Source organism: Brachybacterium phenoliresistens (genome assembly GCF_039530785.1).
In the GTDB taxonomy this organism is placed as follows: Bacteria; Actinomycetota; Actinomycetes; order Actinomycetales; family Dermabacteraceae; genus Brachybacterium; species Brachybacterium phenoliresistens.
The window spans coordinates 110,650-165,883 of sequence record NZ_BAAAOW010000006.1; the positions used below are offsets into that span (position 1 = coordinate 110,650).

Sequence of the window (55,234 nt, forward strand, 5' to 3'; positions counted from 1 at the left end):
CCCGGCCCGTGCCGCGCGGCCGGATCCGGGGCGCGTCATGACGACGGTCAGCTCCCCGTCGTCGTGCAGCACGGTGCCGGCGACCGCGAAGCTCACCGTCGGGCCGCGACCGGGCAGCTCCCGGATGCTGCGCAGGACGACGCGGGTCCCGCGGGCATGGGGCGGCACCGGCGGATCGACCTCGGGGCCGGGCAGGACGTCGAGGGACCGGCGCAGAGCGTCATCGCGTGCCATGGCACCACCCTAGGCGCGTCAGGGCACCAGCAGCAGGGCGACGATCGCGCGCAGGTCCTCCCGCGGGTCGTCGTGATGCGCCTCGCGCTGCAGCGCGCGCACGCTCCTCTCGCGCACGGCGTGCCCCATCGCCAGGGACATGAGCGCCCGGGCGACGAACTCCGGGGAGACGTCCCGTCGCGGCCCGCCGGGGCGGGACAGGCTCTCGGCGCATCGGGCGAGAATGTGCTCGTACACCCGCCGCAGGCGGGCGATCCGGAATCTGCCGGGAAAGTCGCAATTCACCGCTTCCGTGTCCAGCACGGCCAGCAGCTGATTCGCGGGAGAACAGGGATCCAGGACGTCCACGATGTGGTCGACGACGGCCGTCGGATCTCCGTCCAGGGCGGCGCACCGGTCCAGGGCGGTCTGCGCCGCGGCCTCCAGGCGGTCGATGACCCCGAACAGCAGGCTCGCCTTGGACGGGAAGTGGTGCAGCAGCCCCGGATGCGACACGTTGACCGACGCGGCGATCATCCGCAGGCTCGAGCCGGCGTATCCGTGCTGGGCGAACATCGCCTCCGCCCCGTCCAGGATCCTCTCCGCCGGGGGGCGCTCATCCCGGACCGCGCGACGCGGAATCTGCGCATCCGGCGCTCTGACCTGGGCGACGACCGTCGAGGCTGCGTCCTCGCGCAGCTGCTCGGTCACGGCGCCTCCACCGGGACCACCAGGCAGGTGCGTTCGTGCTGCGTGCCGACGACGCGCAGCCCGGCACGGCGGTGACCCGCCTGCGGACCGTTCATGGCCTCGAGCACGTGGCGCACCGCCGCCGGCTCGAGGTGGAGGGCGCCGTCGACGTCGACGAGGACGAGCGCCTCGGGATCGCGGGCGAAGGCTTTTTCGATCTCATCGGCGAGGAATGCACAGGTATCCCGTGTGAGGCATCCGGTGACGGCGATCTCGATCGCATCACGACCGACATCGGCGCGCACCGAGAGCGAGATTTCGTGAGGCATGGCAGAACCGCCTGTCAATTCAGGAACGACGGCCATCTGCAAGACCTTCTCGAAGGATATGGCCCTCCGTCCCCCGGCGCAACCGCCGGGGACGGGGGCCCGACGTGGCAGACTCTGCCCATGCCGTCCCCCACGCCGCCGGCCCCCGAGAAGGAGCGCCCCATGTCCGCCCCCGAGCAGACCCGCGATGCGATGACGTCCATGGAGAGGCTGCTCCTGGAGAGCGAGGACATCGCCGGCTTCCTCGAGGAGTTCATCGAGCACCTCGCGCAGCGCCTCTCCACCGGGGACGAGCCGGTGTGGTGCGGAGTGAGCCTGCGGCGCCAGCGCCGGTCCACCACCGTGGTCACCTCGGGCCCCCACGCCCTGGAGATCGACGCGCTGCAGTACGCCTCCCCCGACGGCCCGTGCCTGACCGCCATGCGGGAGCAGACCGTGATCCGCGTCGGGGACGTGCGCGAGGACGGCCGGTGGCCGCAGTTCCACTCCGCCGCGGATCAGCAGGGGGTGCGCTCCGTGCTCGCGGTCCCCTTCGCGCTGCGCGGCGAGGCGCAGGCGGCGCTGAACATCTACTCCTCCTCCCCGCACGACTTCGACCCCCGGAAGATCGAGGTCATCCAGCTCGAGGTGGATCGGGCCTCCAGCGGCCTGCTGCTGGCGATCCGCCTGGCCGACGGTCGGGACGCGGAGGAGGATCTGCGGGCGTCGATGGAGTCCCGCACCACCATCGACCTGGCCACGGGCATCATCATGGCCCAGAACCGGTGCACCCAGCAGGAGGCGCTGGAGATCCTCACCGCCGCCTCGAACCATCGCAACGAGAAGCTGCGCGATGTCGCCCTGGCGCTGGTGGTGAGCCTCAACGGCGGCCCGCCCACGAACGGCTTCGTCCGCTGAGGACGTCGCGGCCCCGGATCAGCCCCGGCCGATGTACAGGGGGTACGCCCAGTACGGCTCGACCGAGAAGACGACGTCCCTGACCACTCCCTCGGGCACCTCGAACAGGACCGAGCAGGTGACCTCGTCCCCGTCGTCCAGGCGGGAGACCGCATGCAGCGGCGCCGCCGGCTCCGCCCAGGCCTCCGAGGAATCGGCCGCCCAGTAGTCCGTCTCCGCCATCACCCAGAGCCCGTCCCGGAGATCCAGCGGCACGGATCCCCGGTAGGTCAGGCGGAGGTCCGCCTGGACGTACACGTGGCCCGGCTCCGCCGGCGGGTTCTGCGGATCGGCCCCGGCGACGAGCTCCGCGGCGTCCCAGGTCACCGTCTCCACGAACACCTGCAGGTGACCGCCCTCCGGGGTGTCCCAGCCCAGCCGGTGCTCGCCGAGCACCGCCGGGCGATCGAAGCCCCCGAATCCGGCGACCACGCCCCCGGCGGCGTCGGTGACCTCGCCGTCGACGAAGTCGTCCTCGATCCCCATCATCCCGGCCTCGACGTACCCGTCCTGCGCATCGAGGGCGCGCAGGAGGACCATCCCCGTGATCACGCCGCCGCCGAAGGCCAGGAGCACCAGGACCATCGCCCCGGCGATCCCCGCCGCCCACCAGGCGGCCGCCCGGCGGCGCGGCGCGGCGGGCGGCGGCGCCGGGTGCTCGGAGAGCGTCGGGACCGGGCTCTCGGGCGCGGGCTCCTGCTGGAGCCAGTGCGCGTACGAGGCCCCGGCCCGGGCCGCGTCGTCGGTCGTCTGCGGGCTGTGCGTCCCGCTCGGGTCGTGGGACATCGTCATGGAACGCCTCACCAGGTCAGAGCCGTTCCATGGGTCCCGGACAGGCCCCCCGACCACGGCGATGGAGGGAATCTAGCAGGAGATCGGCGCGGCCCCGCGCTTCGTCCCCGAACCGTGACCTGGACGCACGAGCGCCCCGTCCTCCGGGCAGGAGGACGGGGCGCGCGGCGATGCCGGGTCGGATCAGCCCTCGTCGACGACGGGCAGCACGTCGGGGTTCTCCTCCAGCCAGGAGTCGATGGCCTCGGCCTCCTGGCCCTCGCCGAACTCGTTGACGACCTTGTCCTCGAGGCTGCCGTACTGGGCGTCGTCGAGGGTGATGCCGCCGATGAACTCGGCCGCATCGGCGAAGTCGTCGCCGAAGCCCTCGCGGGCCAGGAAGTGGAGGGCCTCGGACTCGCCCAGGGCGCCGAGGGGATCCTCGAGGTCCTTCACGGAGTAGGCGGAGTTCGCCCAGAAGGGGCGCCACAGGGTGACGACGATGTCCTTCTGGTCCTCGACGGCGCCGGCGAGCTCGGTGGTCATCGCCGTCGTCGAGGAGGTGACCAGCTCGTACTCGTCCTCGAGCCCGTACTGCGGCATGACCTGCTCCTGGGTCGCCTTGGTCAGGCCCGCCCCCGGCTCGATGCCGACGATCCGCCCGCCGAAGCGGTCGCCCTGGCCCTTGAGGTCCGCGATGGAGGTGATGTCGACGTAGTCGGGCACGGCGATGGTGAGCTTGGCGTTGGGGTAGTACGCGCCGAGGTCCTCGATCGAGTCGCCGTACTCCTCCATGTACGAGGCGTGGGTGACCTCGGGCCAGGCCGAGGGGTAGATGTCCACGTCGCCGTTCGCCAGCGCCGTGTACAGCAGGGCGGCATCGGCGATCTGCTCGTGCTCGACGGTGTAGCCCATCGCGGTCAGGCGGTCGTCCAGCAGGTAGGCGGTGCTCAGGCCGTCGGTCCAGGAGGCGATGTAGCCCAGGGTGATGGTCTTGCCGTTCCCGGAGCCGCCGTCGGCCGAGCCGTCCCCGCCGGAGCCCCCGTTGCCGCCGCAGGCGGCCAGGCCCAGGCCCATCAGGCCGGCAGCGCCGCCCGCGAACGCGGCACGGCGGGACAGGGGGATGGTGAGAGCGTTGCGTCGGTTCTTCATGATCGGGTGTCCTTTCGAAACGGTGATCAGGGGATCCGCGGCCCGGGGGCCGGAGGTTCAGGCCTCGGCGGCGGCGCGCTGCGCCGTCTTCTCCGCGAGGCTCTTCTTCAGGAGGGCGATCAGGGACGTCGGGTAGGAGCCGGGATTGCCCAGGGACGCGGTGAGGCGGTCCAGGAACACGGCCAGCAGCACGACGCCGACCCCGGCCTCGATGCCGAGCGGCAGGTTCATGGTGGTGATGCCCTGGACGACGAGCTTGCCCAGCCCGTCGGCCCCCACCATGCCCGAGATGACCGCCATGGACAGGGACAGCATGATGACCTGGTTGACGCCGGCCATGATCGTGGGGATCGCCAGCGGCAGCTGGATCCCGGTGAGGATCTGCCCCGGCGTCGCGCCGAAGGACTCCCCGGCCTCGACGGTCTCGGAGTCGACCTGCCGGATGCCCAGCTCGGTCATGCGCACCCCCGGCGGGAGCGCGAAGATGATCGTCGAGAAGAGGCCGGGCACGGTGCCGACGGAGAAGAAGATGATCGCCGGGATCAGGTAGACGAAGGCGGGCATCGTCTGCATGAAGTCCAGGATCGGCCGCACGAGCACGCTCACGGTCCGGTTCGTCGCCGCGAGGATGCCCACCGGCACGGCGATGACGATCGCGCACACGGTGGCGACCAGCACCTGCGCCATCGTCTGCATCATCGGCTCCCAGACGTCGATGCACAGCGCGAACAGGAAGAGCACGGCGGTGGCGATCGCGAACTGCCAGGAGCGGAACACCAGCGACAGCAGCGCGAACAGCAGCACCATCACCAGCGCCGGCAGCAGCAGGAGCGTGTCGGTGAGGCCGTCGACCAGGGCCCTCATCAGCCAGCTGAAGGCGTCGAACAGGAGGGAGAGGTTCTCCTTGAACCAGCGGATCAGCCAGGCGATGCCCTCGCCGAGCGGGATGCGGAGGAAGAACTCGTCGGGGCTCATCGGGCATCATCCTCCGCGGCGTCGAAGGCGGGCAGCGGCGGCGGGGCAGGTGCCGGCGGCGGGTCCGGCTGCAGGGCTCCGGCGGCGGTCAGCAGGGTCACGCGCGGGATGACGCCGGCGAAGCGGCCGTCCTCGTCCGTGACCACCAGGGGGCTGCGGTGCCGCGCGGAGATCGCGAACAGGTCCGCGACCGGCGTGTGCGCATCCACCAGGGGCAGCTCGGGCTCGGCGGGAATCGGCAGCTCGTCGCGGCCGTCCTTCACCGCGGCGGCGACGTCCTCCTCCCAGATCACGGCGTGCGGGGTGCGGTCGCGGCGCAGCACGACCAGCCACGGGTTCTGGGTCTCGCGCATGAGCTTGTGGGCGCTGCGCGGGCCCTGCCCGGACCCGAGGGTCGCCGGGGGCGGCTCCATGATCGCCGAGGCCGTCAGCACGCGGCTGCGGTCCACGTCCTGGATGAAGCGGGCGACGTAGTCGTTCGCCGGCTCGTTGAGGATCTGCTCGGAGGTGCCGACCTGGACGATCCTCCCGTCGCGCATCATGGCGATCCGGTCGCCGATCCGCATGGCCTCGTTGAGGTCGTGGGTGATGAACAGGATCGTCTTCTCCAGGCGCTGCTGCAGGTCCACGAGCTGGTCCTGCATGTCCCGCCGGATCAGCGGGTCCAGGGCGCTGAAGGCCTCGTCCATGAGCATGATGTCGGTCCCGGCGGCGAGCGCCCGGGCCAGGCCCACGCGCTGCTGCATGCCGCCGGAGAGGTCCGACGGACGGTAGCCGCCCCAGCCCTTCAGCCCCACCATCTCCAGGGCCTCGGCCGCGCGGGCCTCCCGCTCGGAACGGCCCACCCCGCTGACCTCGAGCCCGTAGGCGGCGTTCTCGCCGACGGTGCGATGGGGCAGCAGGGCGAAGTGCTGGAACACCATGGAGATGCGCCGACGGCGCACCTCGCGCAGCTCGGCGGCGTTCATGCTCGAGATCGACTGATCGCCGATCACCAGCTCCCCCGCGGTCGCCGGCCACAGGCCGTTGACCATGCGGATGAGCGTGGACTTGCCCGAGCCGGACAGGCCCATCACGACGAAGATCTCGCCGGGCTCGACGCTGAAGGAGGCATCGATCACCGCGGCCGTCAGTCCGTCCTCACGCAGCTCCTCGCGGGTCCGGCCTGCCTGGAGCGCCTCGACGCCCCGGTGCGGCCTGCGCCCGAAGATCTTGTACAGACCGTCGGCGGAAATTGCTGGCACAGTGCTCCTTCGTCCATTCTCCGGATACGGGCAGGTGCCGTTTCTCTGCGGCCGCCGCCACGGTGGTCAGGCCGCAGCAGGCAGTCCGGGGCACCCGGGCCCGCACCCCGAGGCTGGCACGGCCCGGTCTGCGGAACAAGCCGGAACGGGGCCGATAGACGCAGGTCAGAGGCACCACGGCCGGGCGGTCCGGCCGCGGCCGACCCCGCGGAGCGCGGCGAGAATGCAGAGGTGGCCAGGGGCGATACCGACATTCTCGGAATACCCCTCCCGCACCGGGGAGGGCGCAGGGTAACAGTCCCGTAACAACCCGTCCAGACCCGCTTACCGATCGTTCAGTCCGAGATCCGGGGCGATTTTGCGGCGCGCACGCACCGCCGTCGGCGCCCCGCGGCGCGGCCCCCGTCGCGGCCCCGGGAGGGCTAGCGTGGACCGCGTATCCGCCCTTTCGAAGGAGCCCTTCCCGCATGGTCCTCGACCTCCCTCCCGCCGCGCCGGGCAGCGGCGCGCCCGCGCACGACGCCGTCCTCGACAACCCCGCCTGGTCCTCCCTCAGCGGCCACCACGCGCACCTGGCCACCGGCAACGACCTGGTGCTGCGCTTCCCCGAGGACGTCTCCCCCTTCGTCGGCATCCGATCCTTCGCCGTGCCGGAGGTGTGGGACGCGATCCTCGACGTGTTCGGCCACGGGGCCGAGGTCGGCATCTCCCACGCCGAGCCGGAGCTGCCCGCGGGCTGGCACGAGGTGTTCCGCATCCCCGGCGTGCAGCTGGTGCAGACCGACCGCCTGCACGCCCGGCCCGACGAGGAGGCCGTCGAGCTGGGCGCGCAGGACGTCCCGGAGATGCTCGATCTCGTGGCGCGGACCAGGCCCGGGCCGTTCCTCCCCCGCACCCATCTGCTGGGCCGCTACGTGGGCATCCGCCGCGACGGGCGCCTGGCGGCGATGGCCGGCGAGCGCCTGCATCCCGCGGGCTGGACGGAGATCAGCGCCGTCGCCGTCGATCCGGCTCACCGCCGCCAGGGCCTCGCCTCCCGCCTGGTCCTGGACGTCGCCTTCGGCATCCAGCAGCGCGGCGACCGAGCCCTGCTGCACGCCAGCGCCTCCAACACCGGCGCGATCGAGGCCTACGAGAAGCTCGGATTCTCCCTGCGCCGCCGGGTCAGCTTCGGAGCCGTGCGGACGCCGTAGCCGCAGGATCCTATGCTGGTGCCCCTCCGAGGGAGGAGCTCCCCATGGCGTCCCTGCGCATCATCGTCCGCCCGCTCGCCCTGCTCGGCGTCGGCGCCCTGCTGCTGGCCGGGTGCGTCCCGCCGCTGCCGTTCCTCCCCCGAGGCGGCCCCGACCTCCGCGAGGACGACACGATCGCGGTGCACCTGCCGATCAGCGGCATGTTCGGCTATTTCGGGGACCGCACCGACACCATCGGCGCGGACACCTTCACCACGCAGGTCAGCCTGCCGGAGGGGCTCGTGATCTTCGAGGAGTCCGCGCCGCTGGCCGAGGCGCAGCGCGCGCGGATCGAGACGGCGGCCGAGGACTACCTCGCCTGGGAGGCGACGCTCTCCGAGCAGGAGCACGTCCCCTGCACGGACATCCCCACCGTCGGCATCCGCGTCACCGGGTCGATGGAGCACGGCTCCCGGGTGCAGGACTGCCATGGGGACTCGCCGCTGCGCGCCCTGACCACCTCCGTGGCCGATGCGCGCGAGGAGCTCATCGGCGAGATCGCCCTGCCCACCGACGACTGGATCCTCGAGGTCGCCCCCGTGCCGGGCGGGCCGGACCCGGAGGCCGGCGGCTCCTACCGGCTGACGCTCGCGGCGTCCCGGAAGGGCATGGACCTGCTCGGCCCCGACGGCGCCGTCCGGTCGCTGGACTGGGAGGGGAGCGCGCCCGTGCTGCGAGGCATCAACGACGTGCTCATCCACGAGGACGAGATCGGCTGCTCCGACGCCGCCGCCGAGCTGACGATGACCCGGTCGGGCGACCCGTCGCTGAGCCGGACCGTCCCGATCTGCCCGGGGCAGCCGCCGGAGGCGCTGGCGGAGGCGCTGGCGGGAGCCTGAGGGTCGGGACGGACGCGGACGTCGCCTCACGCCAGGCCCAACGCCTCCGGGGTGCATCTGTCCGTCTCCACCCTCGCGTCGGAGATCGAGAACCTGCCCTGGGCATCGATCGTGAAGACCGCCCCGTGCTCGTCGCGCGCCTCGGCGTAGTGGAGGGCGCCTCGCCGCGCCACCGGCCCGAACCCGCCGAAGCCGTGCTCCCGCAGGACGTCCTCGTACGGCGCCACGTACTCGTCCCAGACCCCCTCGTCGGACACGCTCCCGTCGAAGGGCACCGAAGAGGTCCAGTCCCCCGCGCGGTAGAGGCAGTCGCCGTCGCGCTCGGCCACGGTCCGCGTCGTGGCCTGGAGCTCGAACTCCCGGCCGTCCGCCGCGCCGGCGGCCGCCGCATCGGCCGCGACCTCGTCGTAGTGCGCGACCACGTCCTGCGCCGGGATGGGCTGGCCGCCGCTGCAGCCGGCGAGCGCGAGGGCCGCGCCCGCCGCGGCGAGCACCGCGCCTGCGCGGCGGGGCACGACGGACCTCGCCCGGGGATCCCTCCGCGTCATGCTGCGCTCCTGGTTCTGCGTTCCGGCCCCCTGGGGAGCCCCTGCCGATGGGGACTTCTGCCCATCGTAGGAGAGGCCGGGCGCGGCTACAGTGCTGACCACGGCGCACATGCCGGTGAGGTGCGGAAGGGGCGGGGTGCATGGGCGGGTTCCTGGGGGCCGACACCGATCAGCTGATCGGTGCGGGAGAGACGATGGAGCAGCGGGGGGTTCGGCTCGAGGAGATCGGGGAGGCGCTGTCGGCCGCGATCGCCCGGGCGAGCTGGACCGGCCCGGATCGCGACCGCTTCTGCGAGAGCTTCGAGGCCTCGGTGCTTCCGCTGATCCGCGAGGCCTCCGTGCGCCTGGGCACCGGGGCGCGGGCCCTCTACCGCCATGCCGCGCAGCAGGACCTCGCCTCCAGCGCGGACGGCTCGATCGACTCCGCCCGCTACGCGGAGCTGCTCGAGGGCGAGTCCTGGTCGGACATCATCAACTGGGCCCAGGACGCCTGGGAGAAGACCCCGTTCGATGATCCGATGACCATCGAGGACCTCGGCGGCCGCTACGTCGACTCCCCCGAGGGGGCCGGCTTCGATCCGGCCGATGTCGATCTCTCCGCCGAGGCGATCGGGAGCCAGGTGATGCGCCAGGGCACGCTGGGCGACTGCTGGTTCCTCGCCGGGCTGATGGCGGCCGCGCAGTCCGATCCGGAGTTCCTGGCCCGGAACATCACCCTGCGCGAGGACGGCACCTGGGACGTGACGCTCTACGAGGACGGCGAGCCGGTGACCGTCACCGTCTCCCCCGACGAGCTGGTCCGCGACGGCGCGCGCGTGGACAACGACGGCAGCGGAAACTTCTGGGACGACGACGAGATCGGCTACATGTCGATCTACGAGCAGGCGGCGATCAACCACCTCGGCCCGGACTACGAGTCCGTCATCGCCGACACGCCCCAGGCCGGCCTCGAGCTCATCACGGGCGCGGGCGCGAATGGCTCCGACATCCTCGGCGGCCAGCCCTCGGCGGAGGACCTCCACCGCGCTCTGGAGACCGGTGCGCCGATCACCGTGATGACCGATCCGATCATGCCCTTCCGGGGCGACCTCGCCTCCGCCCACGTCTACCAGGTGCAGTCGGTCGACCCGGAGACCGAGGAGGTCGTCCTGGTCAACCCGTGGGGCGACGGCGCCGGCAAGCCGCATCTGGTCACGGTTCCGATGGACTTCTTCTACGGCAACAACATCGTGATGACGGGCGTCGGCGCGCCGCCCGAGGACTGGGGGTGAGGATCGTGAGCATCGACGGACCGGACGGCGCGACGCCCACGCGGCACCGGCTGCGTCTGACGGCGCGGGCGCGGATCGGCAGCGCGACCATCGGCTGCTCGGGGGCGCGGATCGCCGAGGACGGGGCCACCGCGCACGCGGCCCTCGACGTCGTCGACCCCGAGCTGGGGCGGCGCAGCGTCATCGTGCGGGAGGGCGACCGGATCGAGATCGCCTCGGGCGCCGTGCTGGTGCTCGCCGTGCACCCCTGGGACCCGCCGCGGCCCGCCGGCGTCGACCTGGCGCATGTCGCCTGGGAGGGCGGGCCCGCCGCGTGAGCGCAGACCGGGCCGATGGTCAGTGCAGCGGCTCCTCCTGCACGGGCTGCTGCAGCTCGGTGACCCAGTCCTGCTGGTCCTCGGAGTCGGAGACGAGGTAGACCTCGCGGCAGGGCCAGTCGGGCACGAGCCCGTGCTCGAGCACGGCAGTGTGCAGGGCGCGCCAGGATTCGCCGATCCCCGCCATGGTCCCGTGGTGCACGGCGCTCAGCGCCCGCGGGACCGCCGGAAGCTCGAGGAGCTCGCAGCCCTCGCCGGGCTCGCCGGGCTCGCCCTCGATGGTGAACCCGGCCGTGACCTCGACGCCGTCCTCGTTCATGTCGTACAGGGCGACGGGCGTTCCCGTGGCGGCGGCATCGGCCCCGATCCCGTCCGCGACCTCGTCGAACAGCGGACCGACGAACCCGGCCACCGCCGGCTGGTCCGGCACGGTCACCGTGCGCACGGCCAGCCGCAGCGCGGGCAGGCCCTTCTCCTGGACCTCGATGCTGGTCATCGCTCCTCCTCCACGACGGTGCCCCACAGTAGGCCGACGATCCCTCCCGCGGGAAGGGCGGCCCGGCCCGCAGGTCGCGCGACGCCCCGGCGGATCAGGCCGGGGGCGGGGAGCGGCGCGGGCAGGATCATCCGCCGGGATGACGGCGTCGATCCCGCCGGCCGACGCCCCGCACCCCGCCGGAGCGGGAGGGTGGGGACATGTTCACCACGACCCCCACCGCCCAGGACCGCACCGCCGTCGACGCCCCGATCCTCTACCGTCCCCTGGACCCCGCCTGGGGCGACGCCGGCGCCCTCGCCGAGCTCCGCGCGATCCGCGCCGCCCGCACCCGGGAGGACGCCCGCGACCTCGAGATGGCGCAGACCGCACTCCGCGCCGAGCACGCCCACCGCGCCGACCTCGGCCCTCGTCCCGCGGCCGGCCCCCGCGCCCGGCGTCGGCACGGCCAGCACCGCGGTGACGGCCTTCGCCTGTTCGGTCACCGCTTCGCCTGAGCCGCCGCACGGCGTTCCCGCGGGAACGCCTCCGCCGCCCGTCCGGCCCCTTCCGTGCGTCCGTCCGCGGCGATAGGTTCGCACGACGGCGGACCGGACGGATGGAGCACGGCATGGACCTGGGCCCGATGGATGAGCGCGCGCTGCTGGCGCGGGAGATCCGCAGCCGTGCCGCTGTCGGGCACGACCAGCACCGCATCGCGCGCGAGCTCCGATCGAGCATCGCCGATGTCCGAGCAGCGCTCGGGACGACGCACGACACGCCTGACGGGATGCCCGGCGCAGCAGGTCCCCTCGACGGGGCACCGGCTCGGGCCCGGCACCTGCCGGTGGGCGCCGAAGCCCTTCCCGTCCCCACGCAGCGGGAGATCCGCGAGAGGTTCGAGGCCGAGCAGACCGTGGAGAGGATCAGCCGGGACCTGCAGGTCAGCGCCGCTCAGGTCTACGCGACGCTCGGCATTCCGCTCAGCGGCGGCATCCCGGCCGAGCGCATCGACTGGATCATCCTGTTCCCGGAGGGCGAGGAGCCGCAGCTGCGGCTCACCCGCGGCGAGGACGGCTCCCCGACCTCCGGTCGGCGGGTCGGCCCGACGGGCTGAGGCCCGGTCCGCAGCCGGGATCAGACGAAGGCGCTGGTGCCGGTGACGCTGCGGCCGACGATGAGGGACTGCACGGTGTCGGTGCCCTCATAGGTGTGCAGCGCCTCGATGTCGGCCATGTGGCGGACGACGTGGTTCTCGAGCAGGATGCCGGAGCCGCCGAGGAGGTCGCGGGCGTTCGCGGCGATCTCCCGGGCGGCGCGGGTGTTCTGCACCTTCGCCAGCGACGCCTGCTCGGGGCGGATCCGTCCCTCGGTCTCGAGCTGGGCGATGCGCACGCAGGTCAGCTGCATGGCGGTGAGGGTGCCGAGCATGTCCGCCAGGCGCACCTGCACGTGCTGCGCCTTCGCCAGCGGCCGTCCGAACTGGATGCGGGTGGTGGCGTGCTCGAGCGCCGCCTCGTAGCAGGCGGTCGCGTGGCCGAGCGCGCCCCAGGCCACGCCCGCGCGGGTCGCGAACAGGACCTTCGAGGTGTCCTTGAAGGAGCGGGCGCCGGGCAGGCGGTCCTCGAGGCCCACGCGCACCCCGTCCAGGGTGATGTGGGCCTGGTGGATGGCGCGCAGGGAGACCTTCCCGCGGATCATCTCCGCCGTGTAGCCGGGCAGGTCCTGCCGCACGAGGAAGCCGCTGACCTGTCCGTCGAGCGTCTCGTCGGAGGGGTCCTGGACGCGGGCCCAGACCACGGAGACGTGCCCGCCGACCCCGTTGCCGATCCACCGCTTCTGCCCGGAGATCACCCAGGAGTCGCCGTCGCGGCGGGCGGTGGTCTCCAGCGAGACCGAGTCGGAGCCGTGGTCGGGCTCGGTGAGGGCGAAGGCGCCGTACTCGGCGCCGGTGACCAGCGGCTCGGTCCAGCGGGCCTTCTGCTCCGGTGACCCGAGCAGGACGATGGAGCGGAGGGCGAGGCCGCCCTGCACGCCGACCATGGTGCCGACGCTGCCGTCGATGCGGCTGAGCTCCATGTTCACCAGGCCCGCGCCGAGCGGGCTGAGGGCCCGGTGCCCGGGCACGTCGAGGCCGTCGACCAGCAGGTCCAGCTCTCCGAGACGGCCGATGAGGTGCATCGGGTACTCGGCCCTCTCCCACGCGTCGTTGATGATCGGCAGGACGTCGGCCGCGAGGGAGCGGGCGGCGGCCCAGGCCTCGAGCTCGGGGCCGGACACGTCCTGGAACAGGGCGTAGTGGTCGGCCTCGGCGGGCAGGAGCTGGGCGGGCGTCGTCGCGGTCGCCTCGAGGTCGCGGATCACGGCGCGGCTCTCCCCGGTCGGCGCGGCGGTGCGCGGTGCGTCGGTCATCAGGACATCCTCTCCAGGATCAGGGCCATGCCCTGGCCGCCGCCGACGCACAGGGTCGCCAGGCCGATGCTCGCGTCGCGCTCCTGCAGGCCGTGGATCAGCGTGGTGGTCATGCGGGCGCCGGTCTGGCCCCAGGGGTGGCCCAGCGCGATCGCGCCGCCGTGGACGTTGAGCCGGTCGTGGTCGATGCCGAGGTCCTCCGCGGAGGGGATGACCTGGGCGGCGAAGGCCTCGTTGAGCTCGACGAGGTCGACGTCGCCGATGCCCATGCCGGCGAGCGCGAGGGCGCGGCGGGTCGCCTCGACGGGCCCCAGGCCCATGATCTCGGGGCTGATGCCGCTGACGCCGGTGGCGAGAATCCGCGCGAGCGGGGTGATGCCCAGCTCCCGGGCCCGCACATCGGACATGACGATCAGCGCGGCGGCGCCGTCGGACAGCGGGCAGCAGTTGCCGGCGGTGACGGTGCCGTCCGGGCGGAAGACGGGGTCGAGGCCGGCGACGGCCTCGAGGGTGACGCCGGCGCGCGGGGAGTCGTCGGCGCGCACGACGGTGCCGTCGGGGGCGGTGACGGGGGTGATGTCGCGGGAGAAGAACCCGGAGGCGATGGCGTCCTGCGCGCGGCGCTGGGACTCGACGGCGTAGGCGTCCTGCGCCTCGCGGGAGATGCCGCGCAGCTCGGCGACGTTCTCGGCCGTCTGGCCCATGAGGATGTACGGGTCGGGCAGCTCGCCGTCCTCGCGCGGGTCGTGCCAGGGGGCGGGGATGCTGCGCTCGGCCCGGCCGGCGGAGCGGTTCCAGGCCTGTTCGAAGACGGGGTTGCGGGTGTCCTCGTCCTGCAGCTTCCCGGTGCTGAAGGACAGCGATTCGACGCCGGCGGAGATGATCGTGTGCGCCTCGCCGGCGCGGATGGCGTGGAAGGCGCTGCGGGTGGTCTCGATCGAGGAGGCGCAGAACCGGGTGACGGTCGCCCCGGGGACGGTGTCCAGGCCCTGCGCGACCGCGACCGTGCGGGCCAGGTTCCCGCCCTGATAGGCCTCGGGGATGGCGCAGCCCAGCTGGAGGTCGTCGATGCCGGAGGCCTCGAGCTGGGGCACCTGGTCCAGGGCCGCCCGGACCATCTGGCCGGCGAGGTCGTCGGGGCGGACGGCGGCCAGCGATCCCTTGCGGGCGCGGCCGATGGGCGAACGGTGTGCGGCGACGATGACGGCCTCGGGCACGGGGTCTCCTTCGACAGGCGGCGTGACTGCGCTCAGGCTACCCGATACCGGCCGTTCGTGATACCCGGAGTTTCGGGTACATCGGCCGGCCGCTCAGAGCGCGAGCTCGGTGAGGAGGGTGTCGCCGTGGACCGCATCGCGGGAGATGATCCCCTGCTCCGTGAAGCCGAGCTTCTCCAGCACCCGCCGCGAGGCCGTGTTCCACACCCGCACGCTCGCCCACAGGCGCGGGTGCCCGGCCTCGCGGGCGACGGCGACCACGGCGCGTCCCGCCTCGGTCGCATACCCGTGCCCCTGGGCGCTGCGCAGCAGCTCGTAGGCGATCTCCGGGGCGTCGGCCGGCGCATGGCCGCCCCGGATGAGCCCGCAGTACCCGATCACGTCGCCCTCCGCGCGGCGCTCGATCGCGAGCAGCCCCGGCGCGGGCGGCTGCGGCCCCCGGGCGATCCACGCCTCGAGGTCCGCGAGGGTGGGACGCCCCTGGGCATCGATGCGCCGCGCGGCCGGGACCCGCGGGTCCCGCTCCTGCCACAGCCGCCGCTGGATCGGCGCCTCCCCCGCCCGCCAGGGCCGCAGCACCAGGCGGGGCGTCTCGAGGCGGGCGGGGATGGCAGGCTCGTCCATGGCCTCATCCTGGCACCCCGCCCCCTCGGCCCGCCTAGGATGGATCCGGTGACCCCACGAGACCTGATCATCCTGCTGGACTGCGGAGACACGATCATCGACGAGGGCACCGAGGTCCACGGCGAGGACGGCATCGTGCTCTCGGGCGCGCCGATCCCCGGCGCCGTCGCGATGGTGCGCGACATCGCCGCCGCCGGCTTCCGCATCGCCCTGGTGGCCGACGGCCGCGTCGCCTCCTTCGAGAACCTGCTGACCGCCTGCGGCCTCCATGACCTGTTCGAGACGCTCACCTGCTCGGAGACCGTCCGCCACGAGAAGCCCAGCGCGCGCATGTTCCTCGCCGCCCTGGGATCGCTGGGCCTGCGCCCCGAGGACGCCGGGCGCTGCGTGATGGTCGGCAACAACCTCGCCCGCGACGTGGCCGGCGCCAACCGCCTGGGCATCACCAGCGTGCACATGGCCTGGACGCCCCGCTATCCCCGCGAGCCGGCCGCCCCCGAGGAGCGCCCCGACCGCACCATCGCGCAGCCGAGCGAGCTGCTGCCGCTGCTGCTCGCGCTGGAGGCCGAGCGCGGCGGCGCGGACCCGGCCCCCGCCTCCCCCGCGGCGCGCGCACGAGCCTAGGATCGGGCCATGGCCGATCTCGATCCCCCGACCCCCGCACCGCGCGCCGCCGGCCGCCTGCCCGGCGAGCGCACCGACTACCTCGCCGGGACCCTCGCCGACTCCGCTCCAGCCGATCCGATGGAGCTGTTCGAGGTGTGGCTCGCGGACGCCTTCGCCCGCCGCGAGGAGACCGGGGACCTCTCGGAGCCGGCGGCCGTGGTGCTCTCGACCGTCGAGGTCACCGCAGCGGGACCGCGGCCGCGCTCGCGCACCCTGCTGCTGAAGGGCCACGACGAGCGGGGCTTCGTCGTCTACACGAACCTGCGCTCCGCCAAGGGCCGTCAGGCGCTCACGACGCCCGCCGCCTCCCTGCTCTTCCCCTGGTACGCGCTGCAGCGGCAGGTCCGCGTGGACGGCGCCGTGGAGCGCGTCGAGGACGCGCAGGCCGACGAGTACTTCGCGAGCCGGCCGCGCGAGTCCCAGGTCGCCGCCTGGGCGTCCCAGCAGTCGGAGGCCGTCGCCGACCGCGAGACGCTCGATGCCGTGTATGCGGAGGCGCAGGCGCGGTTCGCGGGCCGCGAGGTGCCCCGCCCGCCGCACTGGGGCGGGCTGCGCGTGGTGCCGGACCGCGTCGAGTTCTGGCAGGGGCGCGCCCACCGCCTGCACGACCGGATCGTCTACGACCTGGTCGAGGGGACGGCCGGTTCGGCGCCCTCCTGGCAACGCACCCGCCTGGCGCCGTGAGCGGTCCGGCCCGGATCGACCTGCCCCGGCCGGCCGATGCCGCCGCGCTCGCCGAGGTCCACGTCACGGGCTGGCGCGAGGCCTACGGCGCGCTGCTGCCGCCGCGGTTCTTCGACGCGGAGGCGCGGACGCATCGGCTGCGGACCTGGGAGCTGATCACCCGCTGGCACCCCGAGCGCCTCGCGCAGAGGGTGCGGATCGGCCGCGACGCGCAGGGCACCGCGATCGGCTTCGCGCTGGTCGGCCCGACGGGCGATGACCCGCCGGTGCGCGAGCGGGAGGTCCAGGCGCTGTACGTCCTCTCGCCCTGGTACGGCACCGGCACGGGGGCGGCGCTCCTGGAGCCGCTGATCGGCTCCTCCCCCGCGAGCCTGTGGGTCGCCGAGCGCAATCCCCGCGCCCGCCGCTTCTACGAGAAGATGGGGTTCCGCGCGGACGGGGCCCGCAAGACCGACCCCGCCCTCGAGGACCTGGCCGAGATCCGCATGCTGCGCTGACCGCCTCCCCCGACGCCGCCCGACGAGAGGACCCCTCCCATGCCCGCAGCCCCTGCCCGGTCGAAGGCGCCGGTCATCATCATCGCCGCGGTCTGCGCGGTGCTCCTGCTGGGCGGCCTCGTGCTCGGCGCCGTCGGCCTGGGCGGCTACCTCCTGCTGCGCGACGGCGACGGAGCGCCGGGGCCCGACGGCCCCGCCCCCTCCCCCGGCGTCCAGGCGCCGGCCGGGGTCGCCGCCGACGGCACGGCCCTGCAGCTGGGCAGCGACTCCTCCCTCACCGTCGAGGTGTACCTGGACTACTCCTGCCCGCACTGCGCCGACTTCTCCCGGATCAACGACGAGGACCTGCGCATGCTCGCCGAGGACGGCACCATCGACCTGCGGATCCACCCGCTGCCGATGCTGAACGCCTCCTCCGCCGGCTACTCCGAGCGGGCCGCCAACGCGGCGACCTGCGTGCATGACGAGGATCCGGGCCTGTTCTGGGACATGTCCACCGCCCTGTTCGAGGCCCAGGCCGATGGCCCCGCGCTGAGCAGCGAGGATCTCGCGGAGACCGCGCGCGGTCTGGGTGCGGGCGAGGAGACGGTCTCCTGCATCACCGCGGAGACCTACCTGCCGTGGATCAACGAGGTCGTGGGTCCGGAAGCCACCGACCGCATCCCCGGGACCCCGACGGTGTACATCGACGGCGAGCAGTTCTCCGGCGACTACACCGTCGAGGACGAGTTGCTGCACGCGATCGTCGGCGAGTGAGGCCGCGGCGCCCCCAGGTGACGTCCCGGGGGCCGCGAGCTGAGCGGGCAGGGAACGCCGCCGGTCGGCTCGAGGACAGGTGCGCCCGGCGGCTCCCGCCGGACGCTCGGGGCCTCCTAGATTGAAGCCATGGACACTGGCCCCCTGGCAGACCGCTCCCGCCCCACCGGGCTGACCCTCAACGCCGGCTGGGAGCTGGGCGTGCGCCGCACCGTCCCCGCGGCCCCCGAGGAGCTGTGGCAGCGCCTGCTGTCGGACTGGCTCCCCGCCTGGCTCGCGGTGGACTCGATCCCGCAGATGGTCGGGGCGCCGCTGCGCCGCGGCGAGCAGATCCGCGGCCGGGTGGTCGGCTGCCATGTGGGTCGCCGGGTGCGGCTGCGCTGGCATCCTCCCCAGCTGGATCACGAGACCGTCTTCCAGGTGACCTTGCTGGAGGCGCCGGGCGGCTGCACCATCGCCATCCACCAGGAGCGCCTGCTCGGCTCCGCGGAACGGCAGGCCCTGCTCGAGCGGTGGACCCGGGAGCTCGAGGAGCTGCGCGGCGGCATCGCCCGCGACGCCGCCGCGCGCCGCGCCGCGGACGAGGAGAGCTGAGCCCCCGCTCAGCACGACCCGCGGCGATCGGTCCCGCCCGGACTACCGAGCGGGGGCGGAGTCCTCGCGGGGCAGCGCCTTGCGGAGGTAGTCGCAGGGGTCCCGGTGCTCCACGTCCCCGCCCGGCCGCGGCTCGGTCCAGATGTCGATGACCTCCCCGTGCCCCCACGGGAAGTATCCGAGCCGCTCGTACAGCCGGCGCGCACGCGAGTTGCCCGGTTCGACGGCGAGGCCCACGGCGTCATGCCCGCGGCGGGCCGCGATCGCTTCGGCGGCGGCGATCAGCGCGCTGCCGATGCCCTGCCCCTGGGGCGTCGCCTCCAGCGCGTTGATCTCCGCCGTGCCGGGGTGGCGGGCGCGGACCGCCGCGTACTTCGAGCGGTGGTAGAGCGTCGCCCGGCCCACGTTCTCCGCGCCGCGCCAGGCGAGGAGATAGGTCGCCTCCCCGGAGTCTTGCAGCGCGGAGCGCTCGCGGTGGTGCGCCGCCGACCTCGGGTCGACGGGCCCGGCGAGCAGGCGCGACAGGTCCGCGGCGGTGCAGGGCTCGATGCGAAGGTCCATGTCGATCCCGTGCCCTGCGCTATGCCTCGATCGCCAGCTGGGTGCGCTCCTCGTCGGTGAGCACGCTGTGCTCGCGCAGCACGTCGATGCGCAGCACGTCCACGTCCGTGGGGCGGCCGATGCCTCCTACGGTCCCGTCGAAGCGCAGCTGCCAGATCGCCCATTCCGGGTCCTCGGGCCGGCCGTCGTCCTCGAACAGCCAGGCGGGGCGGGAATCGGCGACCGGCAGCCCGTAGTGGGCGCGCCACTGGCTCGAGGAGTAGACGACCACGCGCCGGCCCCAGGCGGCCTCGACGATGCGCGTGAAGTCGTCGATCTCGGCCTGGGCCTGGTCCGCCTCCGGGCGCTCCTGGCAGGCGCCGTCGAACTCGAGGTCCAGGGCCGGAGGCAGGGCGGCGTCGTCCGGCGGGGCGGCGGCGAGGAAGTCGCGGGCCTGGTCCGCGCCCGAGGAGCACAGCGTGAAGTAGTGGTAGGCGCCGCGGGTCAGCCCGGCGGCCCCCGCGCCCTCCCAGTTGATCGCGAACATCGGGTCGGTGTACCCGCTGCCCTCGGTCGCCTTGATGTACGTGAAGGCGTAGCCGTCCGCCGCGACCGCGGTCCAGTCGACGGTGCCCTGATGGGAGGAGACGTCGATCCCCATCACCTCGCCCTGCTCGAGCGCGGCGCCCTCGGGGAGCTGCGCGAGGGCGGGAGCATCGGCCGGGGTGCCGGGGACGGTCATCGCCTCCGCGTCCGCGACGCGCACCTCGGCGGTGGGCACGGCGGCGGTGGCGGCGGCCTCCGGCGGGACCGGATCGCCGTCGCGGACGGCCCGGATGGTGCAGGAGACCGTCAGCACAAGCACGCCGATGACCAGGAGCGCGCAGCAGCCGGCGAGGGTGCGGCGTCGTCGCCGCACCTGGTCGCGCGAGTAGCGGGGCATGCCCAGGATGCTACGGAATGCGCCTGCCTCGCGCGGTCACCGGCACGCGGGCGCATCGGACCGCGCCGCCGGCGGCGGGGCGGTCAGCGGGCGAACAGCCGCGCGAACGCCCCCAGCAGGGCCGAGGACTCGTCGGCCTTCACGGCGCGGACCTGCGCGGCCAGCTCGTCGAACTCCTCGGGCGCGTAGTAGCCGTGCTCGCGGTAGATCCCGGCGCGCACCACCAGCCCCTCCGAGTCCAGCTCGGGATGGAACTGGGTGGCGTACTGCCGGGTGCCGACCCGGAACATCTGCACCGGGCAGGCGTCCCCGCGGCCCAGCAGCACGGCGTGCGGCGGCAGGGCGCTGATGGCCTCCTTGTGGCCCACCAGGGCAACGAAGTCCTCGCCCAGGCCGGCCTCGCGGATCAGCGGATCGGCCCTGCCCTCCTCGGTGAGGTGCACGGTGATGGCGCCGGCCTTCTCCCCGAAGGTGCGGTCGACGACGGCTCCCTGGTGAGTGCCGAGCGCCCCGACGCCGTAGCAGGCGCCGAACAGCGGCACGTCCTGCGCGATGACGCGGTCCATCAGGGCGGACAGCTCCGCCTCCGCTCGCCGCTGCGCCGGGGACTTGGACTCCACCGGGTCGGAGGCGTTGTACGGGCTGCCGCCGAGGATGATCCCGGAGATCTCCTCGAGGTCGAGCTCGGGCATGGGGTCGCGCTCGAGACGGACCCGCAGCAGCTGCTCCGGGGCCAGCCCCGTGAGCGCGCAGAAGGTCTCGTACTCGGTGTCGGCGGCGTCGTCCTCCGCCCGGGTCGCGATCAGCACGAAAGGTCTCACGAGCAGATCCTAGTTCCCGCGCGGGGCGGCGGGCGCCGCCGCGGGCCGCCGGGGCCCTCAGCTGTCCACGAGCGTGACCTCGAAGGAGTAGCGCGAGGCGCGGTAGACGTGATGGCCGTACTCGATGACGACCCCGTCGTTGCCGAAGGACTTGCGGTCCATCACCAGCAGCGGCGCGCCGACGCTCTCGCCCAGCAGCGCGGCGTGCTCCTCATCGGCCGTGATCGCGCCGATGCGCTGGTGCGCGACCGCGGAGACGACGCCGCGCTCGCGCAGCGCCGCGTACAGGCCCTGGGCGACGAGCTCGTCGCGGGTCGGGGCGATCCGCTCGGGCAGGGTGTTGCGCATGACCGCGAGCGGCTCGCCGTCCGCGCTGCGCACCCGCATCAGCTCCAGGACCAGCTCCCCCGGCTCGAGCAGCAGCCGGCCGGCGGCCTCCGCCGAGGGGCGGCCGATGCGGTACTCCACGACCTCGGTCGTGGGGCTCTTCCCGGCGCGGGCCAGGTCGTCGTACAGGGACGTGAGCGCCACGGGCCGGTTGACCTGCGACTCCACCACCTGGGTGCCGACGCCCCGCTTGCGCACCAGCAGGCCCTTGTCCACGAGCTCCTGAATGCCCTGGCGCACCGTGGGGCGCGAGAGGCCCAGGCGGCCGGCCAGCTCCAGCTCGTTCTCCAGGCGCGACCCCGCGGCGAGCTCCCCGGAACGGATGGCGGACTCGATGCCCTCGGCCAGCTGCAGGTACAGCGGCGCGGAGGCGGAACGGTCCACGGTGATCTGGGGCTGGAACCTCGGCTCCGCGGCGGCGGCCATCGGCGACTCCTTCGTACGCGTGCAATGGTCAGGACAAATATACGCCCCGGGCTGCGCAAGCGCTTCCCCGGGTTCGGGAGGGGTGGGAAGCAGCGATCCGCCCCGGTTCCGGAGAACGCGGAGCGGACCGCTGCTTCCGTGCCGCAGGGCGCGCCGGTGGGCGAGGACTGCGGGCGGCCGGATCAGGGCTTCTTGACGATGGCGTTCACCAGGCGCTTCTTCCGGGTGAGGATGTGGATCTCCCCGGTGGTGACGTCCTCCTCGAGCTTCTCGAGGGACACGCCGCGGGTCTCCGGCACGAAGCGCCACACGAACAGCAGCGACAGGACGCCCACGCCGGCGAACAGGAAGAACGAACCGGTGATGCCGACCCCGGAGACGAGCGTGGGGAAGAACAGGGCGACCGCGCCGTTCATCATCCACAGGCAGAACACGGCGATGCCGATGCCCAGGCCGCGCATGTGCAGCGGGAAGATCTCCGACAGCCACACCCACACGGCGACGTTGAGGAAGGTCTGCATCGAGAGCACGAACGCCACCACCAGCACCAGGATCACGAAGGGCCGGGCCGGGTTGCCCTCCGGCAGCACCACCGAGGCGACGCCCACCAGGAGATGGCAGATGGTGGTCAGGGACAGACCGATCATGAAGGTGACGCGGCGGTCCAGGCGGTCCATGTTCCGCAGCGCGATGACGGCGCCGAGCACCGCGACCACGCCGAAGGCGATGTTCGCCAGCGTCGCCTGCTCCTCGGTCATGCCGGACTCCTCGAGCACCCGGGTGCCGTAGTACATGATCGAGTTGATGCCGGTGAGCTGCTGGACCACCCCGACGCCGATCGCGATGAGCACGATGGTGATGAGGTGCTTGTTGGCGAGCAGGGCCTTCAGCCCGACGCTGGCGACCCCGGCCTCCTCCTCGGCGACGTGCTCGACGGTGCCCAGCTCGGCGGCGGCGCGCTCCTCGGAGCGGATGGTGCGCAGCACCTTCAGCGCCTCCTCGTGGCGGCCCTTCTCCACCAGCCAGCGCGGGGACTCGGGCATCCGCAGCATGCCGATGAACAGGGCGATCGCCGGCAAGGCGCAGACGGCGAACATGACGCGCCAGATGCCGTCGATGTGCTCGCCCAGGGTCGCGGCGATCACGTAGTTCACGACGAACGCGGACAGCTGGCCGAGCACGATCGCGAACTCGTTGCGACCTGCGATCGAGCCGCGGATCTCGAAGGGGGCGAGCTCGGCGAGGTACACGGGGACCACGGAGGAGGCCGCACCGACGGCGAGGCCGAGCAGGATGCGCCCGGCGATCAGCGTCGCGTACCCCGGGGCGTAGAAGGTGCCCAGCTCCGGGCCGGCGGGCGAGAGCACCACCATCATCGCGCCGCCCAGGAACAGGAACGACATGAGGATGATCGCGCGGCGACGGCCGATGCGATCCGAGATCGCGCCGCCGGCGAGAGCGCCGACGGCGGCCGCGAAGACGAGGGCGCTGATGACGAAGCCGATCTGGATCAGGCTCAGCCCGAGCTCCTGCGCCATCGGCCCCTCCGCGCCGTTGGCGACGCCGGTGTCGTAGCCGAACAGGAGACCGCCGAAGCAGGCGATGACGGAGATCTGGCCGAGACGGGCCCGGAACGGGCCGGTGCCCAGGGGCGGGAGCTGTTTCTCTGCGCTGCTGGCGCCATGTGCTGTCATGATGACTTCCTTGTCATTTCAGGGTTCGCCGAAGGCCGCGAGGGGCATCTCGCGGTGCTCGGCCCGCGCCCCGGAGGGCGCGGCGGGATCGGATCGGCGGCCCGCCCTCAGGGGCGGGGGCGCACGGTGACGGGGACGAAGGTGCCCGCGGTGAGGGCCTTCTCCGCGGCCTCGCAGGTCGCGGCGGCGAGGTAGCCGTCCCAGGCCCGGGCGGACCGGGCGGCGATGTTCGTGCCGTCCGCGACGGCGGCGACCCAGGCCTGGACCTCGGCGTCGTAGGCGTCGATGAAGCGGGGGCGGAAGTCGGCCGGGATGCTGCCGCCCCACTGGCCGCCGGGCTTCTGGGTGGTGACGCGGTGGACCTCCGCGCCGATGGTGGCGATGCCCTGGGAGCCCAGGACCTCGGTGCGCACCTCGTAGCCGGAGTCGGTGTTCACGTACAGCTCGTCGGTGACGATGCGGCCGGACGCGGTGCGGAACAGCAGCAGCATCGGGTCGTGCTGTCCCTCGGCGGCGCGCGGGCCGGGGACCGGCAGGATCGCCTGGACCTCCCGGATCGGCTCGTCGAGGAAGTAGTGGATGGCGTCGATCTCGTGGACCGCCGAGTCGTAGACCATCATCGAGTCCACGAATCCCGGCAGCGTGGTGGCGTTGCGGTGCTTGCAGTTGAGGATGCTGATCTCGCCCAGCTCCCCGGAGTCGATGGCGTCCTTGAGCTCGGCGTACTCCCGGTCGAAGCGGCGCATGAAGCCGAGGGAGACGTACTGGCCGCCGGAGGCCTTCTCCGCCTCGACGACCGCGTAGGCGTCCTCGGGGTTCATCGCCAGGGGCTTCTCGCACAGCACGGGCTTGCCGGCCTCGATGCAGGCGATTGCCTGGTCCTTGTGGAACGCGCCGGGGCTGGCGATGAGGACGGCGTCGACGTCATCGGCCGCGATGAGCTCCTCGGGGGTCTCCGCGACACGGCAGCCGGGCACGGAGTCGGCGATCTGCTGGGCCTTGTCGCGGAAGTAGTCGGTGACCACCGCGACGCGGGCGCCCTTGATGCGGCGGGCGATGCGCTCGACGTGGTCGGCGCCCATCTGCCCCACGCCGATCACGCCGACGCGGACATCGGCGGGGAGCGCGGGGGCGGTGTCGGTGCTGCTCATGGTTCGTCTCTCCTTCGAGATGCCGGCGCTCAGGCCAGGCGCGGGTCGGGACCGGCGGCCTCCCAGGTGCCGCGCACCCAGGTCTGCTCCGGATGGTCGGTGATGTTCCAGGCCCGCTCGGGGGCGGGCCCGGCCATCACGTTGAGGTAGTACATGTCGTGGCCGGGGGCGGCGGCGCAGGGGCCGTGCCAGCCGTGGGGCACGAGCACCGTGTCCCCGGAGCGGACCTCGGCGAGCACGTCGACGGGGCGCTCCGGGTCCGTGGAGGAGGTCTGGTGGAAGCCGAAGCCGGGGCCGCCGTCGGGGGCGGCCTGGATCTCGTAGTAGTAGATCTCCTCCAGCTCCGACTCGGTCTCGGTGGTCTCGTCGTGCTTGTGCGCGGGGTAGCTGGACCAGTTGCCGCCGGGGGTGACCACCTCGCAGGCGATGAGCTTGTCGCAGGCGTCGAAGGCGCCGACGGTCCCGAAGTTGCGCACCTGGCGGGTCATGCTCCCGCCGCCGCGGATCTCCACGGGGACGTCCTCCGCGCGGATCAGCGCGACGGGGTGGCCGCTCCCCTGCCCGGCCGGGACCGTGGCGGTGGCGAGCGCGAACCGCCCGCCGCCCTCGCTGGTGACGGTGAGCTCGGAGCCCTCGGGGGCGTAGAGCACGTCGGTGGGGCCGGCGAAGACGTCGGCCCGGCCCCGCAGGGCATGGGCCTGCCCGCCGACGGCGACCTCGCAGGCGCCCTGGAGGGGGACGACCATGACCTCGACGCCCGCGGCGGTCCAGGTCTCGGAGGCGCCCGGCGCGAGCGCGAGGATGCGCAGGCCGGTGTGCACCCAGCCCTCGCGGACCCCGGGGTCGATGACGGTGTCGAAGGCGCCCTCGGCGGAGGTGCCGGCAGGGATGTGCAGATCGTTCATCGCGTGTCCTTCCCTCAGCGGATCATCTCGGCGGCGGTGCGGACGGCGCCGGTGACGTCGTCGTCCGCGGGGTACAGCAGGGTGCGCCCGACGACGAGGCCGCGCACGTTGGGGCGGGCCAGGGCCGCGCGCCAGGTGGCGCGCACCGCGTCGGGATCGGCGCCCACCGGGTCCCCGCCCAGGATCAGCGAGGGCAGGGTGGTCGCGTCCATGACGCGCTCCATGTCGGCCACCGCCGGCAGCTTCAGCCAGGTGTAGGCGCTGGTGGCGCCCAGCCCCTGGGCGATGTGGATCGAGCGGATGACCGCCTCGGGGCTGAGGTCGTTGACGACCTTCCCACCCTTCCGGGTGGAGATGAACGGCTCGATCATGGCGATCAGCTCGTGGCGGGCGAGATCGGTGATGGCGTCGGCGGACCACTCCAGGGTGAGGGAGGTGCGGTCGTCGTCGACGTCGATGCGGGTGAGCATCTTGCCGCCGTCGAAGCCGGAGGCGGCGATGGCCGGGGCGTCGTAGGCGGTGAAGCGGTCCTCGATCTCCCAGGAGCCGCCCTGCAGGCCGCCGCGGTTCATCGAGGCGAAGACGATCTTGTCCTCGAGCGCCCCCAGGAGCAGCAGGTCCTCGAGGATGTCGGCGGTGCCGAGCACGCCGTCCACGCCGGGCACCGAGAGGGCCTCGCGCATGCGGTCCAGCAGCTCGGTGCGGCTGGCCATGGCATCGGCCCGGGTCCCCGCCGAGAGGGCGCCGCGGGCGGGGTGGTCCGCCGCGACGATGAGCATGTTGCCGTCGGTGTCCGCGACGGTGCGGCGCGAGCGGGCGGCGGCGAGGCGGGCGATCCGGCCCGGATCGTGGACCCGGACCTCGGTGACCTCGTCGTAGCTGGTGGCGAAGGCGTCGGTGCTCACGCGCGGGCCTCCTGCTCGGTGCCGCGGGCGCGGATGTCGGAGAGCATCTGCTCGATGGTGCGGCCGCCGTTGGGATCGCCGCCCGCGATGAGCAGGTCGATCTCCTCGGTGGTGGGCATGGCGGTGGAGCACTCCAGGCGGCTGGTGACGATGGCGCCCGCGGCGTTGCAGCGGGTGAGCGTCTCCTCGAGTCCCTGGCCGGTGAGCAGGCCGTGGCACAGGGAGCCGCCGAAGCTGTCGCCGGCGCCCAGACCGTTGATCACCTGGATCATGTTCGGGGCGACCTCGACGCGCTCGTCGCGGGTCTTGCCGAGCACGCCCTTGGGGCCCTGCTTGACGATCGCGATCTCCACGCCGGCCTCCAGCAGCGCATCGGCCGCGCGCTCGGGCTCGGTCTCGCCGACGGCGACCTCGCACTCCTCGCGGTTGCCGACGGCGACCGTCGCGTACTGGAGCGCCTCGCGGTACTGCTCGCGGGCCTCCTCCGGGGAGGACCAGAACATCGGCCGGTAGTCGAGGTCGAAGACCGTGTGGCGGGTGCGGCCGCGGGCCTGAAGCGCGGCGTGGTGCGCCGAGCGGCTGGGCTCCTCGGACAGGCCCGTGCCGGAGAACCAGAACAGCGGCACCTCGCCGATCGCCGCGAGGTCCAGGTCCTCCGGGGTGACCTGCAGGTCCGGGGCGCTGGGCTTGCGGTAGAAGTACAGCGGGAAGTCGTCCGGCGGGTAGATCTCGCAGAAGGTGATGGGGGTCTTCAGCACCGGATCGGTGACGACGAAGCGATCGCTGACGCCCAGGCGGACCAGCTCCTGCTTCACGTACCGGCCGAAGGGATCGTCCCCCACGCCGCTGATCAGGGCCGGGGCGTGCCCCAGCCGGGCTGCGGCGACGGCGACGTTCGCCGGGCTGCCGCCGAGGAACTTGCCGAAGCTGTGGACGTCCTCCAGGCCGGTGCCGACGGCCAGCGGGTACAGGTCCACCCCGCTGCGACCGAAGGTGATGATGTCGAGTTCTGCTGCCATGGGATCGGATGCCTCTCTGCCTCGTGGTCCCGGTGCTGCACTCATGTTCGCACCCGGTCGAGCGTTTGTCCATACAAAGCTGGGGGAAAGTTCGGTCGGGCCTAGAGCTCGCCGGTGAGGAACTGGGCGCGGCCGTGCCCGAAGGACCAGTCCTCCCGGCCGTTCTCCACCACCGAGACGATGAGATCCTCGGGGCGGACCAGCCCGGCCTCCCCCAGCCGCTCGGCGAGCGCGGCGTAGACCGCCTGCTTCTGCGCGTCGCCGCGGCCCTGCTGGGTGATGTGGATGATGGTGACGCCCTCGCTGCGCTCGATCCCGAGGCCCGTGTCCTCGGCGATGATCGAGCCCACCGGCAGCTGCTCGAGGATCTGGTAGCGGTCGCCGGGCGGCGCCGCGAAGTGCTCGAGCATGACGTCCTGGACGATGTCGGCCAGGCGCCGCAGCTCGGCGGCGCTGCGGCCCTCCTGCAGGGTGATGCGGACGAGCGGCATGGGTCTCTCCTGGGTCTCCGGCGCGGGCCGGGTGGGTGGGGTGTCAGCGGGGTCGGGCGGGCGGACGGGTGTTGCGGCCGGGGCCGGGGGTCAGACGCCGGCGGCGGCTGCGGCGGCGAGGAGGGTGCGGGCGCCGCGCTCGATGCCCTCGATGCGGCCGAAGGCGGCGTCCTCGTGCTCGATGTTCACGTGCAGGTCCGAGTCCACCGCGGCGAGCGCCGCGAGGAATCGGGCCCAGTAGTCCACGTCGTGCCCCTCGCCGAGGGCGACGAAGCGCCAGGACGGGTCTGCCGGCCAGCTCGCGCAGAAGTGGCCGATGCCGGTGGGCACGCGGGCGGCGGGGTCCTCGGGGACCGGCCCGAAGGCGGTGTCCAGCACGCCGCGCACGGCGGCGCCCGGCAGCACGGCGGTGTCCTTGGCGTGGACGTGGCGGATGTGCCCTCCCAGGCGCTCGATGCAGGCGATCGGGTCCATCTGCTGCCAGAACAGGTGCGAGGGGTCGAGGTTCACGCCGATGTGCGTGGGCTCGACCTCCGCGAGGAAGCGCTCGAAGGTCAGCGGGGAGAAGACGAGGTTGCGCGGGTGCATCTCGAGGCAGACCTGCACGTCCCGCGCGCGGGCGAGGGCGTCGATCTCCTTCCAGAAGGGCACGGCGACCGACCACTGGTACGCGAGGACCTCGAGGTCGATCCCGTTCCACGGGTTCACGACCCACGAGGGGTACCGCGCCCCGGGGTCCGAGCCGGGGGTGCCGGACATGGCGACCACCTCGCGCACGCCCAGCAGACCGGCGAGCTCGATGGTGCGGCGCAGGGACTCGGCGTGGCCGAGACCCTCGGTGGGCAGCGGGGACAGCGGGTTGCCGGAGGCGGTGAGCCCGGTCAGCTCCATCCCGCGGTCGGCGAAGATCCGCAGGTAGTCGCGGCGGGCACGGTCGCTGGTGAGCAGCAGGTCCACGGGGGCGTGCGGCGAGGGGATGAAGCCGCCGGTGTTGACCTCCGCGCCGGTCAGGCCGACTCCGGCGAGGACGTCGAGGGCCTCCTCGAGCGTGCGGTCCTGCAGGCAGGCGGTGTAGGCGCCGTAGGTGAGGGACATGGTGTCTCCTGGGATCAGTGAGGGCGGGGGCCGATGAGGCGGGGGCCGATGAGGCGGGGGCCGATGGGGCGGGGCGATCAGGCCACGTCGATCGCGGCGCCGCCGGCGGCGGCGGAGCGGGCGACGGCGTCGAGGATGCGCATCTCGCGGTAGCCGTCGGCGAAGCTCGCGCAGGGCGGCAGGGCGCCCTCGGTGATGCCGGCGACCTGCTGGAGGAAGGCGTGGGCCTGGTAGGTGAACTGCTCGATCTGGTTCAGGCCCACCCCGGCGAAGGCCATGGAGGAGCCGTTCGCGAAGTAGGGGAAGCCCGGGTTCGCGAGGACCTGGCGGAAGCCGCCCAGACCCGCGGGGCTGGAGGCGTCGGCCAGCTTGATCTCGCCGGCGCGGGCCAGGTCCCAGGAGGCGCTGCCGCGGGTGCCGCTGACGCCGATCTCCATCTGGTTGGGGCGGCCGAAGGCGACCCGCGAGCAGGAGAAGGTGCCGGCCGCGCCGGAGGCGAAATGGGCGGTGAAGGTGGCGACGTCGTCGTTCTCGACCGGCTCGGTCGGGTCCTCGGCGCTCGCGGTGACGCCGCGGCCGCCGGCGACGGCGGCGCCCGCCACGGGGCGCTCGGGGATCGTCGTCACGAGCACCGCGCCGGAGACGGAGGCGATGGGCCCGCCGATGAGCTCGGCGGTGTCCACCAGGTGGCTGCCGATGTCGCCGAGTGCGCCGGTGCCCATCGGCCCCTTGTACCGCCAGGCGATGGGGACCAGCGGGTCCGCCCCGTAGTCGCAGTGGTAGCGGGCGTCGAGGTGGCTGATGGTGCCGAGCGCGCCGTCGGCGACGAGCCGGGCGAGCTGCGCGACGGAGGGATTGCGACGGAAGGTGAAGCCGGTGGCCAGGACCAGCTCGGGGTGCGCGGCCTCGACCTCGGCCATGGCGGCCGCGTCCTCGAGGGTGCCCGCCAGCGGCTTCTCGCACAGCACGTGCTTGCCGGCCTCGGCCAGGGCGACCGCGATCTCGCGGTGCAGGGCGTTGCCGACCACGATGGAGACGACGTCGATCGTGGGGTCCTCGGCGACGGCGCGCCAGTCCCCCACGGCCTTCTCGTAGCCGTAGCGGGCGGCGGCGTCCTCCGCGAAGGGCAGGTGCGCATCGGCGATCGCGGCCAGGCGCACGGGCGGCAGGCCCAGGTCGTAGACGGTGCCGGCCTGGCGCCAGGCGTTGGCGTGGGTGCGGCCGGCCATGCCGGCGCCGATCACGGCGACGGAGATGGGGGATGCGGTCATGAGGGGCGTCCTCTCGGTGCGGAACGGCGATGTGCGGACGGAGCGGGCGGCCCCGGATCGGGGCCCTGTCGGGGCGGAGGGTCGGCCGGCCGGAGGTCAGGACCGGCCGGAGGGGAGGACTTGCCGGAGGGCCGGACGGGACGATCCGGGATGGGGCGAGGCGAGGGCGGGGCCGCTCCGGACGGGAGGGAGCCGGGGTCGCCGCCGAGGGCCTGAGGCGACGATGCCTTCCCAATTGTCCGGTCATGCGGGCTCTGGATGCCTCCGGAAGCCTGCCTGGCGGGCTCTGTCGAGGACGTTAGCACGTGCTATCGCCGCGATGGAAGGGTCCGCAGGCACATCGTCGGAGATTTCTTGTCCAGACAAAGTGTTGACAAGTGGGGGCGGTGCTCGGCATGCTGGGATCCGACGCACTCACCGCCGAGGCGACCTCGCTCTCGGCGCCGACCCACTCCCGGAGGCAGCATTGAGCGAGCACAGCGGCTCCAGCGGGCGCACCGGCACGGATGCCCCTCGCACCGTCCGACTCACCGTCGGCCAGGCCCTCGTCCGGTTCCTCGGCGCACAGTACAGCGAGCGCGATGGCCAGCGCCATCGGCTGATCGCGGGCACCTTCGGCATCTTCGGCCACGGCAACGTGGCCGGCCTCGGCCAGGCCCTGCTGCAGAACCAGCTCGAGCCCGCCGCCGGGGACGGCGGCGACGACGAGGCGCACATGCCCTACTACCAGGCGCGCAACGAGCAGAACATGGTGCACACGGCCGTCGCCTACGCCCGGACCCGCAACCGCCTGCAGACGATGGCGTGCACCGCCTCCATCGGCCCCGGCTCGACCAACATGGTCACCGGAGCGGCGCTCGCGACCATCGACCGCATCCCCGTCCTCATCCTGCCCAGCGACGTCTTCGCCAACCGCGCGGTGGACCCGGTCCTCCAGCAGCTCGAGGACGAGCGCGCCATGGACGTCACCGTCAACGACGCCTTCCGCCCCGTCTCGCGCTACTTCGACCGCATCTGGCGGCCCGAGCAGCTGATCCCCAGCGCCCTGGCGGCGATGCGGGTCCTCACCGACCCCGCCGAGACCGGCGCCGTCACCCTGTGCCTGCCCCAGGACGTGCAGGCCGAGGCCCACGACTGGCCGCTCGAGTTCTTCCGCGAGCGCACCTGGCACGTGGGACGGCCCGTCCCCGAGCCCGCCGCCCTCGAGCGCGCGGCGGAGGTCATCCGCACCGCGCAGCGCCCCGTCGTCATCGCCGGCGGCGGTGCGATCTACTCCGAGGCGAGCACGGCGCTCCAGGCCTTCGCCGAGGCCACGGGGATCCCCGTGCTGGACACCCAGGCCGGCAAGGGCGCCCTGCGCGACGACCACGAGCTGTGCATCGGCGGCGTGGGCGCGACCGGCAACGACGCCGCCAACGAGCTGGCCGCCACGGCCGACGTGGTGATCGGCGTCGGCACCCGCTACACGGACTTCACCACCGCCTCGCACACCGCCTTCCGCGAGCCCGACGTCCGCTTCGTGAACCTCAACGTGAAGTCCTTCGACGCCGCCAAGCACTCCGCGCAGATGCTGGTGGCCGATGCCCGCGCCGGCCTCGAGGCCCTCACCGGGGCGCTCGCGGGCTGGCAGGCCCCCTCGGAGCAGCGCGAGCGGGCCGCGGCGCTGCGCGCGGACTGGGACGCGCTGGTCGCCCCCTGCTTCGACCCGCACGACCAGGAGCTGCCCGCGCAGACGGAGATCTTCGGCGCCCTGAACGAGATGATGGGCGATGAGGACATCGTCATCAACGCCGCCGGCTCCATGCCCGGGGACCTGCAGGCCCTGTGGCGCGCGAAGTCCCCGCTGCAGTACCACCTCGAGTACGGCTACTCGTGCATGGGCTACGAGCTGCCCGCCTCCCTCGGTGCGAAGATGGCCGCCCCGGACAGCGAGGTCGTCGCCATCATCGGCGACGGCACCTTCCAGATGGCCCCGCAGGAGATCGCGACCATCGTCGCCGAGGACGTCAAGGTCATCCTCGTGATCCTGCAGAACCACGGCTGGTCCTCGATCGGTGCGCTGTCCGAGTCGCACGGCTCGCAGCGCTTCGGCACGAAGTACCGGATGCGCTCGAAGGAGTCCGGCCAGCTCGACGGCCCCAAGCTGCCGATGGACATCGCCGCGAACATCCGCAGCTACGGCATCGAGGTGCAGGAGGTCTCCTCCACCGAGGACTTCCGCGACGCCTACCGCCGGGCGGAGGCCTCCGCGCAGGCCACCGCGATCGTCGTGAACACGAACCTCTACGGCCCGAACCCGCCCGGCACCGGCTGGTGGGACGTGCCCGTCTCCCAGGTCTCGCGCCTGGAGTCCACGCAGCAGGCCTCCGCGGTGTACGAGGCCGCCAAGGCCCCGCAGCGCCACTACCTCTGAGCTCACCCGACCGCCCCGACCAAGGAGCACCCATGTACGACGTCACGCACTGGATCGCCGGACGCCCCGAGGAGGGCACCGGCGCCACCCAGCCGATCCTGAACCCCGCCACCGGCGACCAGGTCGGCACCCTGCACCTGGGGGACGCCGCCACCGTCGACCGGGCCGTCGAGATCGGCCGCGCCGCCCAGCGCGACTGGGCGCAGGTCTCGCTGTCCAAGCGCACCCAGATCCTCTACCGCATGCGCCAGCTCATGCTGGAGAACGTCGAGGAGATCGCCCGGGCGATCACCCGCGAGCACGGCAAGACCATCGGCGACGCCAAGGGCGAGATCGCCCGCGGCCTGGAGACCCTCGAGTTCGCCACCTCCATCACCCAGGACCTCAAGGGCGGCTTCTCCGAGAACGTCTCCACCGGGGTCGATGCGCACACCATGCGCCAGCCGCTCGGCGTGGTCGCCGGCATCACCCCGTTCAACTTCCCCGCCATGGTGCCCTTCTGGATGCATCCCGTCGCGACCGCGACCGGCAACGCCTTCATCCTCAAGCCCTCCGAGCGCGACCCCTCCGCCTCGAACATCGTCGCCCGCCTCTACCAGGAGGCCGGCCTGCCCGACGGCGTCTTCCAGGTGGTCCACGGCGGCAAGGAGACCGTCGACGCCCTGTGCGAGCACCCCGGCATCTCCGCCGTGTCCTTCGTGGGCTCGACCCCGATCGCGCAGCACGTGCACCGGGTGGCATCGGCCGCGGGCAAGCGGGTCCAGGCCCTCGGCGGCGCCAACAACCATGCCGTGGTCATGCCGGATGCGAACATCGAGTTCGCCGCCGGCCAGATCGCCTCGGGCGCCTTCGGCTCCGCCGGCGAGCGCTGCATGGCCGTGCCGGTCGCCGTGACCGTCGGCGATGCCCACGAGCCCTTCCTCGCCGCCATCCGCGCCGAGGCGGAGAAGATCGTGGTGGGCCCGGGCGAGGACCCGAGCACCGACATGCCCCCGGTGATCACGAAGGACGCCCGCGACCGGGTGATCCGGATGACCGACGAGGCCGAGCAGGCCGGCGGCACCATCGTCGTCGACGGGCGGGGCCTGGTGGTGGAGGGCCACGAGAACGGCAACTTCGTGGGCCCGACGGTCATCACCGACCTCGACCGCGGCCACAGCACCTACACCGACGAGGTGTTCGGCCCGCTGCTGGTGGTCATGCACGTGAACAACTTCGACGAGGCCCTCGAGCTGGTCAACTCCTCCCCCTTCGGCAACGGCACCGCGATCTTCACGGCCTCGGGCCACTACGCGCGCCGCTACCAGGAGGAGGTCCAGGTGGGCATGATCGGCATCAACGTGCCGATCCCGACGCCGGTGGGCTACTACTCCTTCGGCGGCTGGAAGGACTCGCTGTTCGGCGAGCACCACGCCCACGGCCCGGAGGCGGTCTCCTTCTACACCCGCCAGAAGGCGATCACCACCCGCTGGCCCCATCAGGACGAGCACCTCGAGTCCTCGATGAGCTTCCCCACCCACGACTGACCCGGCCGGCACACCCGCCCCTCTCGAAAGGCCTTCCCGCCGTGACCGCACAGACCCCCGCCTCCGCCGACCTCTCGCGCAACCCCGAGGCGCCGTTCGACAAGCTCACCATCGGCGTGTGCCCCGACCAGTGGGGCGTGTGGTTCCCCGAGGACGAGAAGCAGATCCCCTGGCGCACCGCCCTGGCGGAGATGGCCCAGGCCGGGTTCTCCGTGATGGAGACCGGGCCGTGGGGCTACTTCCCCAAGGATGCGAAGGAGCTGCGCTCCGTCATGGACGAGCACGGCTTCCGCGTCGTCGCCGGCACCGGCTGGGGCATCCTGCACAAGGAGGAGGCCTGGGCCGAGACCGAGCGCACCTTCCGCGCGATCGCGGAGACGCACGCGGCCGTCGGCGCGGAGTACATGGTGCACCTGCCGCCGATGTACCGCGACGAGAAGACCTGGCAGTTCACCGACGACCGCGAGCTGACCGGCGAGGCGTGGCGGCGCTACGTCGAGAACGCCAACGAGCTGGGGCGGATCATGAAGGAGGACTACGGGCTGACGATGGTGCTGCACCCGCACGGCGACAGCCACATCGAGACCCCGGAGGAGATCGCCCGCGTCTTCGCGGCGACCGATCCGGAGCTCGTGTCGTTCTGCCTGGACACGGGGCACATCGTCTACGGCGGCGGCGATCCGATCTCGATGATCGACGAGTACCCCGAGCGGATCGGCTACGTCCACATCAAGGCCTTCGACCCGGACATCACCCGGGAAGCCCACGAGAAGGACTGGCCCTTCGGGGAGGCCGTCGCCAAGGGCGCCTCGGTGCGCCCGCCGGCGGGGCTGCCGGACATGCGCGACCTCGTCGCCAGGCTCGCGGCGATGGACAAGGAGCTGTACGTCATCTGCGAGCAGGACCTGTACCCGTGCGACCCGGGCCTGCCCCTGCCCAACGCGATCGCCACCCGCGAGTTCCTGGCCGACTGCGGCCTGGGCCTGCGCTGACCGGCCCCGGCCCGAAGGAGACCCCGTCATGGTGAAGATCCTGCTGGATCCGAGCATGTACCACCCGCACCTCAGCGTCGCCGGCGAGCTGCACAAGGCGGCCGAGCTCGGCTACCGCTACCTGGAGCTGTCCCCGCGCGCCGACTTCCACGAGTGGCACCACTACCCCAAGGTCGACCGCCACCAGATCGCCGAGGTCACGGCCGCCATGGCCGCGACCGGCGTGAAGATCTGGTCGCTGAACCCCGTCTTCGACTGGTCGAACCCGGACGAGCAGGAGCGCCAGGCGCAGGTGCGCAACTGGCGGCGCCTGCTGCAGATCGCCGACGCCCTCGAGGTGCCGCTGATCGCCACCGAGTTCTCCGGCGACCCGAACCGGCCCCGCCAGAGCGAGGCGCAGTTCTACCGCTCGATCGAGGAGCTCATCCCCGATTTCGAGAAGTACGGGCTGGAGTGCACCATCGAGGCGCACCCCTACGACTTCGTCGAGGACAACGACCGGGCCGTGCAGATCGTGCGCGGGGTGGACCGCGACTGGCTGAACTACGAGTTCTGCTTCCCGCACGCCTTCCACCTGGGCCGCGGCGCCCGCGACGTGGGCGAGATGATGGACTACGCCGGCGAGCGCCTGCGCCACCTGCACGTGGCCGACGTCTTCGACCACACCGCCAACGTCGGCAACCGCTACATCGTCAACCCGCCCGGGGTCGATGCGCGCGTGCACCAGCACAACGAGATCGGCAACGGCGAGATCGACTGGGACCGCGCCTTCAGCTACCTGCGCGATCGCGGCTACGACGGCACCGTGTCGGTGTGCGTGTTCGGCTGGGAGGAGGACGCGGACGCCATCCATCGCCGGATGCGCGAGCGGATCCTCGCCGAGCTGGGCGGGGAGTGAGCCCGATGCGGGAGATCGGCATCGGCGTGGTGAGCCTCGGCTGGATGGGGCGCCTGCACGCCACCAGCTACCAGCGCATCGCCGCGCGCTTCCCGGAGCTGGGGCTGCGGCCGCGGCTGGTCGTCGCCGCGGACCCGGTCCCGGCGAACCAGGAGGCCGCCCGCGAGCAGTTCGGCTTCGCGCGCGCGGTCGCCTCGATCGAGGAGGTCCTCGCCGATCCCGAGGTCGAGGCCGTGTCGATCTGCTCCCCCAACTTCCTGCACCGCGACTTCGCCGTCGCGGCGGCGCAGGCCGGGAAGCCCTTCTGGATCGAGAAGCCGATGGGCGTCAGCGCCGACCAGTCCCGGGAGATCCGCGCGGCCGCGCAGGATGCCCGGGTCGCCACGGCCGTCGGCTTCAACTACCGTCACGCCCCGGCGGTCGCGCATCTGCGCGCCCTGGTCGCCTCCGGCCGCCTGGGCCGGATCACGAACGTGCGCTGCTGGCTGATGGCGGACTACGCCTCCTCCCCCGACGGCGCGCTGACCTGGCGCTACGACCGGGAGAAGGCGGGCAGCGGCGTGATCGGCGACCTCCTGTCCCATGGCGCGGACCTCGTCGCCCATGTGACGGGGCAGCGGATCACCGAGGTCAGCGCCCGCACGGACGTGTTCATCCCCGAGCGGCCGATCCCCACCTCCGTGGGCGTGGGCCACGGCGGCATCGAGGTCGGCTCCGCGCGCGGCCCGGTCGCCAACGAGGACTGGGTGGCGGCGCTGGCCACGCTCTCCGGCGGCGCGCATGCGACGCTCGAGTCCTCGCGGGTGGCGCGCGGGCACCGCAGCGACTACGCGATCGAGGTGTACGGCACGGAGGGCTCGGCGCGCTGGTCCTTCACCCGCATGAACGAGTTCGAGGTGATGCTCGGCGAGGGCGGCGCCGAGCACGGCTACACGACGGTGTTCGCCGGCGGCGAGCACGGCGAGTACTCCCGCTTCCAGCCGGGCCCCGGCATCCCCATGAGCTTCGACGACCTCAAGACCATCGAGGCCGCCCGGTTCCTGGCCGATGTCGCCACCGGGTCCCGCACGGCGCCCAACGCCTCCGACGGCCTGGCCGCCGCGGAGGTCTGCGACGCCATCGTCCGCTCCGCCGCCTCCCGGGCGTGGACGGACGTGCCGGAGGTCGAGGGGACGACGATCGGGTTCTGACCGGCACGCGCCGGGATCCGCCATCGGATCACCATCTGATGGACACCTGTCGCTCACGCGGATGTCGATGGGGAGCGGGACGGTGTGCCCGTCCGCTTCATCCCCTCCTCCTCAGGGATCGACCATGACCCAGACCTCCGCGCCGCCGGTGCGCACCGACCTCCCCCGCTCCGCCCGCTCGTGGCACCTGTTCTTCGGCCTGCTGCTGGCCGTGGCGACGATCGTGTTCACGCTGTGGTCCCTCGACTACATCGGCGACGGGGCCAGCCGGGTGATCCTGCTGGTCGCCATCGCCTTCGGCCTGTTCATGGCCTTCAACATCGGCGGCAACGACGTCGCGAACTCCTTCGGCACCAGCGTGGGCGCCGGGACGCTCTCGCTCAAGCAGGCCCTCGTCGTCGCCGCCGTCTTCGAGGTCAGCGGCGCCGTGCTGGCCGGCGGCGAGGTCACCGACACCGTCCGCAGCGGCATCGTGGACCTCGAGGCGATCTCCCTGGAGCCGATGGACTTCGCCTTCATCATGATGTCCGCGCTGCTGGGCGCGGCCGTCTGGCTGCTGGTGGCCACCCGCATGGGCTGGCCCGTCTCGACCACCCACTCGATCATCGGCGGCATCGTCGGCGCGGCGCTCACCCTGGGGCTGAGCACCGGCGCCGGCGGCTGGGACATGGTCCAGTGGGGCGGCATCGGCCAGATCGCCGTCTCCTGGGTGCTCTCCCCCGTGCTCGGCGGCGCGGTCGCCTGGGTGCTGTTCGGCGCGATCAAGCGCCACATCCTCGTCTACAACGAGGAGGCCGACCAGAAGCTGCGCGAGATCAAGCAGGAGAGGATCGCCCACCGCACCCGCCACCGCCAGGCCTTCGAGCGCCTGGACGAGATCCAGCAGATCTCGTACACGAACGCGATGGCCCAGGACGCGGTCACCGCGACCCGCCCCGACTTCGACCCCGAGGAGCTCGAGTCCGACTACTACCGCGAGCTGCGGGCGATCGACGAGAAGGCGGAGAACCTCGACGCCCACCGCGCCCTGCAGACCTGGGTGCCGCTGCTGGCGGCCGGCGGCTCGATCGTCATCTCCTCGATGCTGCTGTTCAAGGGCCTGAAGAACCTGCACCTGAACATCGACTCGGCCGGGAACTTCCTCATCATGGGCATGGTCGGCGCGGCCGTGTGGATGGCCGTGTTCATCTTCGCCAAGACCCTGCGCAACCAGAACCTGTCCCGCTCGACGTACCTGCTGTTCAGCTGGATGCAGGTGTTCACGGCCTCGGCCTTCGCCTTCAGCCACGGATCCAACGACATCGCCAACGCGGTGGGCCCGTTCGCGGCGGTCTTCGACGTGCTGCACACCGGCGCGATCAACGGCGAGGCACCGGTCCCGGCGGCGCTGATGCTGGTCAGCGGCGTCGGCCTGGTGGCGGGGCTGTGGTTCATCGGCCGCAGGGTCATCACGACCGTCGGCACCGGCCTGACGTCGATGCATCCCGCCTCCGGCTTCGCGGCCGAGCTCTCCGCGGCGGGCGTCGTGATGGCCGCCTCGGTGCTGGGACTGCCGGTCTCCAGCACGCACATCCTCATCGGCGCCGTGCTCGGCGTGGGCATCGTGAACCGGGCCGCGAACTGGAGCCTCATGCGTCCGATCGCCCTGGCCTGGGTGATCACCCTCCCGGCGGCCGCCGCCATCGGCGCCGTGAGCGTGCTCGTGCTGCGCTGGCTGTTCTGACCGGCGCCCCCGGGGCCGGCGGAGCCGAGGATCCCGGCGGAGCCTAGGATCCCGGCGGAGCCTAGGATCGAGGGATCCCCCACCGGCGAAGGAGATCCCGTGTCCGATGCGCACCCCGGCCCCACCGGCCCCGACCCGCGACCGGCCCCGCCGGCCCCGTCCTCCCCGGGCGGCGCCGGCGGGGCCGCCGTCTCCCCCGTGGACCGCGAGGCCGTCCTCTCCGTCGCGGCGATCCTGCCGCACTGGCTGGCCACGGTGTCGGCGGTGCGCCGCCTCACCGGCGTGCAGGCGGCGATCTGGCACGACGGCGAGCTGGTCTGCGAGGTCGCGGTCGGCACGGCCGATGGGACCACCGGGGCGCAGCTGGCGACCACCCACCGCCTGCGGATCGCCTCCCACTCCAAGATGTTCACGGCGCTCGCGGTGATGCGCCTGGCGGAGCAGGGCGCGCTGCGCCTGGACGACACGCTCGGCGAGCGCGTCCCCGAGCTCGCCGGCTCCCCCGTCGCCTCGCTGACCCTGCACGACCTGCTCTCCCACTCCGCGGGCCTGACCCGCGACGGGGCCGATGCCTCCTGGTGGAACCTCGAGCGTCCCTTCCCCGACCGCGAGGCCCTGCTGGAGATCGCCCGGACGAGCGCGGCGGTGCTCGAGCCGGGGCTGCACCTGCAGTACTCGAACATCGGCTACGGGCTGCTGGGCCTCGTGATCGAGCACGCCGCGGGCGCGCCCTTCGACGAGGCCGTCCGCGCCCTGGTGCTGGACCCGGCGGGCGCCGGGGACATCGGCCCCGATCTCCCGCCCGATGCGCCCGGACCGGAGGACCCGCACGGCTTCGCGCTGGGCCACACCTCGCCGCTGCACGGGGAGCGTCGCGCCGTCGAGCAGGTCCCCACCGGGGCGCTCGCCGCCGCGACCGGCTTCTGGGCCACCGCCGGCGCGATCGCGACCTTCGCCGGCAGGGCGCTGACCGGCGACGCGGTCGTCTCCGAGGCGGGGCTGCGGCGCATGCGCCGCCGCGTGTGGACGGTCGCCGACGGCGCCGGCTACGGGCTGGGCCTCCAGGAGGCGACCATCCACGGGCACTCGGCGATCGGCCACTCGGGCGGCTTCCCGACGGGGCTCACGCGCACCTGGGCGGTGCCCGCCTCGCACCTGGCGGTCTCCGTGCTGGGCACGTCGATCGATGCCCCGTCCTCCGATCTCGCCGCCGGGGTGCTGGGGCTGCTGGCGCTGGCCTCGGGCTCCGCGGCGGCGAAGGCCGCCGCCCATGAGAGGTCCGGGGCGCTGGGCGGCGGCTCCGACGGCCGCCGCCGCCCGGAGCCGCTGGCCGAGCAGGACGAGGTCGCGATCGGCGGCGCGCCGGTCCCCGCCGCGCAGCTCGCCGGCATCGTCGCGGGCTCCTACGACTCGCTGTGGGGCCGCACCCGGCTGGCCGTGCTGGGCGGCCGGCTGTTCGCCCTGGACGAGGACGCGCTCGACCCCGCGGAGACCGCCCTCGAGCTGCGGATCGGCGCCGTGGTCGACGGGCCCTCGGACGCCGGGCCGGCGCGCCCCGTGCTGCTCGAGCTGCCGGCCTGGGGCGACTCCGGCTACGGCGCCTGGGCGGAGCCGCTGCGCGTGCGCCTGGTGCCGGGGCCCGAGGGGCTGCGGCCGGCGTCGCTGTGGATCACCGGCCAGACCCTGCTGCCCGCCGGCGACGTCGACCTCCCCGAGCGCATCCGCGCCCCGCGCTGACCCGCGCCGGGCACGGCGCGCCGACCGATCAGGTGCTGCGCACCCGCAGCCGCGGGGCCAGGCGCACGTGCCCGGAGCCGGCCCGGCCGGGGTCCGCATCGGCCTCGAGCAGGGCCAGAGCATGCCGGGCCAGCTCCCGGGGCCGCTGGTCGATGGTGCTGAGGCCGATGATCGGCTCCCGGGCGGCAGGGATGTCGTCGTAGCCGACCAGGCCCACGAAGCGGTCGCGCGCCAGGAGCGTCAGCAGGCCGATGGCGAGCCGGTCGTTGTGCACGCCGACGGCGTCGACGCCGTCGGCGATCAGCCCCGCGACCATCGCCTCGATCTGCGCGGGGGTGGTCGCCTCGGACAGCGCCGCCGTCCGCACGGGGACCCCGTGGCGGGCGGCGCTGGCCAGGAACTCCTCGCGCCGCACCGCGGCGGCGGAATCCGCGGAGGGGCTGCCGGCCGGGCCCAGGTGCGCCAGGTGGGTGCCGCCGCGCTCCAGCAGGTGGCCGACGGCGAGCTCCGCCCCGGCGGCCTCGTCCGTGCTCACGCTGCCGACGCCCGCCGCGGAGACCTCGTGCCCGATCACCGCGACCGGGGCGCCGCGGGCCAGGCGCGCCAGCTCCGCATCCGAGGATCGGGGACTGACCAGCACCAGGGCATCGGCGCGGCCGGCCAGGAAGGCCTCGGCAGCATCCTGCTCGGCGGCCACCCCACGGGCGAAGGCCGCCTCGGCGCCCGCGCCGCCGCGCCGATCGGAGAGCGCGTCGCCGAAGCCGAGGGCGATGAGGACCCGCCGGCCGGTGGCCGCGGCGGCCTCCCGCAGCGCCTCCGCGAGCTCCCCGTAGAAGGGGTTGCGCAGGTCGGGGACGACCACGCCGATGGTGTCGGTGCGGCGCGAGGCGAGATGCGCGGCGGTGACCTGCGGGCGGTATCCCAGCTCGTCGATGGCCTGCTGCACGGCCTCGCGGCGCTCGGGGCTCACGCTGTCGCTGCCGCGCACGACCAGCGAGACCAGCGCCCGGGAGACGCCCGCGCGGCGGGCGACGTCGAGCTGCGTGGGGCGGGAGCGGGTCACCGGGCCATTCTAGGGACGCGCCGCCCCTGCCCTTCGCGGGCGCGGCCCCGTAGCGTGGCCCCATGCCCTGCGCCTCCCCGCTCCTCGTCGCCGGCCGGCCGCTCCCCCGGGATCTCGCCCGGAACGTCGACCGGGCCCGCGCGCGCCGGGATGAGCTGACCCGCCGCGGCGCATCGGCCGTCCCGGGCCCAGACGGCCGCGGCGAGGAGCAGCTCCTGGCCTGGGCCGAGGCCCTGCCCGCGCACGTGGAGCGGATCGCCGCGGCGTGGTCCCTGCAGCTGGGGGCGCCGCTCGAGCCCGGCGGGACCTCCGCCTGGGTCGCCGAGGTGCGCGACGCCGCCGGCTCCGATCTGCTGCTCAAGGTCGGCTGGGCGCACGACGAGGCCCGCGACGAGGCCGCCGGGATGGCGGCCTGGCAGGGGCGCGGTGCGGCCGGAGTGCTGCGCCATGAACGGGTCGGCGACTGCTCCGCGCTGCTCATGGAGCGGGTGCGGCCCGGGCGCACCCTCGCCTCCCAGCTGCCCGACGCCGAGCGGGACGCCGTGATCGGCGCGCTGCTGCGCCGGCTGTGGATCCCCGCGCCGGCCGAGGCGGGGTTCCGCCCGCTGGCGCAGATGTGCGCGTGGTGGGCCGACGAGGCGGAGGACCGCGCGCGGACCGAGCTGCCGGCCGATGTCGTCGACCATGGCCTGGGCCTGTTCCGCACGCTGCCGCGGGACTGGGACGGGGAGCCGGTGCTGCTGGCGACCGATCTGCACCACCACAACGTGCTCTCGCGGCGCGAGCAGCCGGGCACGGACCTGGCGGACTGGGCGCTCATCGATCCCAAGCCCTACGTCGGCGACCCGCACTACGACGTGCTGCAGCAGATGCTCAACGGCGCCGACCGCGTGCTGGCGGACCCGGTCGGCGCCTGCGCGCGGATGGCCGCGCTGACCGGCCTGGACCCCCGCCGCGTGCGCGCCTGGCTGTTCGCGCGCTGCGTGCAGGAGACGGGCAGCGGATTCGCACAGGCCCCGGCGATCGCCCGGGCGCTGGCCGGCTCGCTCTGAGCACGCCGGGCGGCCGAGGCACGGGCCCGCCCCCCCCTCGGCCGCGGAGCAGGTGCTCAGGCGCCGAGCATCGCCCGCAGCGCCGGGACCAGGCCCTCGACCGTCACGGGGACCTGCGGCCGCACGAAGGTCTCCGGCGTGACCAGGAAGCACTGGTGGACCAGGGGGCGGTCCCCCGTCACGGTGACCCGGGTGCCGTTCAGGGCATAGCCGCAGGCCCGCGAGACGCCGAAGGACGGGTCGTTGCCGAGCACCGCCTCGGACTCGGCGCGCTGGGCGTCGAGGTGGTCGAAGGCGAGGGCGAGCACCATCTGCCGCATGAGCTTCCCGTAGCCCTGTCCCTGCGCATCGCGGGTCAGCCACGAGCCGGAGGTGACGGTGCGCCGCCGCGGGAAGTCGACGGCCACCACGTCCTGGGTGCCGATCAGCTGGTCCTGCGCCCAGATGCCGAAGGTGAGGTTCCATCTCTCGGGGGCGGCCACGGCGCGCTGGGTCCACTGGAACTGCAGGGCGCCGCGCACCCGGTCCTCCGGGTCGACGGCGTACCAGGGGAAGACGTGGTCGGCGGCCTCGTCGGCGAAGATCGGCCGGCGCAGCAGCGCGGCGTACTCGGGCAGGTCCGCATCGCGCAGCAGGCGCAGGGTGAGGTCCCCCGCGTGCAGCGTGAGTCCGAGCGGCGGGTACAGGGTCTCGAGCGTGTCCGGCATGTCAGGAGGGTACGGGCGGCGCGGCGTCCCCGCCAGCGCTTTCCTGCTGGTCGTATCCTCGGGAGATGGCGATCGACGTGCTGCTGAGCGGCTTCGAGCCCTTCGACGGGGCCGCGGTGAACGAGTCCTGGGAGGCGGTGCGGCGCGCCGCTCCCGCCCTGCGCGAGGGCGGCGTCCTCGCCCGCGAGCTGCTGCTGCCGGTGGAGTTCGGGCGGGCGGCCGAGGCGCTGCTCGCCAAGGTCCGGGAGCAGCGGCCGGCGCTGGTGGTGGCCGTGGGCCTCGCCGCCGGCCGCGGGGCGATCACCCCGGAGCGCACCGCCGTGAACGTGCAGGACGCCCGCATCCCCGACAACGCGGGCGCCCGCCCGATCGATGCGCCGTGCGTGCCCGACGGTCCGGTCGGCTACTTCTCGACGCTGCCGATCAAGGCGATGGTCGCCGCCGCCTGGCCCGGACCGGCGGCCGTCTCGCAGAGCGCGGGGACCTTCGTGTGCAACGACGTGTTCTACCGCCTGCAGCACGCCCTCGCCGCCGAGCCCGGCCTCGCCGGCATCCGCGGCGGCTTCGTCCACGTCCCCGCGGCCGATGTCGTGGCGCCCGGCGATGCCGCCGAGACGCTCGGGCGGATGGTCCGGGCCGCGCTCTCCACCGCGGCCGATGCCCGGATCCCCGGCGGCGCCGAGCACTGAACCGTTCCGCGCCGGCGGAGGCGCTGGGGAGCCGGCGGTGGGGAGAACTCCTCCGTGCACACCGCCGTCCACGATCGGGGCCCCGTTGTCCACGGCGGCTCAGGCACAGGTCCACAGTTATCCACAGCGGGATCCACAGCTGGGGACGAATGACACGGGTGTGCTTCCGCAGGTGCCGGCGGTCCGTGCACGGCCGTGCACATGTCCGCACCCCGGGGCCCGGCCCGGTCACGGCCGCATCACGACCCGATCACGCCGAGATCACGGAGCGACCCCGCGACCTGCAGGAAATCGATATCACTGCAGGTCACAGCTGCGCTGCCGCCCGGTGTCGCCGGGGCCTCCCCGGTGCTCGGCCGAGGGCCCGGGAGCGCCCGCCCGCCTCCGGGACGGGATCCGGAGCCGGGCGGGGGCTCCCGCGCGCCGGGGCGCGGCGGGTCCGGGGCGGCGACGGCGGGGCGGTGATCCACGAGGTTTCCCCACGGTCACATGCGTTGTCCACCATCGCGCGGGGTTGTCCCCCATCGACCCCCGACTTATCCCCAATCCTCTCCACAGCTGGGGATAATCACAGCCGTGTCATTCGCCCGCGAGGTCAGTCCTCCACCTGGGCGATGCCGGGGCGGCCGCTCTCGACGTGGATGCTCGCGCGGGTCTCGATCGGGGCGCCCGGGCGGTCGACATAGGGCACGACCTTGTACTCGGTGCGCATCGCGTCCCGGCCCAGGTGGCACACCTGGTACCCGCGCTGCTTGTTGTGGAAGCGCATGTGCGGGTTCTCCTCCAGCCAGACCTTGCCCAGCGCGTCGGAGTCGGAGCCGTTGCCGCCGGAGCTGATGGAGGTGCCCAGGAACTCCGCGCCCACCACCGGCGAGGCGTCGTCGGAGAAGTCCAGCTTCAGATCCGCCGCGACGCTGCGGTGCGCGTCCCCGGTGACCACCAGGAAGTTCTCGACGCCGCGGCGGTGGACGCCGTCGAACAGGCGCTGGCGCGCGGCGGCATAGCCGTCCCAGGTGTCCATGCCGTAGCGGACGGCCTCGCCGGCCTCGTGGTCGGCCTCGAAGGAGAACACCTGGTTGGCCAGCACGTTCCAGCGGGCGGCGGAGGCTCCCAGGCCCTCCAGCAGCCAGGCCTCCTGCTCCGCGCCGAGCATCTGGCGCTGCGCGTCCCACCGGCCGGCGGGGTCCTGCAGCTGCCGGTCGCGGTAGCGGCGCGTGTCCAGCACGTTCAGCTGCAGCATGTCCCCGAAGGCGAGGCGGCGGAAGACCTGCATCTCGGGGCCGTCGGGCATCGAGGAGCGGCGCAGCGGCATGTTCTCCCAGTAGGCCTGGTAGGCGGCGGCGCGCCGCCGGCGGAACACCTCGGGGTCCTGGTCGGGCTCGTCGTCGGGCTGGGAGTGGTCCCCGGCCCAGTTGTTCTCGACCTCGTGGTCATCGGGCGCGACGATCCACGGCGCCGCGGCGTGGGCGGCCTGCAGCGCGGGATCGGCCTTGTACTGGCCGTAGCGCACCCGGTAGTCGGCCAGGCTGAACACCTCGGCCGCGGGCAGGTGCGCCCGGCCGATGCTGCCTGCGCCGCCGCTCTCGTAGATGTAGTCGCCGAGGTGGACGACGACGTCGAGGTCCTCCCGGGCCATGTGCTCGAAGGCCGTGAAGTGCCCGGCCGGGAAGCTCTGGCAGCTGGCGAAGGCGAAGGTCAGCGCGTTCAGGGCGGCGCCGCGGGCCGGGGCGGTGCGGGTCCGGCCGACGGGGCTGATCTGGCCGGCCGCACGGAAGCGGTACCAGTAGACGCGGTCGGCGCGCAGGCCCTTCACCTCGGCATGGACGCTGTGGGCCTCCTCGGCGCGGGCGCGCTCGACGCCGCGGCGCACGATCCGGGCGAAGCCCTCGTCCTCGGCCATCTCCCATGCGACGTTCACGTCCCGGTCGGGCATGCCGCCCAGGCCGTCGGCGGCGACGGGGTCCGGGGCCAGGCGCGTCCACAGGACCACGCCGTCGGGATGCGGGTCGCCGGAGGCGACGCCCAGGGTGAACATCTCCCCCGGCGGCACGAAGGGGCCGGAGGGATCGGCCGATGCCGACGGGCTCGGCACCAGGGCGGCCCCTCCGGCGGAGGCGCCGGCGAGGGCGAGGAAGGCACGACGGGGGACGACGATCCGGTCGGTGGGCCGGGACGTGGAGCGCAGCAGGGTCATGGAGATCTCCGGGGCGAGGAGGGCGAGGGGCCCGTCCATTCAGCCGCGCGGGGGTGACCCGCGCCCCAACGGCCGATGAATCCTTCCCGAACGGTCGGGGCCGCCCCGGCCATCCGCGACCCGGCGCCCGGGCCGCGACGGCGGCGCCCGACCGGATCCCCGCGGCCCCATCGGCCGCGGGGCGCGGTCAGAAGATCGGGACGAGGTACCCCTGCGGCACCGTGATCACCTTCGCGACGACGATCAGCACGCACAGCAGCAGCCCGGCACCGATCACGGCGGCGTGGACGGCTGCGGCGCGGCGGGCCAGGGCCGTGCGGTCCGCTCCCGGGGCGGCCTTGGGGCGCAGCGAGAACATGGCCGCGGTCAGGGCCGTGCCCAGCACCAGGCCGCCCAGGTGGCCCTGCCAGGAGATGTTGGGGACGGTGAAGGTGATCACGAGGTTCAGGCCGATCAGCACCAGCACCTGCGTGGCCTGCGCGCCCATGCGCCGGTTCACGACGAACAGGCTGCCGAACAGGCCGAAGATGCCGCCGCTGGCGCCGACGGTGGCGCCCGTCCAGGCGACGGACGTCGGATCGGCGAACAGGAGCACGGCGACGTGCCCGGCGATGACCGAGACCAGGTAGACCCCGGCGTAGCGAGCATGGCCCATGGTCTGCTCGAGGTACTGGCCCACCGCCCACAGCGCCCACAGGTTCAGCACGATGTGCATGATCCCGCCGTGCAGGAAGCCGCTGGTCACGAAGGTCCACGGCATGGCCAGGGCCCGGAACGGCGCGAAGGCGAGCTCCTGGAAGACGATGTCCGGCGCGAGGTTCTGGCCGATGAAGGCGAGCGCGCACAGCGCCATCACGGTGTAGGTGACGTAGGGCGTGGAGCGCCGGGCGGCGCCGCCCATGGCGTTGCGCGGCTGGGTCGAGCGCTGCTGGCGGGCGAGCTGGTGCTCGCAGTCCACGCAGAGCACCCCCACGGCGGCGGGACGCTGGCACTGCCCGCAGACGGGCCGGTCGCAGCGCTGGCAGCGCACATAGGTCACCTGGTCGGGGTGGCGCGGGCAGACGGGCTGCTCTCCCGGCTCCGAGGAATCGGCGGCGTTGTAGCCGTAGGAGGGGCGGTTCATGCGCTCATTCCTACACGACCAACCTGTCCCGCCGCGCCGCCGTGTCGGCGTCCTGGGCCCGCGCCCGGCCCCGGGACGACGGATCCCGCCGCCGGAGGCAGCTCCGGGCGACGGGATCGGTCATCGCGCACGGCGGCGCGCAGAGGTCACTTCTCGATGGTGACCGAGGTGATGACGACGTCCTCGAGGGGACGGTCGCGCATGTCGGTGGCGGTGGTGGCGATGGCGTCGACGACCTTCTTCGACTCCTCGTCGGCGACCTCGCCGAACACGGTGTGCTTGCCGTGCAGGTACTGGGTGGGGGCGACGGTGATGAAGAACTGCGAGCCGTTGGTGCCGGCGGGGCGGCCGGTCAGCGCGTTCATGCGCTTGCCGGCGTTGGCCATGGCGAGCTTGTAGGGCTCGTTGAAGTTCTTCTCGGAGATCTCGTCGTCGAAGGTGTAGCCGGGGCCGCCGGTGCCGGTGCCCTGGGGGTCACCGCCCTGGATCATGAACCCGTCGATGATGCGGTGGAAGATGACGCCGTCGTAGAAGGGGCGCGTGACCTTCTCGCCGGTCTCGGCGTCGGTGAACTCGCGGGTGCCCTCGGCCAGGCCCACGAAGTTCTCGACGGTCTTGGGGGCGTGGTCCGGGAACAGCTCCAGGCGGATGTCCCCGTGGTTGGTGTGCAGAGTTGCGAACATGCGGTCATCCTCGCACATGCGCGGGCGCGGATCCCGGGACGCCGATCCGCGCCCGTCCACCGCCGGGAGAACCCTGGATGTCCGTGCCGCAGGTCACGATAGAGTGAGTGCGATCGAAGCGTGTCGCCGTACCGCATGTACGCAGCCCGGTGCCGCTTCCTGGACCCGCGCCGGCCGAGCCGGCGGAATCGATCGAAAGGGGAAGCCATGGCGCTGAAGACGTCCAAGCGTGCCGAGAAGAAGGCGCAGGAGCTGGCGGCCGAGGCCACCAGCACCGTCGAGGCGAAGGCGGACAAGGCCCTCTCCGAGCTGTCCAAGCTCGCCTCCACCGTCGGCCCCGTCGTGAGCGAGGGCGCGAAGGAGTTCCGCGGCAAGGCCGAGGGCCTCGTGGACCAGTACCGTCCGCTCGTCGAGGACAACATCCGCACCCAGAGCGAGAAGCTGTCCTCGCTCTCCGAGAAGCTCGGCCCGCAGGCCGACCGCCTCAAGCACGACCTGCAGGAGGACTACCTCCCCCGGGCCAAGCGCACCGCCGCGGCGACCAACACGGTGGTCACGGCGGCCGTCACCGCCGCCGTGGACGCCGCCCGCAAGGAGATCGACAAGGGCCAGTCGGACATCCGCTCCGCCGCCCTCACCCCGGTCGCCGCCCCCAAGAAGAAGGGCCGCGCCGGCAAGGTGCTGCTCGTCCTCGGCCTCGCGGCCGTCGGCGCCGCCGCCGGCTACGTGGCCTGGAAGAAGACCCGCCCCGTCGAGGACCCCTGGGCCCCGCCGGCGGACTTCGCCCGCGCCCACTACCCGGCCTCCGGCTCCACGGACTCGGACTCCTCCGCGGTGTCCGACTCGGTGGGCTCCGCCGAGGCGGGCGACGTCGCCGAGTCCCTGAAGGACTCCGCGGCCGATGCCTCCGGCGATGCCGCCAAGCGCGGCAGCCACCGCGGCGACGCCTGACCGTCCGCCCCGCAGCAGGCCCGGCGCTGAGGGAATCCCCTCGACACCGGGCCTGTCGCATGTGCGGGGCTCAGCGGCGGCGGATCAGGACGACCCCGTCCTCGAGCTCGGCGGGCGTCCCGTCGGGAGCCGTCGCCGCACGCCGGCGCAGCTCGGCCCGCTCGACGGCGAACTCCGCGACCGGCAGGTCCAGCGCGGCGACCTCCGCGTCGGGGTCCAGCAGGTCCTCGCGATGGCGGGCGAAGTCCCCGCGCGCCCACGGCGGCGGCGCCGCATGGGAGATGACCAGCAGGCGCCCGCCGGGGGCCAGCAGCGCCGCGGCCCGCCGCAGGATCCCCGTGCGGGGCAGGGCGATCGTGGAGTGGAAGAACGAGGCGGTCACCAGGTCGAAGGGCCCGCCGAGGTCCGCGTCCACGGCCGGGTCGGAGAGGTCCGCGGCGATCAGCCGCAGCTGCTCGGGGCCCAGGTCGGCCTCCCGGGCCGCCTCCTGCGCCCGGCCGACGGCGGTGGGAGAGATGTCCACTCCGGTGGTCCGCCAGCCGGCACGCGCCAGCCAGATCGCATCGGCCCCCTCCCCGCAGCCGATGTCCAGGGCGCGCGGGGCGCGGGTCGGGCCCGAGGACGGGGCGAGCTCCTCCAGGACCGCGACCAGGCTCGCGTTGGCCGCGCCGGACCAGACCCGGTCGCCGGTGCCGTAGTGCTCCTCCCAGTGGGCGACGGGGTCGATGCCCTCCGCGGGGGCGTGGTGGTGATGCGTGTGCTCGCTCATGCGGCGAAGCGTAGGCCCGCTGCGGCGGCGTGTCCCGTCCTGTTGCCGGATCGGCACGCCCCGCCGGAGCACCCGGCTTCCTAGACTGGCCCGGTGACCGTCTCCCCGCCCCCGACCGCCGGCGCCGGGCGCTATGCCCCCTCCCCCAGCGGGGACCTGCACCTGGGGAACCTGCGCACCGCCGTGCTCGCGTGGGTGCTCGCCCGGCGGTCCGGGCGCGCCTTCCGCCTGCGCGTGGAGGACCTCGACCGGGTGCAGGAGGGCGCCGAGGCCCGCCAGCTCGAGGACCTCGCGGCGATCGGCATCACCGCGGACGGTCCGGTGGTGCGCCAGTCCGAGCGCGGCGCGGAGCACGAGGCGGCGATCGCCCGCCTCGCCGCCGCCGGCCTGGTCTACGAGTGCTACTGCACCCGGCGGGAGATCCTCGAGGCCCCCTCGGCCCCGCATGCGCCGCCCGGCGCCTATCCCGGCACCTGCCGCGACCTCTCCCCGGCCGCCCGCGAGGCCGGCCGAGCCCGGATGCATCGGCTGCGCCGCGAGCCGGCCCTGCGCCTGCGCGCCGGCGTGCGCGCGCTCACCGTGCAGGACATGTTCGCGGGCGCGGTGACCGCCGCGGTGGACGACCTCGTGCTGCGCCGCGGCGACGGCGTGGTCGCCTACAACCTGGCCGTGGTGGTCGACGACGCGGACGCCGGCATCGACCAGGTGGTGCGGGCCGATGACCTGCTGACCTCGGCGCCGCGCCAGGCCCACCTCGCCGAGCTCCTCGGGCATCGGCCGCCGCAGTACGCGCACGTGCCCCTCGCGGTGAACCCGCAGGGCGCCCGCCTGGCCAAGCGCGACGGCGCCGTCACCCTGCGCGACCGCCTCGCCCGCGGGGAGAGCGCCGGCGACGTGATGGCGCGGATCGGCCTCTCGCTGGGGCTGCCCGGCTGCCGCACCGCTGCGGACGTGCTCGAGCGCTGGGACCCCGCGACCCTGCCCCGGGAGCCGTGGGTCGTGGACCTGCCGGCCTGAGCGCGCCCCGGGCCCGGTCCCGGCGGACGCGGCCCGGCGGACGCGGTCCCGGGGGACGCGCGCGGCCCCGCCGGGATCCGAGGATCCGGGCGGGGCCGCCGGGTGCTGCAGGGCGCGGAGGATCAGGCCTGCGGCGTGTTCTCCTCGATGGTCGTGTCGCGGGCGGAGGCGATCAGCGAGGCGATCGTGGCCACGCCCATCGAGACGACGATGACCGTCAGCGACAGCCAGATCGGCACCTCGGGGATCCGCTCCAGGGCATCGAAGCCCGGCAGCCAGTGCAGCGGGGCCTCGTGGATCGCGTGGATGATCAGCTTCACGCCGATGAACGCGAGGATCGCGGCGATGCCGTAGTGCAGGTACTTCAGGCGGTCCATGAGGCCGCCCAGCAGGAAGTACAGCTGGCGCAGGCCCATCAGCGCGAACAGGTTCGCGGTGAAGACCAGGAACGGGTTGGTGGTGATCGCGAAGATCGCGGGGATCGAGTCGAGCGCGAACATCACGTCGGTCAGGCCGATAGTGATGAACACCAGCAGCATCGGGGTGAACAGCTTCTTGCCATCGACGGTGGTGCGCAGCCGGTTGCCGTCGTACTCGTTGTGCACCGGGAGGACCTTGCGCACCGAGCGCATGATGAAGGAGTCGCCCTCGTCGTCGTCCTCCTCCTTGGTCTGCTTCCACGCCGTGTACAGCAGGAACAGGCCGAAGATGTAGAACACGCCCGCGAACTGGTCGATGATCACCGAGCCGGCGAGGATGAAGGCGGCACGGGCGATCAGCGCGATGATGATGCCCACCATCAGCACTTCCTGCTGGTACTTCCGCGGGACCGCGAACTTGCCCATGATCACGATGAACACGAACAGGTTGTCCACGCTCAGGGAGTACTCCAGCAGCCAGCCCGTGAGGAACTGGGACGCGGTGTGGCCATCGGAGGCGATGGCGAGGACCACCGCGAAGATCAGGGCCAGCGACACGTAGAAGCCGATCCACAGCGAGGCCTCCTTCATGGAGGGCTCATGGGGGCGCTTGAGGACCAGCAGCAGGTCCAGGATGAGGATCGCGGTCAGCACGACCAGCGCGATGACCTCGAAGGTGATGCTTATCTCGCCCATGAGGCGGTACCTTTCGGGGGTGGGGAGGCCCGCCGCGCCGCCCGCAGGGCCGCGCAGGGGCAGACCGGACCAGAGTAGCGCCCGCCCTCGGCGCCGCCGCCGCGCGGACGGTCGATGTGGCGCACTCCGCCCGGCCCGGGACGGTCGCCCGCATCACCATCTCAATACCTTTACGTATCGGATACACGAATGTATCGTGAAGGCGTGTCCACCGCGAAGCGTCCCCGCACATCGTTCCTCTCCGGCCTCCTCGCCCTGCTGCCCGCCGAGTGGAAGAAGCCCATCGCCGCCCTGTTCGTCACGGGCCTGGCGCTGGTGCCGATCATCTACTCCGGCAACATGACCTGGTCCTTCGACGACCCCAGCGGCCACCTGGACCAGGTCACCGCCGCCGTGGTCAACGAGGACACCGGGGCGGACGTCACCGGCCCCGACGGGGACGTGCGCCACCTGGACGTGGGCGAGGAGTTCACGAAGACGCTGCTGGAGAAGGACCAGAGCACCGTCTACCGCTTCGTCGAGGTCAGCCGCGAGGAGGCCGAGGTCGGCCTCGCCGACGGCACCTACGGCGCGACCATCGAGGTGCCCGCCACCTTCTCGGCCGATGTGGGCTCGATCGGCGGGGACGACGCCTCCGCCGCGACCCCCGCGATGCTCACGGTCCGCACCAACGACACCGTCAACTACGTCTCGGGCAACTTCACGAAGTCCGTGGGCACCGCGGTCACGGAGGCCCTGCGCGAGAGCGTCCTGGAGGAGTACCTCGACAACGTCTACGTCGGCTTCACGACCCTGCACGACGGCCTGGTGGACGCCGTCGACGGCAGCGGCGAGCTGACCGACGGCGCCGAGAAGCTGCGCGACGGCGCCGGCGACCTCACCGACGGCGCGGGGCAGCTCGCCGGCGGCGCCGGCGAGCTCACCGACGGCGCCGGGACGCTCGTGGTGGGCCTGCGCCAGCTCGAGGACGGCTCGGTCACCCTCGGCGAGGGCGCCGCGCAGCTCGACTCCGGCGCCGGGCAGCTCGCCACCGGGCTCGACGAGCTCGACTCCAAGGGCTCCGACCTCCGCGACGGCAGCTCGCAGCTCGCCACCGGCACCGGGCAGGTCGCCGACGGCGCCTCCGACCTGGAAGCGGGTGCCCAGCAGGTCGCCGAGGGCACCGAGACCCTCGACACCGCCGTCACCGACGCCCAGAACCGCCTGGACGAGATGGGCGTCTCCCAGGAGAGCGTCGACCAGGCCAGCACCGACCTGGTCACCGCGATCGACGGCTTCACCGGCCTCGTCCAGGACGTCGAGGACGCCCTGGCCGGCCCCACCACCGCCGCGGACACCCTCGCGACCGATGCCGAGTCCCTCTCCAGCACGGTCACCGACATCGACGAGTCCGCCCAGGGCGCGGCGAGCGACGCCACCACCCTCCAGACCCAGGCGCAGGACGTCGTCACCGCCGCCCAGCCCCTCGTCGAGGACGCCGGCACGGTCGACGAGCAGGTCACCGCGGCCGACGACGCCGCCGGCACCGCCGCCGAATCCGCCGCCGCCCTCCAGGACGACGTCGACACCTACACCGGCGGGGTCGACGGCCTCGCCGCGCGCTGCGCCGAATCCGGCGCGGACGAGTCCTTCTGCGCGGACCTCACCGACCTCGCCGGCTCCTCCCAGGGCCTCCGGGACGACGCGGCCTCCACCGCATCGGACACGGCCTCGGCCTCGGAGTCGATCGGCACGGCCGCGGACTCCTCGCAGTCCCTGTCGGAGTCCGCATCGGGCATCTCCGACACCGCCGGAGAGATGACGAGCACCGCCGAGTCCCTGGTCACCACCACCCAGGACATCGCCACCGTGACCGACGGCATCGCCACCCCGCTGTCCGGCATCGCGACCGACGCCCGCACCCTCGCCGACGACATCGCCTCCGCCGAGCAGCTGGCCTCCGACGCCACGGACGCCTCCCCCGGCGTCGGCGACCAGGTCGACGAGCTCACCTCCCAGGCCCGCGAGGTCGCCCTCGCGCTGCCCGACGCGTACCGCACGCTCAGCGACGGGGCCGACGGCGTGCACCAGCTGGCCGACGGCTCCGAGCAGCTCTCGGACGGCGCCACCGCTCTCGCCGAGGGCTCCCGGCAGACGGCCGACGGCGCCCAGACGCTGCACGAGGGCGTCGAGGCGTACACCGGCGGCGTCTCCACCGCGAGCACCGGCGCGGACCAGCTGGCCGACGGCGCGGGCCGGCTCGCCGACGGCACCGGGGAGCTGACCCGGGGCCTCGGCTCCGCGGTCGGCGGCGCCGAGCAGCTCGAGGACGGCGCCGGCCAGCTCGAGGACGGGGCGGTCCAGCTGGAGGACGGCTCCGGTCAGCTCGAGGACGGCGCCGGCCAGCTCGCCGACGGCGGGGCCGAGCTCACCGACGGGCTCACCGACGCCCGCGACCAGGTCCCCTCCTACACCGATTCCGAGCGCGAGCACCTCGCCGGCTCCGCCTCCGAGGGCGTGAGCATGGACTTCGTCCGCGAGAACGGGCTGGACCGCTTCGGCGAGGGGCTGGCGCCGCTGTTCCTGGCGATCAGCCTGTGGGTGGGCGGCATGGCCATCTTCCTCATGATGCCGCCGTTCTCCGGCCGCGCGGCGGCCGAGGGCCGCGGGCCGCTCGCCCTGCTCGGCGGCGGACTGCTGCCGGCGCTGCTGCTGGGCGCCGTCCAGGCGATCATCGCCGTCGCGGTGCTGCACATGGCCGTCGGGATCACGGCGGTGGACGTGCCGCTGCTGGCGGGCCTGTCGGTCCTCACCTCGCTCGTGTTCGTGGCGCTGAACCACGGCTTCGGTGCGATGTTCGGGCCGATCGGCAAGTTCGTGGCGCTGGTCCTGGTCGCGCTGCAGATCTCCGGCGCCGGCGGCACCTACCCCGTCCAGACCCTGCCGAAGTTCTTCCAGGTGATCCACCCGTACCTGCCGATGACCCACGCGATCGACGCCTTCCGCGGCGCCATCGGCGGCGGCTGGATCGACCCGCGCGGCGACCTGCTGTGGCTGTCCGGCTGGTTCGTGCTCGCCCTGGTCCTGGGCTACTTCGGAGCCCGGAAGTTCCGCCGCGAGGTGCAGCGGGAGGCCTCGGCCGAGCCCGGCCCCGCCGCCGCTCCCGCCGCCGCCTGACCCGGGGCCCGGGCGCGCATCCCGCGCCCCGGGCCCGGCCCGCAGGCACGCCCGGCCCCCAGCCCCAGCCTGGCCAGGCGCCGGCTCCGAGCCCGACCCCGAGCCCCGATCCCTCCCATGACACACCGGCCCCTCCCCGAACACGC

General features: G+C 73.3%; 55 protein-coding genes (1 of these 55 cut by a window edge). 24 read left to right on the forward strand and 31 right to left on the reverse strand.

The window, feature by feature from the left end:
- The 3 genes in view from ABD234_RS13420 to ABD234_RS13430 are tightly spaced (at most 18 nt apart) and all read right to left on the reverse strand, a layout consistent with a single transcriptional unit that may run on beyond the window.
- Positions 1 to 234 carry the start of a ribonuclease FAU-1 family protein gene (locus ABD234_RS13420; protein WP_344357115.1) on the reverse strand. Its footprint begins 501 nt before the window's first position, so 234 of the gene's 735 nt are visible here — the first part of the coding sequence; it begins with the start codon at positions 232 to 234; the stop codon falls past the left edge of the window.
- 18 nt (positions 235 to 252) lie between these two features.
- Positions 253 to 924, reverse strand: coding sequence for a TetR/AcrR family transcriptional regulator (locus tag ABD234_RS13425; RefSeq protein WP_344357117.1), 672 nt, complete (start codon positions 922 to 924; stop codon positions 253 to 255).
- Positions 921 to 1,268 (reverse strand): hypothetical protein, encoded by a 348-nt coding sequence (locus ABD234_RS13430; protein WP_344357120.1) that lies wholly within the window; start codon positions 1,266 to 1,268, stop codon positions 921 to 923. Before ABD234_RS13430 ends, ABD234_RS13425 begins: the two co-directional genes overlap by 4 nt.
- A gap of 84 nt (positions 1,269 to 1,352) precedes the next feature.
- Here ABD234_RS13430 and ABD234_RS13435 point away from each other — a divergent pair, with 84 nt between their 5' ends.
- A complete protein-coding gene (locus ABD234_RS13435) occupies positions 1,353 to 2,129 on the forward strand; it encodes a GAF and ANTAR domain-containing protein (protein WP_344357123.1) in 777 nt (258 codons plus the stop codon).
- A gap of 18 nt (positions 2,130 to 2,147) precedes the next feature.
- Here ABD234_RS13435 and ABD234_RS13440 read toward each other — a convergent pair whose 3' ends face one another.
- The 4 genes from ABD234_RS13440 to ABD234_RS13455 form a co-directional block, all read right to left on the reverse strand.
- Positions 2,148 to 2,960, reverse strand: a complete 813-nt coding sequence (locus ABD234_RS13440; RefSeq protein WP_344357126.1) for a hypothetical protein — start codon at positions 2,958 to 2,960, stop codon at positions 2,148 to 2,150.
- Positions 2,961 to 3,143: 183 nt separating this feature from the next.
- Positions 3,144 to 4,091 (reverse strand): glycine betaine ABC transporter substrate-binding protein, encoded by a 948-nt coding sequence (locus ABD234_RS13445; RefSeq protein ID WP_344357129.1) that lies wholly within the window; start codon positions 4,089 to 4,091, stop codon positions 3,144 to 3,146.
- Positions 4,092 to 4,148: 57 nt separating this feature from the next.
- Positions 4,149 to 5,066, reverse strand: a complete 918-nt coding sequence (locus ABD234_RS13450) for an ABC transporter permease (RefSeq protein WP_038373431.1) — start codon at positions 5,064 to 5,066, stop codon at positions 4,149 to 4,151.
- Positions 5,063 to 6,310 carry a quaternary amine ABC transporter ATP-binding protein gene (locus tag ABD234_RS13455; RefSeq protein ID WP_051486973.1) on the reverse strand — a complete coding sequence of 416 codons (1,248 nt, stop codon included), beginning with the start codon at positions 6,308 to 6,310 and terminating at the stop codon, positions 5,063 to 5,065. Before ABD234_RS13455 ends, ABD234_RS13450 begins: the two co-directional genes overlap by 4 nt.
- A gap of 467 nt (positions 6,311 to 6,777) precedes the next feature.
- Between ABD234_RS13455 and ABD234_RS13460 the strand changes: the two genes are divergently transcribed.
- Together ABD234_RS13460 and ABD234_RS13465 are read left to right on the forward strand one after the other, a co-directional pair.
- Positions 6,778 to 7,503 (forward strand): GNAT family N-acetyltransferase, encoded by a 726-nt coding sequence (locus ABD234_RS13460; protein WP_344357133.1) that lies wholly within the window; start codon positions 6,778 to 6,780, stop codon positions 7,501 to 7,503.
- Between the two features lie 44 nt (positions 7,504 to 7,547).
- The gene (locus ABD234_RS13465) at positions 7,548 to 8,381 is read left to right on the forward strand and encodes a hypothetical protein (protein ID WP_344357136.1); all 834 of its coding nucleotides are present in this window, start codon (positions 7,548 to 7,550) and stop codon (positions 8,379 to 8,381) included.
- Between the two features lie 26 nt (positions 8,382 to 8,407).
- On the opposite strand, the gene ABD234_RS13470 is transcribed toward ABD234_RS13465, so the two are convergent.
- Positions 8,408 to 8,929 (reverse strand): hypothetical protein, encoded by a 522-nt coding sequence (locus tag ABD234_RS13470; RefSeq protein WP_344357139.1) that lies wholly within the window; start codon positions 8,927 to 8,929, stop codon positions 8,408 to 8,410.
- Between the two features lie 140 nt (positions 8,930 to 9,069).
- On the opposite strand from ABD234_RS13470, the gene ABD234_RS13475 reads away from it, so the two are divergent.
- Together ABD234_RS13475 and ABD234_RS13480 are read left to right on the forward strand one after the other, a co-directional pair.
- The gene (locus ABD234_RS13475) at positions 9,070 to 10,200 is read left to right on the forward strand and encodes a C2 family cysteine protease (protein WP_344357142.1); all 1,131 of its coding nucleotides are present in this window, start codon (positions 9,070 to 9,072) and stop codon (positions 10,198 to 10,200) included.
- Positions 10,197 to 10,517, forward strand: a complete 321-nt coding sequence (locus ABD234_RS13480; RefSeq protein WP_344357145.1) for a hypothetical protein — start codon at positions 10,197 to 10,199, stop codon at positions 10,515 to 10,517. The genes ABD234_RS13475 and ABD234_RS13480 overlap by 4 nt, the downstream gene beginning before the upstream one ends.
- Before the next feature lie 19 nt (positions 10,518 to 10,536).
- On the opposite strand, the gene ABD234_RS13485 is transcribed toward ABD234_RS13480, so the two are convergent.
- Positions 10,537 to 11,013 carry a GyrI-like domain-containing protein gene (locus ABD234_RS13485; protein WP_344357148.1) on the reverse strand — a complete coding sequence of 159 codons (477 nt, stop codon included), beginning with the start codon at positions 11,011 to 11,013 and terminating at the stop codon, positions 10,537 to 10,539.
- Between the two features lie 200 nt (positions 11,014 to 11,213).
- On the opposite strand from ABD234_RS13485, the gene ABD234_RS13490 reads away from it, so the two are divergent.
- Both ABD234_RS13490 and ABD234_RS13495 read left to right on the forward strand, forming a co-directional pair.
- On the forward strand, positions 11,214 to 11,510 hold the full coding sequence (locus tag ABD234_RS13490; RefSeq protein WP_344357151.1) for a hypothetical protein: 297 nt from the start codon (positions 11,214 to 11,216) through the stop codon (positions 11,508 to 11,510).
- Positions 11,511 to 11,623: 113 nt separating this feature from the next.
- Complete coding sequence (locus tag ABD234_RS13495) at positions 11,624 to 12,109, forward strand: hypothetical protein (protein ID WP_344357154.1); 486 nt, start codon at positions 11,624 to 11,626, stop codon at positions 12,107 to 12,109.
- A gap of 20 nt (positions 12,110 to 12,129) precedes the next feature.
- Here ABD234_RS13495 and ABD234_RS13500 read toward each other — a convergent pair whose 3' ends face one another.
- The 3 genes from ABD234_RS13500 to ABD234_RS13510 form a co-directional block, all read right to left on the reverse strand.
- Complete coding sequence (locus tag ABD234_RS13500; protein ID WP_344357156.1) at positions 12,130 to 13,404, reverse strand: acyl-CoA dehydrogenase family protein; 1,275 nt, start codon at positions 13,402 to 13,404, stop codon at positions 12,130 to 12,132.
- Positions 13,404 to 14,621 (reverse strand): acetyl-CoA C-acetyltransferase, encoded by a 1,218-nt coding sequence (locus ABD234_RS13505; protein ID WP_344357159.1) that lies wholly within the window; start codon positions 14,619 to 14,621, stop codon positions 13,404 to 13,406. The genes ABD234_RS13500 and ABD234_RS13505 overlap by 1 nt, the downstream gene beginning before the upstream one ends.
- Before the next feature lie 93 nt (positions 14,622 to 14,714).
- On the reverse strand, positions 14,715 to 15,245 hold the full coding sequence (locus ABD234_RS13510) for a GNAT family N-acetyltransferase (RefSeq protein WP_344357162.1): 531 nt from the start codon (positions 15,243 to 15,245) through the stop codon (positions 14,715 to 14,717).
- 48 nt (positions 15,246 to 15,293) lie between these two features.
- Between ABD234_RS13510 and ABD234_RS13515 the strand changes: the two genes are divergently transcribed.
- The 5 genes from ABD234_RS13515 to ABD234_RS13535 all read left to right on the forward strand — a co-directional run bounded on the left by ABD234_RS13515 (position 15,294) and on the right by ABD234_RS13535 (position 18,442).
- The gene (locus tag ABD234_RS13515; protein WP_344357165.1) at positions 15,294 to 15,869 is read left to right on the forward strand and encodes an HAD family hydrolase; all 576 of its coding nucleotides are present in this window, start codon (positions 15,294 to 15,296) and stop codon (positions 15,867 to 15,869) included.
- A gap of 9 nt (positions 15,870 to 15,878) precedes the next feature.
- Complete coding sequence (gene pdxH, locus ABD234_RS13520) at positions 15,879 to 16,595, forward strand: pyridoxamine 5'-phosphate oxidase (protein WP_344357168.1); 717 nt, start codon at positions 15,879 to 15,881, stop codon at positions 16,593 to 16,595.
- Complete coding sequence (locus tag ABD234_RS13525; protein WP_344357171.1) at positions 16,592 to 17,092, forward strand: GNAT family N-acetyltransferase; 501 nt, start codon at positions 16,592 to 16,594, stop codon at positions 17,090 to 17,092. Before pdxH ends, ABD234_RS13525 begins: the two co-directional genes overlap by 4 nt.
- Before the next feature lie 39 nt (positions 17,093 to 17,131).
- Positions 17,132 to 17,848 (forward strand): DsbA family protein, encoded by a 717-nt coding sequence (locus ABD234_RS13530; RefSeq protein WP_344357174.1) that lies wholly within the window; start codon positions 17,132 to 17,134, stop codon positions 17,846 to 17,848.
- A gap of 129 nt (positions 17,849 to 17,977) precedes the next feature.
- Positions 17,978 to 18,442: an SRPBCC family protein gene (locus tag ABD234_RS13535; protein ID WP_051486976.1), complete on the forward strand. Its 465-nt coding sequence runs from the start codon at positions 17,978 to 17,980 to the stop codon at positions 18,440 to 18,442.
- 42 nt (positions 18,443 to 18,484) lie between these two features.
- Here ABD234_RS13535 and ABD234_RS13540 read toward each other — a convergent pair whose 3' ends face one another.
- From ABD234_RS13540 to ABD234_RS13595, 12 genes are all read right to left on the reverse strand, one after another.
- Entirely contained in the window at positions 18,485 to 19,003 is a 519-nt protein-coding gene (locus ABD234_RS13540; RefSeq protein WP_344357178.1) for a GNAT family N-acetyltransferase, read from the reverse strand.
- 19 nt (positions 19,004 to 19,022) lie between these two features.
- A complete protein-coding gene (locus tag ABD234_RS13545) occupies positions 19,023 to 19,925 on the reverse strand; it encodes a GH25 family lysozyme (RefSeq protein WP_344357181.1) in 903 nt (300 codons plus the stop codon).
- An 83-nt stretch (positions 19,926 to 20,008) separates the two neighbouring features.
- The gene (locus ABD234_RS13550; RefSeq protein WP_038373456.1) at positions 20,009 to 20,746 is read right to left on the reverse strand and encodes a glutamine amidotransferase; all 738 of its coding nucleotides are present in this window, start codon (positions 20,744 to 20,746) and stop codon (positions 20,009 to 20,011) included.
- A gap of 57 nt (positions 20,747 to 20,803) precedes the next feature.
- On the reverse strand, positions 20,804 to 21,559 hold the full coding sequence (locus tag ABD234_RS13555; protein ID WP_344357182.1) for a GntR family transcriptional regulator: 756 nt from the start codon (positions 21,557 to 21,559) through the stop codon (positions 20,804 to 20,806).
- A 182-nt stretch (positions 21,560 to 21,741) separates the two neighbouring features.
- Complete coding sequence (locus ABD234_RS13560) at positions 21,742 to 23,253, reverse strand: sugar porter family MFS transporter (protein WP_344357184.1); 1,512 nt, start codon at positions 23,251 to 23,253, stop codon at positions 21,742 to 21,744.
- Between the two features lie 107 nt (positions 23,254 to 23,360).
- The gene (locus ABD234_RS13565; RefSeq protein ID WP_344357187.1) at positions 23,361 to 24,404 is read right to left on the reverse strand and encodes a Gfo/Idh/MocA family protein; all 1,044 of its coding nucleotides are present in this window, start codon (positions 24,402 to 24,404) and stop codon (positions 23,361 to 23,363) included.
- A 29-nt stretch (positions 24,405 to 24,433) separates the two neighbouring features.
- A complete protein-coding gene (gene iolB, locus ABD234_RS13570; RefSeq protein WP_344357189.1) occupies positions 24,434 to 25,309 on the reverse strand; it encodes a 5-deoxy-glucuronate isomerase in 876 nt (291 codons plus the stop codon).
- 14 nt (positions 25,310 to 25,323) lie between these two features.
- Positions 25,324 to 26,214 carry a Cgl0159 family (beta/alpha)8-fold protein gene (locus ABD234_RS13575; protein ID WP_038373467.1) on the reverse strand — a complete coding sequence of 297 codons (891 nt, stop codon included), beginning with the start codon at positions 26,212 to 26,214 and terminating at the stop codon, positions 25,324 to 25,326.
- Positions 26,211 to 27,233 (reverse strand): 5-dehydro-2-deoxygluconokinase, encoded by a 1,023-nt coding sequence (gene iolC / locus ABD234_RS13580; protein ID WP_038373469.1) that lies wholly within the window; start codon positions 27,231 to 27,233, stop codon positions 26,211 to 26,213. Before iolC ends, ABD234_RS13575 begins: the two co-directional genes overlap by 4 nt.
- A gap of 101 nt (positions 27,234 to 27,334) precedes the next feature.
- Positions 27,335 to 27,724: a tautomerase family protein gene (locus ABD234_RS13585; protein ID WP_038373470.1), complete on the reverse strand. Its 390-nt coding sequence runs from the start codon at positions 27,722 to 27,724 to the stop codon at positions 27,335 to 27,337.
- 90 nt (positions 27,725 to 27,814) lie between these two features.
- Complete coding sequence (locus tag ABD234_RS13590) at positions 27,815 to 28,819, reverse strand: sugar phosphate isomerase/epimerase family protein (RefSeq protein ID WP_344357195.1); 1,005 nt, start codon at positions 28,817 to 28,819, stop codon at positions 27,815 to 27,817.
- A 77-nt stretch (positions 28,820 to 28,896) separates the two neighbouring features.
- Positions 28,897 to 30,090 (reverse strand): Gfo/Idh/MocA family protein, encoded by a 1,194-nt coding sequence (locus ABD234_RS13595; protein ID WP_344357198.1) that lies wholly within the window; start codon positions 30,088 to 30,090, stop codon positions 28,897 to 28,899.
- 466 nt (positions 30,091 to 30,556) lie between these two features.
- Between ABD234_RS13595 and iolD the strand changes: the two genes are divergently transcribed.
- The 7 genes from iolD (at position 30,557) to ABD234_RS13630 (ending at position 40,569) form a co-directional block, all read left to right on the forward strand.
- A complete protein-coding gene (gene iolD / locus ABD234_RS13600) occupies positions 30,557 to 32,503 on the forward strand; it encodes a 3D-(3,5/4)-trihydroxycyclohexane-1,2-dione acylhydrolase (decyclizing) (protein WP_344357201.1) in 1,947 nt (648 codons plus the stop codon).
- A gap of 32 nt (positions 32,504 to 32,535) precedes the next feature.
- Positions 32,536 to 34,029, forward strand: a complete 1,494-nt coding sequence (locus ABD234_RS13605) for a CoA-acylating methylmalonate-semialdehyde dehydrogenase (RefSeq protein WP_344357204.1) — start codon at positions 32,536 to 32,538, stop codon at positions 34,027 to 34,029.
- A gap of 41 nt (positions 34,030 to 34,070) precedes the next feature.
- The gene (locus tag ABD234_RS13610; RefSeq protein ID WP_344357207.1) at positions 34,071 to 35,021 is read left to right on the forward strand and encodes a TIM barrel protein; all 951 of its coding nucleotides are present in this window, start codon (positions 34,071 to 34,073) and stop codon (positions 35,019 to 35,021) included.
- Positions 35,022 to 35,049: 28 nt separating this feature from the next.
- Entirely contained in the window at positions 35,050 to 35,919 is an 870-nt protein-coding gene (locus ABD234_RS13615) for a sugar phosphate isomerase/epimerase family protein (protein WP_344357210.1), read from the forward strand.
- A 5-nt stretch (positions 35,920 to 35,924) separates the two neighbouring features.
- Positions 35,925 to 37,109, forward strand: a complete 1,185-nt coding sequence (locus tag ABD234_RS13620) for a Gfo/Idh/MocA family protein (protein ID WP_344357213.1) — start codon at positions 35,925 to 35,927, stop codon at positions 37,107 to 37,109.
- 124 nt (positions 37,110 to 37,233) lie between these two features.
- Positions 37,234 to 38,832, forward strand: coding sequence for an inorganic phosphate transporter (locus tag ABD234_RS13625; RefSeq protein ID WP_344357215.1), 1,599 nt, complete (start codon positions 37,234 to 37,236; stop codon positions 38,830 to 38,832).
- Positions 38,833 to 38,931: 99 nt separating this feature from the next.
- Complete coding sequence (locus ABD234_RS13630) at positions 38,932 to 40,569, forward strand: serine hydrolase domain-containing protein (protein ID WP_344357218.1); 1,638 nt, start codon at positions 38,932 to 38,934, stop codon at positions 40,567 to 40,569.
- A gap of 28 nt (positions 40,570 to 40,597) precedes the next feature.
- Here the strand turns inward: ABD234_RS13630 and ABD234_RS13635 are convergent, their stop codons facing one another.
- Entirely contained in the window at positions 40,598 to 41,632 is a 1,035-nt protein-coding gene (locus ABD234_RS13635) for a LacI family DNA-binding transcriptional regulator (protein ID WP_344357220.1), read from the reverse strand.
- A gap of 62 nt (positions 41,633 to 41,694) precedes the next feature.
- Between ABD234_RS13635 and ABD234_RS13640 the strand changes: the two genes are divergently transcribed.
- Positions 41,695 to 42,684 carry an aminoglycoside phosphotransferase family protein gene (locus ABD234_RS13640; protein ID WP_344357223.1) on the forward strand — a complete coding sequence of 330 codons (990 nt, stop codon included), beginning with the start codon at positions 41,695 to 41,697 and terminating at the stop codon, positions 42,682 to 42,684.
- A gap of 56 nt (positions 42,685 to 42,740) precedes the next feature.
- Here ABD234_RS13640 and ABD234_RS13645 read toward each other — a convergent pair whose 3' ends face one another.
- Positions 42,741 to 43,391 (reverse strand): GNAT family N-acetyltransferase, encoded by a 651-nt coding sequence (locus tag ABD234_RS13645; protein WP_344357227.1) that lies wholly within the window; start codon positions 43,389 to 43,391, stop codon positions 42,741 to 42,743.
- A gap of 65 nt (positions 43,392 to 43,456) precedes the next feature.
- Here ABD234_RS13645 and ABD234_RS13650 point away from each other — a divergent pair, with 65 nt between their 5' ends.
- Complete coding sequence (locus ABD234_RS13650) at positions 43,457 to 44,080, forward strand: pyroglutamyl-peptidase I family protein (protein WP_344357229.1); 624 nt, start codon at positions 43,457 to 43,459, stop codon at positions 44,078 to 44,080.
- A gap of 595 nt (positions 44,081 to 44,675) precedes the next feature.
- On the opposite strand, the gene ABD234_RS13655 is transcribed toward ABD234_RS13650, so the two are convergent.
- The 3 genes from ABD234_RS13655 to ABD234_RS13665 all read right to left on the reverse strand — a co-directional run bounded on the left by ABD234_RS13655 (position 44,676) and on the right by ABD234_RS13665 (position 48,080).
- On the reverse strand, positions 44,676 to 46,274 hold the full coding sequence (locus ABD234_RS13655; RefSeq protein WP_344357231.1) for an alkaline phosphatase D family protein: 1,599 nt from the start codon (positions 46,272 to 46,274) through the stop codon (positions 44,676 to 44,678).
- Positions 46,275 to 46,461: 187 nt separating this feature from the next.
- Positions 46,462 to 47,397: a rhomboid family intramembrane serine protease gene (locus tag ABD234_RS13660; RefSeq protein ID WP_344357233.1), complete on the reverse strand. Its 936-nt coding sequence runs from the start codon at positions 47,395 to 47,397 to the stop codon at positions 46,462 to 46,464.
- A gap of 146 nt (positions 47,398 to 47,543) precedes the next feature.
- Complete coding sequence (locus ABD234_RS13665; RefSeq protein WP_038373486.1) at positions 47,544 to 48,080, reverse strand: peptidylprolyl isomerase; 537 nt, start codon at positions 48,078 to 48,080, stop codon at positions 47,544 to 47,546.
- A 207-nt stretch (positions 48,081 to 48,287) separates the two neighbouring features.
- On the opposite strand from ABD234_RS13665, the gene ABD234_RS13670 reads away from it, so the two are divergent.
- Positions 48,288 to 49,031, forward strand: coding sequence for a hypothetical protein (locus tag ABD234_RS13670; protein ID WP_038373487.1), 744 nt, complete (start codon positions 48,288 to 48,290; stop codon positions 49,029 to 49,031).
- 70 nt (positions 49,032 to 49,101) lie between these two features.
- On the opposite strand, the gene ABD234_RS13675 is transcribed toward ABD234_RS13670, so the two are convergent.
- Positions 49,102 to 49,800, reverse strand: a complete 699-nt coding sequence (locus ABD234_RS13675) for a class I SAM-dependent methyltransferase (protein WP_344357238.1) — start codon at positions 49,798 to 49,800, stop codon at positions 49,102 to 49,104.
- Between the two features lie 93 nt (positions 49,801 to 49,893).
- Here ABD234_RS13675 and gluQRS point away from each other — a divergent pair, with 93 nt between their 5' ends.
- Complete coding sequence (gene gluQRS / locus ABD234_RS13680; RefSeq protein ID WP_344357241.1) at positions 49,894 to 50,817, forward strand: tRNA glutamyl-Q(34) synthetase GluQRS; 924 nt, start codon at positions 49,894 to 49,896, stop codon at positions 50,815 to 50,817.
- 122 nt (positions 50,818 to 50,939) lie between these two features.
- On the opposite strand, the gene ABD234_RS13685 is transcribed toward gluQRS, so the two are convergent.
- Complete coding sequence (locus ABD234_RS13685; protein WP_038373492.1) at positions 50,940 to 51,932, reverse strand: TerC/Alx family metal homeostasis membrane protein; 993 nt, start codon at positions 51,930 to 51,932, stop codon at positions 50,940 to 50,942.
- Between the two features lie 204 nt (positions 51,933 to 52,136).
- Between ABD234_RS13685 and ABD234_RS13690 the strand changes: the two genes are divergently transcribed.
- Positions 52,137 to 55,088 (forward strand): YhgE/Pip domain-containing protein, encoded by a 2,952-nt coding sequence (locus tag ABD234_RS13690; protein WP_232226443.1) that lies wholly within the window; start codon positions 52,137 to 52,139, stop codon positions 55,086 to 55,088.
- Positions 55,089 to 55,234: the final 146 nt, after the last annotated feature.

Bases quoted from the DNA above. Each gene is read 5' to 3' on its own strand.
- ABD234_RS13490 (WP_344357151.1), top strand. From the start codon at position 11,214: ATGTTCACCACGACCCCCACCGCCCAGGACCGCACCGCCGTCGACGCC.
- ABD234_RS13495 (WP_344357154.1), top strand. From the start codon at position 11,624: ATGGACCTGGGCCCGATGGATGAGCGCGCGCTGCTGGCGCGGGAGATC.
- ABD234_RS13560 (WP_344357184.1), bottom strand. From the start codon at position 23,253: ATGACAGCACATGGCGCCAGCAGCGCAGAGAAACAGCTCCCGCCCCTG.
- ABD234_RS13675 (WP_344357238.1), bottom strand. From the start codon at position 49,800: ATGAGCGAGCACACGCATCACCACCACGCCCCCGCGGAGGGCATCGAC.
- pdxH (WP_344357168.1), top strand. From the start codon at position 15,879: ATGGCCGATCTCGATCCCCCGACCCCCGCACCGCGCGCCGCCGGCCGC.
- ABD234_RS13645 (WP_344357227.1), bottom strand. From the start codon at position 43,391: ATGCCGGACACGCTCGAGACCCTGTACCCGCCGCTCGGACTCACGCTG.
- ABD234_RS13590 (WP_344357195.1), bottom strand. From the start codon at position 28,819: ATGTCCCTCACCTACGGCGCCTACACCGCCTGCCTGCAGGACCGCACG.
- ABD234_RS13585 (WP_038373470.1), bottom strand. From the start codon at position 27,724: ATGCCGCTCGTCCGCATCACCCTGCAGGAGGGCCGCAGCGCCGCCGAG.
- ABD234_RS13620 (WP_344357213.1), top strand. From the start codon at position 35,925: ATGCGGGAGATCGGCATCGGCGTGGTGAGCCTCGGCTGGATGGGGCGC.
- ABD234_RS13530 (WP_344357174.1), top strand. From the start codon at position 17,132: ATGCCCGCAGCCCCTGCCCGGTCGAAGGCGCCGGTCATCATCATCGCC.
- ABD234_RS13625 (WP_344357215.1), top strand. From the start codon at position 37,234: ATGACCCAGACCTCCGCGCCGCCGGTGCGCACCGACCTCCCCCGCTCC.
- ABD234_RS13565 (WP_344357187.1), bottom strand. From the start codon at position 24,404: ATGAGCAGCACCGACACCGCCCCCGCGCTCCCCGCCGATGTCCGCGTC.
- ABD234_RS13545 (WP_344357181.1), bottom strand. From the start codon at position 19,925: ATGCCCCGCTACTCGCGCGACCAGGTGCGGCGACGACGCCGCACCCTC.
- ABD234_RS13540 (WP_344357178.1), bottom strand. From the start codon at position 19,003: ATGGACCTTCGCATCGAGCCCTGCACCGCCGCGGACCTGTCGCGCCTG.
- ABD234_RS13660 (WP_344357233.1), bottom strand. From the start codon at position 47,397: ATGAACCGCCCCTCCTACGGCTACAACGCCGCCGATTCCTCGGAGCCG.
- ABD234_RS13640 (WP_344357223.1), top strand. From the start codon at position 41,695: ATGCCCTGCGCCTCCCCGCTCCTCGTCGCCGGCCGGCCGCTCCCCCGG.
- iolC (WP_038373469.1), bottom strand. From the start codon at position 27,233: ATGGCAGCAGAACTCGACATCATCACCTTCGGTCGCAGCGGGGTGGAC.
- ABD234_RS13465 (WP_344357136.1), top strand. From the start codon at position 7,548: ATGGCGTCCCTGCGCATCATCGTCCGCCCGCTCGCCCTGCTCGGCGTC.
- ABD234_RS13685 (WP_038373492.1), bottom strand. From the start codon at position 51,932: ATGGGCGAGATAAGCATCACCTTCGAGGTCATCGCGCTGGTCGTGCTG.
- ABD234_RS13510 (WP_344357162.1), bottom strand. From the start codon at position 15,245: ATGGACGAGCCTGCCATCCCCGCCCGCCTCGAGACGCCCCGCCTGGTG.
- ABD234_RS13595 (WP_344357198.1), bottom strand. From the start codon at position 30,090: ATGACCGCATCCCCCATCTCCGTCGCCGTGATCGGCGCCGGCATGGCC.
- ABD234_RS13470 (WP_344357139.1), bottom strand. From the start codon at position 8,929: ATGACGCGGAGGGATCCCCGGGCGAGGTCCGTCGTGCCCCGCCGCGCA.
- ABD234_RS13450 (WP_038373431.1), bottom strand. From the start codon at position 5,066: ATGAGCCCCGACGAGTTCTTCCTCCGCATCCCGCTCGGCGAGGGCATC.
- ABD234_RS13485 (WP_344357148.1), bottom strand. From the start codon at position 11,013: ATGACCAGCATCGAGGTCCAGGAGAAGGGCCTGCCCGCGCTGCGGCTG.
- ABD234_RS13440 (WP_344357126.1), bottom strand. From the start codon at position 2,960: ATGACGATGTCCCACGACCCGAGCGGGACGCACAGCCCGCAGACGACC.
- ABD234_RS13500 (WP_344357156.1), bottom strand. From the start codon at position 13,404: ATGACCGACGCACCGCGCACCGCCGCGCCGACCGGGGAGAGCCGCGCC.
- iolB (WP_344357189.1), bottom strand. From the start codon at position 25,309: ATGAACGATCTGCACATCCCTGCCGGCACCTCCGCCGAGGGCGCCTTC.
- ABD234_RS13445 (WP_344357129.1), bottom strand. From the start codon at position 4,091: ATGAAGAACCGACGCAACGCTCTCACCATCCCCCTGTCCCGCCGTGCC.
- ABD234_RS13670 (WP_038373487.1), top strand. From the start codon at position 48,288: ATGGCGCTGAAGACGTCCAAGCGTGCCGAGAAGAAGGCGCAGGAGCTG.
- ABD234_RS13555 (WP_344357182.1), bottom strand. From the start codon at position 21,559: ATGGCCGCCGCCGCGGAGCCGAGGTTCCAGCCCCAGATCACCGTGGAC.
- ABD234_RS13475 (WP_344357142.1), top strand. From the start codon at position 9,070: ATGGGCGGGTTCCTGGGGGCCGACACCGATCAGCTGATCGGTGCGGGA.
- ABD234_RS13615 (WP_344357210.1), top strand. From the start codon at position 35,050: ATGGTGAAGATCCTGCTGGATCCGAGCATGTACCACCCGCACCTCAGC.
- ABD234_RS13435 (WP_344357123.1), top strand. From the start codon at position 1,353: ATGCCGTCCCCCACGCCGCCGGCCCCCGAGAAGGAGCGCCCCATGTCC.
- ABD234_RS13650 (WP_344357229.1), top strand. From the start codon at position 43,457: ATGGCGATCGACGTGCTGCTGAGCGGCTTCGAGCCCTTCGACGGGGCC.
- ABD234_RS13655 (WP_344357231.1), bottom strand. From the start codon at position 46,274: ATGACCCTGCTGCGCTCCACGTCCCGGCCCACCGACCGGATCGTCGTC.
- ABD234_RS13665 (WP_038373486.1), bottom strand. From the start codon at position 48,080: ATGTTCGCAACTCTGCACACCAACCACGGGGACATCCGCCTGGAGCTG.
- ABD234_RS13605 (WP_344357204.1), top strand. From the start codon at position 32,536: ATGTACGACGTCACGCACTGGATCGCCGGACGCCCCGAGGAGGGCACC.
- ABD234_RS13460 (WP_344357133.1), top strand. From the start codon at position 6,778: ATGGTCCTCGACCTCCCTCCCGCCGCGCCGGGCAGCGGCGCGCCCGCG.
- ABD234_RS13535 (WP_051486976.1), top strand. From the start codon at position 17,978: ATGGACACTGGCCCCCTGGCAGACCGCTCCCGCCCCACCGGGCTGACC.
- ABD234_RS13430 (WP_344357120.1), bottom strand. From the start codon at position 1,268: ATGGCCGTCGTTCCTGAATTGACAGGCGGTTCTGCCATGCCTCACGAA.